Genomic DNA, 57,671 nt, shown 5'->3' with positions numbered 1-57,671 from the left:
GAGATTGAAGCAATTGTATTGACCGGATAGAAGGGGATTTCATTTCTGACAATAAACTGTTCAATCAGTTTTCGTGGAATTTCGGCTTCGGCCAAGGTGCCTTTTTCGGTTCCTCCATTTTTGATCCAGCTTTCAATCAGCGCGATTTCTTCTTTGGAAGGCTGGCGTTTTTCTGCCGGAGGCATGTGATTGTCATCTTCTTTGGGCAAGATCAACCTTGAGAAAAGCTCGCTATGATCTGGATCGCCCGCTGTCAAAACCAATCCATCTTCTCCTCCGGCTAACAAACCCTTCATTGTGGTGAGATCTAGCTCACCTTTTTTGTTTCTTGGGTTATGGCAGCTTTTGCAGTTTTGGTTGAAAATGGGTTGGATTACTGCTGTAAAAAGTTCTGCGTTTTCCCAGTTTTCTTCGGCAAGTTCTGGGCCTTTTTCAGGTTGGATTTCAAACCCCAAAAGGGTTTGGAGTTCCATCGGAAGCACTTCCGCGAAATAGTTTTCTCCATGGGTCAAGGTGCCACCAAGATGCCCGGTAAGGGTCAAAATCAAACCCAAAGCAAGGGCTGAGATTTTGGTTTTTTGGGTAATTGCATCGCTTTTTCGGAGTTGGTAATAAAGCGCCAAACTTCCAAAAGCAGTAATAACTCCTGCAATCAGGTGAATCATCACGTCCTCCCAGACAAAACCTTCAAACTGGTATTGAAGAAATCCGCTGATTCCTGCACCAAATGCCGCAATTCCACCAAGCAAAAATGCCAAACGCGCTGCTGGGACTAGATTGTTTTTTTCTTTCTGAGGGAAAAAACAGAGTAGGATTCCAAATACCAGAATTCCAATCGGCAGGTGAACAAGAAGTGGATGCATTCGGCCCAAAAGTGGCCCGAGAAAATCAAACATAAATCAAAATCCGGTTTAAATTCTTCTTTTTCAATCTTTTCGGATTTTTCAAGATAGCACTGAATGAATTAACTCGCCATGAACATCGGTCAACCGGAATGGCCTTCCCTGAAACTCATAGGTAAATTTCTCGTGGTCAAAGCCCATCAACTGGAGAATCGTTGCGTGCAAATCATGGACTGAAACTCGTTCGTCAATTCCCGCAAAACCAAAATCGTCGGTGATTCCGAAGCTGGTTCCTTTTTTGACACCGCCGCCAGCCATCCACATCGTGAAGGCATCTACGTGGTGATCTCGTCCCATGAAACTTTGGACTTTTCCCTCGCGGTTTTCCTGCATCGGTGTACGTCCAAACTCTCCGCCCCAGACCACAAGTGTTTCTTCCAAGAGCCCTCTTTGCTTCAAATCCAAAAGCAAGGCAGACATCGGCCGGTCGATTTCGCGGCATTTGTTTCTCAATCCCATGTCGATTGATCCATCGTGATCAGTCCCGTGCGTATCCCATCCCCAGTCGTAAAGCTGAACAACCCGAACGCCCTTTTCCACCAGTTTTCTGGCCAAAAGGCAGTTGTTGGCAAAGGACTCCTCGCCGGGTTTAGTGCCATAAAGCTCATGAATATTCGCAGGTTCCTCGTTGATGTTCATCACTTCGGGCACCTCGATCTGCATCCGGTAAGCCATCTCGTACTGGTTGATGCGGGAGAGGATTTCCGGATCGCCAAAAGTCTCAAAATCTTCCTGATTTGCCTGATTGATGGCGGAAATGACGTTTTTCTTCAGATCTCTGGACATGCCGCTGGGATCTTCGAGGTAGAGGACCGGATCACCTTTGGAGCGACATTGTACACCTTGGTAGACTGATGGTAAAAAGCCGGAACCCCAGACACTTTTTCCTGCATCGGGAGTTTTTCCACCGGAAGTCAGTACCACAAATCCCGGTAAATTCTGGTTTTCAGTACCCAAGCCATAAGTCACCCAACTGCCCAAACTCGGTCTTCCCAGTCTGGGAGAACCTGTCTGCATAAATAATTGGGCAGGTCCGTGGTTAAATTGGTCGGTGTGGACAGCTTTCAGAAAAGCCACTTCGTCCACAACTTTGGAGAAATGGGGGAGGTAATCAGAAACCCACGCACCGGATTGGCCATGCTGCTCGAATTTGGCCTGCGGACCGAGCATTTTGGGAACGCCTCGGATAAAGGCAAACTTTCGTCCTTCCAGAAGACTTTCCGGGCAGTCCTGATTGTGATATTTGACCAACTCAGGTTTGTAATCGAACAATTCCAACTGAGAAGGCGCTCCGGCCATGTGGAGGTAGATGATGGATTTGGCTTTGCCCAAAAATGGTGGTGCCAAAGGAGCCAATGGATTTAGATCCCTTTCGCTGAGATTGAGCCCAGAGGAAGTTTTCGAGATCTGTCCCGGTTCACATCCAAAAAGCAAGGGAGCCATAGCCAAGCCTCCGACTTTGCTCACGCAATCCAGCAGGAAATGCCTGCGGGTTTGATTTTGCAGCTTTTGAACTGCAAGTTCGGCGAAGAGTTTTTCCAGGCTTTTCATCTCAAGGTTTGGTTAGAAATTCATCCAAATTCATCATGGCATTTGCCACCACCGCCATGGCTGCTACTTCAGGATTTGCTCCCGGATAGAATTCTTCCAATGCCTTAGGGTCTTTGGCGAATTCAGCTTTTGCGGCAGCAAATAATTCAAGCAAGGTTTTCTTTTTGCCATCCGAAATCTTGCTCAAAACCAATAGCTCGTAGGTTTGAGCAATTGCCTTTTCAGCATTTCCAGAGCTTTTTTCCCAGGAATTTTTCCCCAGATTTTTTGCAGCATCGAGGTAGACGGGATCATTGAGTGTGACCAACGCCTGAAGCGGTGTGTTGGTGACCAATCGTTTACTGAGGCAGACTTCACGACTTGCCGCATCGAATGTGATGAAGGAAGGGTAGGGGCTGGTGCGCTTCAGAAATGTATAAATTCCCCGTCGATACTTGTCTTCGCCTTCGCTTTCAGTCCAGGATTCTCCGTTATAAACGGTCTGCCAAATGCCTTCCGGTTGGTGAGGTTTTACACCCGGTCCGTACATTTTTCGGCTAAGGAGACCACTTACTGCCAATGCCTGATCCCGAACCTGCTCGGCAGAAAGCCGGAATCTCGGGCCTCTCGAATACCATTGGTTGTCGGGGTCTTTTTGGTAAGCTTCTGCTGTAATCTTGGAAGATTGCTTGTAAGTAGCTGAAGTCACGATTTCTCGGATCAATGATTTCATGCTCCAGTCGTAATCATTCATCGTTTTCCATGCGAGGTAATCCAGCAATTCAGGATGAGTGGGAGGCTCTGACTGACTTCCCATATCTTCAATTGTTCTGACAATTCCTCTCCCGAAAAGTTGATCCCAAACACGATTGACCAATGTTCTCGCTGTAAGTGGATTTTCAGATGAAGTCAACCAGTAGGCAAACCCGAGGCGGTTGGCAGGCCATTCATTTTGCCAGGCTCCAAATTCATCCGGGGTTTCCGGACTGACATTTTCTCCCAAAACCATCCAATTTCCTCTTTCAAACACCTTGGTTTGCCGAGCCATGTAAGGAGGATTTTCGATCAGGATGGGAAGTTTGGTTCCTTTGAACTTCAAAAGTTCTTCCCAATTGTTTTGTATCTGGGCAAATCCCGGCTTTTCTTTTCCATTCAGCGATGGGACAAAAGCAAACCAGACGATGGTGGAGGTGTTTTGCTGAGGTTCTGCTTTAGGATTTTTTGCCTCAATGTATAAATTAACAAGACCTGTAATTGGTTTGAACGGAATTGGTCTGACAATCTCTCCCTCAGTTTTATTCATGACAAAGGAGGCGAGAATTTCTCCTTCGGGCCCGTCTTTGCAGATTGTCATTTGGGTTCCGTCCAATCCGGTTCTGTAGTCCAAAAGGAGTTGATCAGATCCCTGGGTGTCGATGTTTTTATAAACAGCTGATCCGCCGGACCAAAGTCCCAGCCATTTGGTGTCGATCAGTTCCGATTTGTTAAAGTCGGTTGCCAGGTGCGCGGCATACTTCGGTTCGTAAAATTTCAAAAAGTCTGAGCGAATTTTTGCAGCTTTTTCACCTTCATTTTCCTCTACCCAATCCAAAATGGAGGCTACTTTTTCCTGATCTTCCGGTTCATAAAACCTCAGTCGAGGCTCCTCGTCATGGGTGTCTTCATCCCGGGTGTTATTGAAAAATGCCGCAGACTGATAAAATTCCTCATGACGGATGGGGTCGTAAGTATGACTGTGACACTGCACACAAGCCATGGTGGTACTTTGCCAAACTTCATACGTGGTACTAACCCGATCCAAGAGCGCCGCGATCCGAAACTCCTCGTCCTCGGTGCCACCTTCGTCATTGTTCATCGTATTGCGATGGAAAGCAGTGGCAGTCAATTGATCCTGTGTTGGATTGGGAAGCAGGTCACCTGCAATCTGCTCGACAGTGAATTCGTCAAAGGGTTTGTCGGCATTGAAGGCGCGGATGACATAATCCCGATACGGCCACATGGTGCGGGAGACGTCTCGCTCGTATCCCTTTGTGTCAGCGTATCGGGCCAAATCCAACCACCAGGTTGCCCATTTTTCGCCAAAAGAATTGGCGTTTAGCAGCTGATCGACGGCCTGATCGTAGGTGATTTTTCCCGAAGAAAAAACCGCAACCAAAGAATCCGATGGCGGCAATCCGGTCAAATCCAGGGAAACTCTCCGAAGCAGCCGAAGGGGTTGTTCTTCGGGCGAAGGACTAAGACCTTTCTCCTGGAGTTTTTCTTGTATGAAATGATCAATTGGGGAAATTTCCGGCGCATCACCATCTGCTCCAATTCCTGCAGATTGGATTTGATCTGAGATTTCAGGTTTTTGGACAGGCTCATAGGCCCAGTGTTTGCCCCATTTTGCCCCCTGACGAATCCAGGTTTTCAGCAAATCGATTTCCTCGTCGGAAAGCGCAGCTCGCTGGTAGGGCATCCGAAGTTCTGGATCGGAGTGGGTGAGGCGCTTGATCAGTTCACTGGAATTTGGACTGCCGGGGACGATGGCAGGAAGTCCTGATTCGTTCAGTGCAAAAGCTTCTTCCTCAAAAAGAACACTAAATCCACCGCTTTTCTTCACACCTCCATGGCAGGTGATGCAGTGCTTGTTGAGGATGGGTTTGATTTCTGTGCTGAAATCGACTTCTTTTTCAGTTCCAAAAAAGAAAAACAATAGGATCGAAATCCCAACAAGGAGACTGAGAAGTATGGCTATTCGATTCGGCTTCATTTTCGCGTGACTGGGTTGAAAAATAGAGATTTTCAAAATAGAATCGAAACCAAATCACTTAACCGGAGACTAAAAAATAGAAAAGCCTCCTTGCAGGCAAAGAGGCTTTGGTTAGTTTACTTCTTCGGAGGATAAAAATCCGGAAGGTTTTTCAGGATATCTGCCGTCATGGCATCGAGGTCGTAGTCCGGCTTCCATCCCCAGTCTTCTCTGGCGCGACTGTCGTCGATGCTGTCCGGCCAGGAGTCTGCAATCGCCTGTCGGAAGTCTGGCTTGAATTCGATTTCAAAACCCGGCACATGATTCTTGATACTTTCGAAGATTTCTTTTGGGGAAAAACTCATCCCCGAAAGGTTATAGCTGGAGCGGATTTTTACCGATTCCCTAGGTGCATTCATCAAGTCCAAAGTTGCCTTGATCGCATCTGGCATGTACATCATTGGAAGGTAGCTGTCTTCGCGAAGGAAGCAGCTGAACTTTTCGCCAGCCAAAGCCTTGTGGTAAATGTCAACAGCGTAATCAGTTGTACCACCTCCGGGAAGTGATTTGTATCCGATCAGTCCGGGATAACGAAGGCTGCGTACGTCCACACCGAATTTCTGAAAATAATATTCACACCATCTTTCTCCGGCCTGCTTGCTGATGCCATAGACCGTGTTTGGTTCTTTCACGCAGTATTGCGGTGTGTTGATTTTTGGAGTATTGGGTCCGAATACGGCGATGGAAGAGGGCCAATAGATTTTGTCCAGTTTCAAGTCTTTGGCCAGTTCGAGGACGAAAAGCAAACTTTCCATATTCAGATGCCAAGCAAAAAGTGGGTTCTTTTCTCCGGTTGCTGAAAGCACTGCGGCCAGGTGATAGATCTGAGTGACATTTTCTTCTTTGACCAAGTCCCTGAGTGCTTCTTTGTTCATCGCATCAAGTACCTCAAACCTGCAATAGTCAAAGGCAGCTCGTGCTGAATCCCTGAGATCCGTTGCGATAACTTGCTCTCCGCCAAATTGATCGGCAAGAGATCGGGTGAGTTCTGAACCAAGCTGTCCGGCAGCTCCGATAATGAGGATTTTTTCCATGGGTAGTTCTTTCAAAAATGCCCAAAAGTCGGCTTCTGGGTTTTTGTTTATATTTGGGTTTGCTTGCGCAAAAGTAGTAAAAATCACCTCTCCGTATCGATTTTTTGATCGGCGGAAAACCTGAAAAAACGAATTCAATTTTAAACTTTCGACCATGTACAACCAGTTTAAGCCCAAATTGCAAGAAGAGCTAAAATCCATCGAGGAAGCGGGACTTTTCAAAAAGGAGCGGATCATCACTTCTCCCCAAGCTGCTGAAATCACCATCGCAGGCGGACAGAAAGTTCTCAACTTCTGCGCAAACAATTACCTCGGATTATCTTCCCATCCCCGGGTGATCGAGGCTGCAAAAGCCGCAATTGATACCCATGGATTTGGGATGTCGTCAGTGCGTTTTATCTGCGGAACCCAGGATATCCATAAGGAACTGGAGCGTAAGATCTCTGAGTTTTTGGGCACCGAGGACACGATCCTCTATGCAGCGGCTTTTGATGCCAACGGCGGAGTATTTGAACCGCTTTTTGGTGCGGAGGATGCGATCATTTCCGATGCGCTCAATCATGCCTCGATTATTGATGGAGTTCGGCTTTGCAAAGCAATGCGCTATCGATACGAGCACAACAATATGGCAGACTTGGAAAAGCAGCTTCAGGATGCCATCGCTGCTGGAGCCAAACAGAAAATCATCGTGACTGATGGAGTTTTCTCCATGGATGGAACCATTGCCCAGCTGGATAAAATCGTGGAATTGGCTGAAAAATACGAAGCTCTGATCATGACTGACGAGTGTCACTCGACAGGATTCATGGGGAAAACAGGTCGAGGTGTTCACGAGCATCGGGGAGTAATGGGAAAGATCGACATCATTACCGGTACCCTTGGAAAGGCTTTGGGAGGAGCTTCGGGAGGATTTACTTCCGGGAGAAAAGAAATCATCGAATTGCTGCGTCAGAGATCCAGACCCTATCTGTTTTCCAATACCCTGGCACCTTCGATAACCGGAGCCTCGATTGCTGTCTTTGACTTGCTGTCGGAGACTACCGAATTGAGGGATAAGCTGGAAGAAAATACCAAATATTTCCGTACAAAAATGACCGAAGCGGGCTTTGACATCAAGCCAGGGGAGCATGCGATCGTTCCGCTGATGCTGTACGATGCGGTTCTTTCTCAGAAAATGGCCGAAAAAGTCCTTGAAAAAGGAATTTATGTGATCGGTTTTTATTATCCGGTGGTACCAAAAGGCCAAGCCAGAATCCGTATCCAAATCTCAGCAGGTCACGAAAGACATCACCTTGATCAGGCGATTGCTGCATTTGTAGAAGTTGGGAAAGAATTGGGCGTGATTAAGTAATCAAAAAGCATGAAACAAAGAAAACCGGCAGGAGAATGGGTTTAGACCATTTCTTGCCGGTTTTCTATTTGGCTTAAGATTCTGATTAAAATCCTTAAATACTTTTTTACGGTTTAGTGACAGCCAGATTTCGTTTGGCGGTCAGGTCATACTCAGAAAGATTTTCGAATCGATCATCCAAATCCTCATTGTTGAGGTAATCGTTGATGATTTCTCTGATTTCCTGGAAGGAAAGATTATGAAGGACCTTCCCATTTTTCATCATGGAGATTTGTCCTGTTTCTTCTGAAACTGCCAAAATCAAGGCGTCTGTGGCTTCTGACATGCCTATTCCGGCGCGGTGACGAAGGCCAAACTGTGCGGGAACTTCCCGTTCGGTGACGGGTAAAATGCAGCGTGCTGCCTTGATTCGGCCCTTGTAAATAATGACGGCTCCATCGTGCAATGGGCTGTACTTGTTGAAAATCGAAATCAACAATCGCTTCGATAGTTCTGCATCCAGAATATCCCCGCTTTCCGCATAGAATTTCAATTCGGTGCTGCTGGAAATCACCATCAATGCACCGGTATTGCTTCCGGCCAGGTTTTTTGCGGCATCGATGATCGGGCTTATGTTGAAGGCTGAGTTTTCTTTTTTTCTCCAAAAGAACAGAATGTCCTTCAGGATATTGTCATCCGAGAAAATGGAAGAACGGCCAACAATCAAAAGGAATTTTCTGATTTCAGGAGCAAAAATGATAATGGCGGCGATGACACCGACTCCCATGAATTGCCCCAAAATGGCGGAAAGCAATTCCATCCGGAGTGCTCTTACCAGCAAATAGATCAGGTAGAGTGAGAGAAATCCCAGGAAAATTTTGATCGCAACACTGCCTTTGAGGAGCTTATAGACTTGGTATAATAGGGCTGCCACCAACGCAATATCGATCATATTGACGATGGAGATGTCTAAAAATCCTATTTTGAAAAGCAGGCTCAAGGGTATAATTGTTCAAATAATTTAATTGTTTCTTTTGCTTCCTTAACGTCGTGAACTCTGAGGATGTTCGCTCCTTGCAAGAGAGCAAACATATTCAATGCCGTGGTCCCGTTAAGGGCATCAGTTGCTTCGATTTGCAGAGTTTTGTAGATCAATGACTTTCTTGAAATACCCACCAAAATTGGAAATCCCAAGGCTTCAAAACTTCTTAGATTTTTCAGCAGGAAAAAATTCTGCTCAACCGTCTTCGCAAATCCAAACCCGGGATCGATAATTACATCTTTGATGCCAAGTTTTCTAAAAAGATCCACTTTTTCAGCGAAATAATGCATGATTTCCGATAAAATATCAGAATAATTGGCATGCGCCTGCATAGTTTGCGGATTTCCCTTCATATGCATCGCGATATAGGGTACTCCAAGTGACGCAACCAAGGGAAGCATGTCTTCATCCAGGTTTCCAGAGGAAATGTCATTGATGATATCAGCACCGGCCGACACTGCTGCACCTGCCACTTTGGATCTGAAAGTGTCAACAGAAATCAAAATATTCGGAAACTCCCTTCGGATCAACTCCACGGCTGGGACGACCCGGTCGATTTCTTCCTGAACCGAAATATCCAAAGCTCCCGGTCTGGTGCTGTATCCTCCCAAATCCAAAAATTCCGCTCCATCCTGGATCATTTTTCTGGCTCTGGAAAGAATTTCTTCAGGATTTTTTTCCAAACGGCTTCCGACAAAAAACGAATCAGGGGTGACATTTAAAATCCCCATTACCTTGGGTTTATCCAGGCAGATAAGCCTTCCCTTGATTTGGAGTGTATATTTTTGGGGAAATAATTTATCTTCGGTCGAAGAAGACGGACTGGATCCGGGAAGCATTAAACTAAAGTATTTTGGAGACTACAACCAGCAACGAATATAAACAAGTAATTGGCCGATGTAAAGAATTATTCCGGAAGAAAACCTTGGATTATGGCACAGCCTGGAGGATTTTGAGGCTTTCGTCGATTACCGATCAGATTTTTATCAAAGCCCAACGCATCAGATCCATCCAGGAAAAGGGGAGTCAAAAAGTCAATGATCCAATTGTTGACGAATTTGTAGGTATCATCAACTACTGTATCATCGCTTTGATCCAGATCAGTCTGAAAGATGACGAACGGATGGAGATACCCTATTCTGAACTTGAGCCTGTGTATGATCATTGGGCTGAAGCGACCAGGGGATTACTCGAAAATAAAAACCATGACTATGGAGAGGCTTGGCGGGATATGCGGGTCAGTTCGATGACCGACATTATTCTGATGAAACTATTCAGAGTCAAGCAAATTGAGGACAATCAGGGAAAAACAATTGTCTCGGAAGGCATTGAAGCCAACTACCAGGACATGATCAATTATTCGGTTTTCTGCCTAATCAAACTAGGATATCATGAAATCGAGCATGTCGAAAATCGTCCTTGAGAAGAATGAATACCATCGATCCGTGATTCTCCTGAATCGAGTTCGGGACAGGCTAAGTGACCTTTAAAAAACAAAATTCAAGCACATGAATAAACAAGCGATACTTTGGATTCTCCGGATTTTGGTCGGAGGACTTTTCATTTTCTCGGGACTCATCAAGGTCAATGATCCGGTAGGTACGGCGATCAAACTGGAGGAATATTTTGATGTGTTCTCAAACGATATCGCGGGATTCTTCTACTACTTCAAGCCATTTGCCTTGTATATCGGGGTGGTATTGGTAGTTGCTGAAGTGGTGTTAGGGGTGATGTTGATTTTGGGAGTCAAGCTGAAGCAGACGGTTTGGGCATTGGGGCTGATGATTCTTTTTTTCACCTTCCTGACTTTTTATTCAGCTTATTTCAACAAAGTCACTGATTGTGGATGCTTTGGAGATGCAATCAAACTCACGCCTTGGGAGTCGTTTTACAAGGATATAATCCTGTTGATCATGATTTCTTTTCTGTTCATTTTCAGAAAAGATCTGCCTGAGGAAACTCCCAAATGGGCAAGTATTTCTGCAGTTTTGACCTTAGTGATTTCACTAGGGATTGCTTTTTGGGCGATTCAAAACTTGCCCTTTATTGATTTTAGAGCATATAAAACAGGGGTAAGTATTCCTACGAATATGCAGCCATCTGCACCGCTTCAATATACCTATGTGATGAAAAAAGGGGAGGAGACAGTCTATCTTGACCAGTATCCGACTGATGAGGGTTATGAGTTTGTGGAGATGGTTTTGAAAAATCCGGATGCACTTCCCAAAATCTCAGACTTTGCAGCATGGAATGCTGAGGGTGATCAGTCGGAATTTCTATTTGTAGGAAATAAGGTGGTCATTCTTAGCAGTAATATGGCAAAAATGAGTGAGGCCAACCTTGATGAGCTTACCGCTCTGGTCAAATCTATGGAAGGGGCACCGGTGGATGTGGTTTTTATGGCCGCAGCAACTCAAGAAGAAATCGATGCATTCCTGTCCAAAAACAATTGGAGTGTGATCGGATTACAGGCGGATGCGACCGTGGTGAAAACCATCATGCGCGCAAATCCGGGAATAATGATTCTTAAAGATGGAGTGGTGATGGAGAAATACCACCATAACAACACTCCTGAAGCAACTGATGTATTGGATTTCTTTCTATGAGTAAAAATCTGAAGGTAGTTTTGGTTGGGTTGCCGGGTTCAGGAAAAAGTACGTTTGGGCGCCAACTTGCCCTGGAATTGCGATTCCCATACTTTGACTTGGATCATCAGATTGAAGAAAAATTTCAAATGAAGATTCCGGAGATCTTTTCCATACATGGTGAGGGGAAATTCAGAGAGTGGGAAACTGAGACTCTTGCCGAACTCCTTCAAAAAGATTTCTCTTTTGTCCTGGCCACAGGTGGAGGGGCTCCATGCTTTAATGACAATATGGATTTGATCAATGAATTGTCCATTTCAGTATATCTTGATGTGCCTTTGGATGCGATTTCTGACAGACTCAGGACTTCTAAAGTTCAAAACCGTCCGATGTTTCAGGGATTGGATCAAGGAGAAATCACACTGAAGCTTAAAAGCCTTCTTTCCCAAAGGGAATATTTTTACAACCTGGCAAAAATAAAGCTCAGCGGTGAAGATTTTTCCGCTGAGCTTTTGATGTATGAATTGATCAATCGGCTTAAAAACTAAAGCCGATAGTCAATACTCCTGAGGTGATGCTGTTTTCTAATTCGGTTATTGGACCGTAATTGTTGTCATTTTCATCCAATACCTGATAGCTTCGGTAGAGTCCGTTATATTTTTGGTTTACCAGTGCAAAATCAATGTTTATTGCTTTTATTTTCACCCCAACTCCACCACTGATCTGTGAGGTGCTTTGGTCAAATCCGGGTGAATTGGAATAGGGATCCCCAAAGTATGCATAACCAGCCCTTAACCTGAAAGCGTTGATTCTGGCCTCTCCGCCGATTCGATAATTGATGGTACTTGCATAGATACTTTTGATCACCTGATTGTCCGGTCCTTCATCGAAATCATTTGAATTGATCCTTCCGGCGCTGTAATCCACCCAGTCTAGGTCAGCAGAGATGAAGCCGTTTTTCCCGATAAAGAAGGTGGCTCCACCGCCGATTTTCAGAGGGGTGTTTAGCCCATAGTTACTGATAATCAAATCAGATATTGCTTCTTCTCGCCCTAAATTTATATCTTCCGGCTCAAAGTAAAATCCGCCATAATCAGCAACAATTCCAGCTTCATATTCTTCATTTAGGGAATACCAAGTTGGAGTTTGGAAAATGAATCCCAAATTCAAGTAGTCAATTGGCTTGTAAATTAAACCTAAGTTTATATTGACTCCTGCGCCATTGATAAAAAGGCTTTCTCTTAATGAAGAATTTATCAAAGGGCCTTCATCGAAGTATTCTTCATAAGTCTTTAAAGAACTAAAGCTGAGGGTTCTAATTCCCAAAGAGCCACCAATAAACACCTTGTGATTGAAGTTTGCGCCGTACCCAAAACTTATTTGATTAGAAGAACCTTCCTGGGAAATGTTTTCCTTTTGGAGAGGACCAATTTCATATCCGATTATCGGTTCATATTCTCCAATTATAATGTTCCCATCATTGTCATAAATCGGGTTGATTTGATAGGTTTGATACCCTAGACCAGTAAGTCCATAATTACTTATTTGGTCAGTAGAATATCCAAATGCGTCTTGTAAATAAAAGTCAATTATGGACGTTGAACTGATTTCGTTGGAAAAGTACCCATATTCGGTATTGAAATTGGCTATCCGCTGGAAGCTAAAGCCAAAGGCTCCACCTTTAAAAGCTCCGGATTCAAGACTTTCTTTTGGACTTGCCATCACATAGCCGAGATTTGGCAAAGAGAAATTGGTCGTGTTGTAGGTTTTGTTTTGGCCCAAATAGCGGGTGTCTACTTTCCAATCTGCGTATCCGAAACTTAGGCTTGCTTCAGATTTCCTGAAAAAACCCAGACCCGCAGGGTTTCCAGCAATATTGGAAACATCTCCACCCAATGAATATTGAGTGCCGCCTATTCCTATTATTCTTGCTGAACCGGAGGGATTTGATCTGCTGAAGCGATACGCATCTTCGTAATATCCACTTTGGGCAAAGGCCCCGACAATAGTGAATGAGCTGAGGGTGAGAAATACTGTCAAAAACCTCATTAAGTAATTGTTTGGTTGTATGGAATAAACGGGTGCGATGATTTTTTGTGTTGATTAATCTCAAAAAAAAAGGGGAAAATTAATTTCCCCTTCCTCCTCTGGATCCACCGACACTTCCGCCGGAAGATCCTCCTGAGCTTCTGCTCGGAGTACTAAAACTGCTACCTCCACCAGTACTTGTTCTGCTCGGTGCACTGAAAGTGGAAGTGTTATCATTCGACCTGCTCGGAGTAACTGATCTGTTGTAAGATGGAGTTGTTCCTCTGTTGTAGGAAGGAGAAGTAGATCTGTTATTGTAAGAAGGTGTTGTATTTCTGTTATAAGAAGGAACAGTTCCTCTGTTATAGGATGGGCTGGAAGTCCTGTTATTTATACTGGGATTGCTGCCTCTAGATGGAGATGCATAGTTCCTGATTGCATCGCCCGAACTGTTGACTGATGGTCTAGCTGAAGGGATAGTGCTTCTTGATCTGGTATTTACAGCTCTGTCTGTAGCAGGAGAATTCGTATTTCGAGTAGTGGCTACTCTGCTTCTGCTGGAGTTGTAATAGTCATTTTGAGAGCTGCTAAAATCCCTGGTTGCACCTCTTGTATTTTCAGATGAAACCAATCTTCTTGCTGAGGAATTTACTGCTGCAGTATTTCCTCTGGCTTGAGCCCTGGCAGTGCTTGGCATAACTCCAGCCTCAGTGGCTCTGATACCTGTGTTTGTAATAGAGGATCCTCTGGTTGGTCTTGCACCATAAACCACTCTTCTGTCACCATACTCTCCGCCTGGCAGCACATAAGAAGGATAGCCAGGATAAACAGGATATCCATAACCTGGGTACATAGGATACATAGGATATCCATATCCGTAACTAGGATACATTGGATACATCGGATATCCATAACCATAGCTTGGATACATCGGATACCCAAAGCCAAATCCGATTCCTATAGACAAACCTGGCATGAAACCCATGCCATAACTCATACCCATGTATGGAGACATACCCCATCCATAAGGGCTATAGCCAAATCCCATTCCGAAATTGAAATTAACGTTCGGTGAAGAGGATCCGCTTTGCTCTCCGGCAGCTGAATAATTGTCGTAGGCATTGATATTACCAGTAGTATTTTGGTCTTGAGCTCCTTCATCGAAATAGACTACGCCGTCCTCTGAGGTAGTGGCATTTTCTGTGGCTTGGTACCGGGAGATGTATTCTGGATTGACATTTCTTGAGCTGAAATTTTCTTCAGCCAATGCCGGTTCCTCAGAAATATTTTTGAATGATTGGGGATTGTTATTTTCCACGGCGTACTGCGTGGCCAATTTCACATCCGATGCCATAAAATACAAATTGTCATCTGTACCGTTTGTAGCCAGTTTATTGGTGCTGCAGGATGTGATGACAAGTGGTGTTATAAGCAAAGAAGCGATAAGTAATGACGATTTCTTCATGGGTGAAGTTGATTGTTGCTTTGTTATACGAACTGACAATCCTGAGGTTATTCTTTTTGGATTATATTTGCCAGCCCTAATTAAGCAAATTTAGAGACATTTTAATATTCTTCCCAATCGAATGAGTAAAGGACTTCCAAAACGCAGCGAAGATTATTCCCTGTGGTACAATGAATTGGTAAAAAAAGCAGACCTCGCTGAAAATTCTGCCGTCAGAGGGTGCATGGTAATTAAGCCCTATGGGTATTCCATTTGGGAAAAAATGCAGGCCCAGCTTGATAAAATGTTCAAAGAAACGGGTCATAGCAATGCCTATTTTCCGCTTTTTATCCCCAAATCTTTTTTGAGCAAAGAGGCCAGCCACGTGGAAGGATTTGCAAAGGAATGTGCTGTAGTGACCCATTATCGACTTAAGAATGCGGAAGATGGGTCAGGAATAATCGTGGATCCGGATGCAAAGCTTGAAGAAGAATTAATTGTCCGCCCGACTTCTGAAACTGTAATCTGGAGCACTTATAAAAACTGGATTCAGTCTTATCGAGACTTGCCACTGTTGGTGAACCAATGGGCTAATGTGGTCAGATGGGAAATGAGAACTCGACTTTTCCTTAGAACTACTGAGTTTCTATGGCAAGAAGGGCATACCGCTCACGCTACATCCAAAGAAGCAATGGAAGAAACCATCCAAATGATGAATATCTACGCCCAGTTTGCGGAGGAATACATGGCTGTACCTGTGGTGAAAGGACGAAAAACAGAAAATGAGAGATTTGCCGGCGCCGATGACACCTTATGTATCGAGGCGATGATGCAAGACGGAAAGGCCCTTCAAGCTGGGACTTCACACTTTTTGGGTCAAAATTTTGCCAAAGCATTTGATGTCAAATTCGCCACCAAAGAAGGTGGATTGGAATATGTTTGGGGTACTTCCTGGGGTGTGAGTACCCGTCTGATGGGTGCGCTGATTATGGCACACTCTGATGATAATGGACTTGTACTTCCTCCAAAATTGGCTCCGATTCAGGTGGTTATTGTGCCAATCTACAGAGGTGAGGCTGAGTTGGAGGCGATTTCTGTGAAAGCAAAAGAAATCATGGCAGACTTGAGAAAAGCCGGTGTTTCTGTGAAATATGACGATCGGGACACCCAAAAGCCAGGTTGGAAGTTTGCTGAATACGAGTTGAAAGGGGTACCAGTGAGAATTGCACTGGGACCAAGAGACCTTGAAAATGGAACCATTGAAATCGCCAGAAGAGATAACTTGACCAAAGAAACTTTCGTGCTGGCATCTCAGCCGATTGCTGAAAAAATCACAGGATTACTGGAAGAGATCCAAGATGGAATCTACAAAAAGGCATTTGATTTCAGAGCCTCCGTTACCACTGAGGTGAATTCTTGGGAGGAGTTTCAGAAAGTCCTGGAGGAAAAAGGAGGATTTTTATCCGCGCATTGGGATGGTACTTCCGAAACCGAAGAAAAAATCAAAGAACTCACCAAAGCAACAATCCGATGTATTCCTTTGGACAGGGTTGAAGAAGCAGGGTCTTGTGTACTTACAGGAAGACCTTCCACAGGTCGGGTTTATTTTGCCAAAGCCTACTAAAATCCAAACCCGGAAATTACTTCCGGGTTTTTTCTTTTAAGGCAATAGGTTTACCCTTCGAATCTTGTATTTTAGGCCTGATTCTACTTGTCTTTCCAGCAGCCCAATGACCATTTTAATTTTATCCAGTCTTCTTATCATCGGATTGATATTACTTCTGATTGAAGTATTATTCATCCCTGGAACTACGGTAGTTGGAGTATTGGGATTGTTGGTTAGTGGTGCTGGAATTGCCTACGCTTTCTTAACCTTTGATTCGAGTACTGCTCTTTGGATCACGGCAATATCGGCTATTCTTAATCTCATCGCGGTTTGGTATGGCTTCAGTTCTGGAGTTTGGAACCGATTTTCGCTCAAATCTTCCATGCAGGGTGGTGCTTTTGACGGAAGGACAACCGGACTTACTGTTGGAATGAGCGGAAAAGCCATTTCAGATATCAAGCCTTACGGCAAAGTTTCTTTTGGTGAGCAAATCTATGAAGTGAAATCTGAGGAAGGATTCATTGAAGTTGGGAAAGCAGTAAGCATCGTAAAAATCGAAAACAATAAAATTTTAGTCAAATAATATGGATCCAGATAGTTCTTTGTTCGTTTTGATTGCTGCTTTTGCGGGGATCATACTATTGTTCATCTTTTTGTATTTCGTCCCGGTCAACCTTTGGATTACCGCGCAGTTCTCCAATGTCAAAATCGGGATCGGTGAATTGATTGGGATGAGAATCAGAAAAGTGCCGCCAGGAATTATTGTAAATTCCTTGATAACTGCCACCAAAGCTGGGCTCCATTTAACTTCAAATGATCTTGAAACTCACTACATGGCAGGTGGTAATGTGCCCACAGTAATCAGAGCTTTGATTTCAGCGGATAAAGCGAATATCAGTTTGACATTCAAGCAGGCAACAGCGATTGATCTCGCAGGACGGGATGTGTTTGAAGCGGTTCAGATTTCTGTAAACCCTAAAGTGATCAATACCCCTAATGTGGCTGCTGTAGCGGCTGATGGGATTCAGTTGATTGCCAAAGCCAGAGTGACTGTCCGTGCAAATATTGCCCAGTTGGTGGGTGGTGCAGGCGAGGAGACGATCCTGGCCAGAGTCGGAGAGGGAATCGTGACCTCCATCGGTTCTGCAGCTACTCACAAATCCGTATTGGAAAACCCGGATAAAATCTCCAAACTAGTTCTTTCCAGAGGATTGGATGCGGGTACGGCCTTCGAAATTCTCTCCATTGATATTGCAGATATAGATGTCGGAACCAACATTGGTGCAAAACTCCAGATTGATCAGGCTACTGCCGATCTGAAAGTAGCCGAAGCAAAAGCGGAAGAAAGACGTGCGATGGCTGTGGCTTTGGAGCAGGAAATGAAAGCCCGAAATGTGGAAATGAGAGCTAAAGTAATCGAAGCTGAAGCAGAAGTACCAAAAGCTTTGGCGGAAGCATTCCGCACTGGTAAGTTGGGTGTGATGGATTATTATCGAATGGAAAATATCAAATCCGATACCTCCATGAGAGAATCGATCGCCAGTTCGGATAAAGATTCCAAAGATACCGGGACCGGAAAATCCGAAAAGAAATAATGAAAAAGGGAGCTTCAAGCTCCCTTTTTTCTTTTTCCTTCGGTTGGTTCTTCCATCTGAATGACTACCGGGTTGTAAAGTTCCTTGACCAAAATTTGGTTTCCAGGCCAATCAGCCACAATTTCCTGATAGCTGATTGGGAATATTACATCACCTTTTTGATTCAGAACTCCGGTAAGCCCATCCTTTCTTACAATCAAAAAATCAGGTTTCTCTACCTGTATATTTTCAAATTCAACAGGAAGAATTTCATTTCCGGAATTGTCCAAAAGACCTCTTTTTCCGCTTTTTTCCACCAAAAAGTATCCCTCTTTCAATCTGCAGATCTGATCATATCCGGTTTCTTTAATTGACTCCCCGTTTTTGTTCAAAAGGAAAAATTGCCCATTGGATTTGGCAACTGCAATGCCTGAGGAAAAATCTTTGATTTCATCCCACTTGGGTTCGCTGATGATCCGGCCATCTATACTTATAAGCCCCCAGCTTAGCGTGTTTCTGAATTTTGAGATTTGTTCAGAGAAATTACCTGTTTCGGCAAATTTCGGTTCTATCACCCATTCCCCTGATGAATTTACAAAACCTGCCATTCCTCCTTTTCCGGCGGGATAAAGGCCTTCGCTTCCCGGTTTGATCCATTCCAGATCTGAAGTAGGCTGAACGAGCCACCCTTTTTTACCCAATAGGCCAAGTTTGTTTTCCCGGAATCTCACATTGAAAAGCTCTTTTCCAACGAGTTGAACAGATTCCATACCTACGGCGTCAAGAAGAATTCCGTCTTCCTCCATGACACGACGGAGTTTGCCGTGAATATATTCCAGCATTAGAACCCCTTCTTTGGATATTCTGTGGTAGGAATTATAGGCCACATCCGACTGGACTTCGTGACCTTTAATGAGCAAGTATTGGCTTTCATCAAATCCGTAAAAAAAATCGCCCCGGGTATGTTCCAGTTGATCGACCACAGGATCCATCACATAATCCCCGTCGATATTAATAATCCCATATCCTGTGGATTCTTTTGCCAACAGGTAATTGCCATCATTTTCCGAAAGAAGCTGATAGGGTCTTTCAGAATCTTTTGAAAGTGGTAAAAAATAGCTTCCTCCCTTTTGGGTAATCACCATCCCGTTTTTGGTCAATTTGGCACCGTCTAGTTTTCCCAATGGAGTAATTTTCTCTTTTCCTTTCTCAAAAAGCCAATACTCACTTCCTTTTTTACCCAAAAGGAAATTGAAATAGGTTTGGATTTCCTCATATTCTAAAGGAAAAGCCTGCTGGCCATATTCGTGAAATGCACCGATACCTTCTTGACCTTTCACCAAAATCCAAGGGGCAAGATATTGGTAAATCTCCTCGCCTTTGAGATTAACCATCGGCTTTAAGTCTCGGGAAAGCATTGAAAGGCCATTTTCATTTTTCCCGATGATGACCGACTCGCTAAGGACCTCGATCCGGTCATATATGGCTCTGGATTTTAGCTTTCCCTGCAAATCATAAACTTCCCAAGTCTGGGAAAAAAGGGTACTTGAACTCAGAAGTAAAAGGAATGGAATTATCAGGAACCGAAAGGTAATCATGGAAGGGAATTGGATTCAAATGGGCCTAAAGATAAAATGACCAAAGGATTCTGTTAGTGCCTTTGGTCATTTCTTTGGGATAAATCAGTTTATTTTTCGGCTTTGATTTTTTCCAGGTCAAAAAGGTCAGTGATGATTTCGATCATATCCATGGCCTCGTCCCGCTTGCATGCTGCCCTAAGCTGAACAACAGGCACCTTGAGGATCTTCTGCATCATGCTTTTGGTGATTTTGTCTATCAGGACGTATTCTTTTTCACCAACATTCTTGAGGTATCTGCTGAGTTCCTCCTGCCGGATTTGCTCCAGGGATTGCTTGAGCTTGTTAATGGTCGGGGAAACCATCATTTCCTTTTTCCAGCTGTAGAATTCTTCAATGCTTTCCTCGATGATTTCTTCAACTTTTGGAACAGCGGAAAGTCGTTTTTCGAGGGCTTCAGAAGCTTTACTTCGGATATTGTCCACGTTATACAACACCACTCCTGGTACATCTTCCACAAAAGTTTCGATACTTCTCGGGACAGATAGATCTACCAAAAGCTTGTAACTCTGAATGTCAAATTGCTTGACGAGTTCCTTTGTAATAAATGGCTCACTTTTCATGATTGAGCAGACAATTACATCTGCTTCATTCATGGCCTCCCGGCAATTCTCAAAAGGTACGACCTCAAATCCCAATGGAGCGGCTATTTCTTCAGCTTTGGATTGGGTCCGATTGGTGATTTTTACGATTGCCTCAGGGAGGTGCACCATGTTTTTGGCTACATCTTCTCCAATTTCTCCTACACCAATCAAAAGTATCCTGGGTTGGTAAGTATTGGAAGTAAGGCTATCTATCAGTTCAATGGTAGCATAGGATAGGGACGCTGCTCCGTCTCTGAAGGTAGTCTCCTGTACGATTCTTTTATTGGTGAAAAAGATCGTGTGCATCAGCCTGTGCAAAAACGGTCCGGCCATTTCCAGATCTGCTGAGGCTTGATAAGCCCGTTTTACCTGATTGGAAATCTGAATGTCACCGACTACCTGCGCTTCCAATCCCATCGATACCCGAAACAAATGGGCGATGGCTTTCCTGTCTTCGTTAAAAACCTCAAAATATTCCAGGTAATTGACTACATCGGCTAGGCCTTTTTCTATTCCGACGAGCTTGATTAGCTCTGTACTTAGATCCAGTTCGTGACTGTAATAAACCTCGGTTCTGTTACAGGTGGAAAGAATCAAGGCATCACCTATGCTGAAAAACTCTCTGATTTTCAGTAGAATACGCTGAATTGATTCTTCATCCAAAGAAATCAATTCTCTTATCTGTACAGGGGCGGTCTTGTGTGATAAACTAATCGCTCGAAACTTGGTCTGCATTTTTTCAAGTTTTGCAACACAAATTTAACAGACTATCCCTCCTCAAAAGTTTCTTTCGTGTAATAGCTGTTCAATTTAGAATCCGTCTAAATAATTACCGGATAATTCTTTCTATAACAAGTCTTCATTGGAATCTAAAAGCAATAATATTAACTTATCAGTTATTGAGGTTGACTTTAATTTTTTAAGCCATGATAGACCGATTTTTTTATTGGATGAAGTATTATCTCGGGTTTTCAAGCAAAGAATCCAGAGGATTTTTTCTGTTGATACCTGTTTTGGTAATCCTGAGTTTTACACCTTTTATTCTTAGGTTTTTCAAAAACAAAGAGGCTGAAAAGACTTTTCTCGAATTTCAAAGCCGAATCGATAGCCTTGAAAACCTTAGTATCCAGTTAGTGAGTTCTCCACTCCCCACTTTTAATCCTCAGGATACAGTCAGGTCCAACCGTAATCAAAAGCAGTTGGAAAATATCAACCGGATTCCTTTTTCAGAGGCAGATTCCATTACCCTTCAGATTGTTCCTGGCATCGGCCAGGCCACAGCCGGGAGAATCATTAAGTACCGCGAAAATCTCGGAGGGTTTCATTCACAAAGCCAGTTGCTTGAGGTCTTTGGAGTGAAGGAAGAAACAGCCCTTGCTCTTTGGGAATTTTTCGATTTTTATCCTCAGGTTTATAGAAAAATCCCGATCAATACAGCCAGTTTGGAAGAATTATCCGCCCATCCTTACATAAGCTATGGGGAAGCAAAAGTGTTGGTGGCCTACCGTGGTCAACATGGTGTATTTCTCTCTTCAACTGACCTTTTGAAAATCAAAATATTCAAGGCCGAATGGGTGGAAAAAATCAATCCCTACCTGGATTTTGAATAATGGAATGGAACATCCGCAACCATGAAATATTTTTTTAATCATCTTTGAGGCATGAGTTCGACTCACGATCAAAAAGTAAATCTACCTGTTCTAAATCTTCCCCCTTACGAGCCTGATTTGCTCCAATCAGATGGGAAGCTTTGGATTTTTGATTTTCTGCGGAAAAAAAATCTTGTTTTGACTCCAGAGGAATGGGTTCGCCAGCATTGGATTAACTTTTTGATCAACCATCATGATTTCCCCAGAGGACTTTTTTCACTGGAAAAAGGCATGAAATACAATCAATTACAAAAGAGGACGGATCTTGTAGTATTTGGGCGGGATTCCAAACCGTATTTGTTGGTAGAATGCAAGGCTCCAGCTATAAAAATTGACGAAAACACTTTAAGCCAGGCGATGGTTTATAATACTAAACTCAATTGCCCAAATCTTATTCTTTCAAATGGTCTTGTACACGTCTATTTGGAATATTCAATTGATGGAGGGAGGTTTGTTCAACGAAAAAAACCACCCAAAACCCCATAAACGAAAAAATCTACCCCAAACCTCCTAATAATTATATTATTTATATGATATATATCACCTTTTTTTTACATTGAATCAACAATTTTTACCCAGCGATTTAAATATGTCTAGCCATCCACATAACACACCTTGTGAACTTTGCTCCAGCAGGAAGTTTTCACTTTTTTCAGACCTTCCAGAAGCCCAGATTTGCAACATTTCCGACCATAAGAATCTGATTTCCCATCGGAAAGGGCAGATTCTCTATTACGAAGGAACAAAGCCACTTGGAATTTTCTGCATCAATTCAGGCGTGGTCAAAATTTATAAAACCGCCTCAAATGGGAAGGAGCAAATTATTCATTTGGCACAGAGAGGAGATTTCCTTGGATATGCAGCCCTTTTGGGTGAGGAAAATTATTCCAACTCAGCTATGATTTTGGAGGATGCAAAAATCTGTTTTGTACCTAAGGAAGTATTTATTAATTCCCTGCTTCACAATCCCCAATTTTTCCGTCGGGTTGCCAAATCACTCAGTCATGAGATCGGAGTGATGGAGGGAAAACTTACCGATGCGACTCAAAAAAGCATTCGGGAGCGGCTTGCTTACGTTTTGCTTCAATTGGGCAATTCTTATGGTGTGGAAGGTGGAGGTAATCAGAAAATCGACCTTATTCTCAGCCGGGAAGAAATTGCCGGAATTGTGGGTACAGCTACAGAATCAGTGATCAGATTGCTCTCAGAGTTCAAAAAAGACAACCTGATAGAACTTGAAGGAAAGAAAATCATCATCAAGGATCGACGCGGCCTGGCCCGTTTGTCAGATTTTTACGCTTGATCAGAACTACGGCACTGGAATTCGGGTTTTTCGGATATGAGCAGTATACTCCCAAGTAGGCTGGTTTTCCGGAAGGCCCGAATTCTTTTTTTTGGGCTATTGTTCCTTGCCTCTACCTCTTTTTCGCAGTCAATAGCTTATAAGACTCTTCTGGACGGATTGTATGATAAAACGTTCCCCACTGTCAAAGCAGAGCAAATCAATGATCTTTCTAATTATCAGGTGCTGGATACCAGGGAAAAAGAAGAGTTTGATGTCAGCCACCTATCAGGTGCCAAATGGGTGGGATTTGAAACTTTTAATCTAAAGAATGTCGCGGAGTTGGACCGTAATCAACCTGTTTTGGTCTATTGTACTGTGGGTGCAAGATCTCAGGAAATCGGTAAAAAACTTCTGGAAGCAGGGTTTACCCGGGTATACAATCTGTACGGAGGAATAATCCATTGGTCCAATTCAGAGAAACCTCTGGAATCTGAAGGAATACCAACCAAAAAGGTCCATACCTATACAAGGACATGGGGCGTATGGCTAAGCAAGGGGGAAAAGGTTTATTAATGGAATAAATGTCATCTTTCGGACAATGCCCAAAACCCATTTATCCGAAATTGGTTCTAGTTCGTAGATGCAAATCAAACCCTGAATTATGAAATTATTCCGCTTATTTTCTTTGGGATTAATAGCAGTTTTCTTTTTGTCCTGTCAAAGTTCCACTTTGGGAATGGCCGGCACCACTCCGCCAAGCCATCTGATTTGGGATCAGTTGGTCAAAACCCATGTCAAGCCCAATGGAATGGTAGATTACAAAGGGTTTATTCGAGAAAAGCCGAAACTAGAGCAATACCTCAAACTGCTTTCTGACAATGCTCCGGACCGTAAAACTTGGTCCAAAAATGAGCAATTGGCTTATTGGATCAATGCTTACAATGCCTTCACAGTGAAATTGATTGTGGATAATTATCCGGTGAAAAGCATCCGGGACTTGGGTCCTGAGCTCAAAATTCCCCTGATCAAGGATGTCTGGCATTACAAGTTTTTCAAGATCGGAGGAGTGGAGTCCAGTTTGGATGAAATAGAACATTCCATCCTGAGAAAAGAATTTGATGAACCCCGGATTCATTTCGCAATCAATTGCGCATCCGTTTCGTGTCCTCCTTTGTTGAACGAAGCTTTCTTCCCGGAAAAACTCGAGGCCCAGCTGATGAAAGTGACCACAGCCTTCATCAACGATCCGAGCAGGAATAAAATCACCCCGGATCAAGCCCAGCTTTCATCGATATTTTCCTGGTTCAAAGGGGATTTTACAAAAAATGGGACACTGATTGAATTTTTAAACAGGTACGCTAAAGTGAAGCTTAAGTCCGATGCCAAGATTTCCCATTTGGATTACAATTGGAATTTAAACGAATAGCTGAAACATATTCGGTAATTTATCCTCAAGAATTTAACCCATGAGCCAAACCCGGCATGTAGTTATCATCGGCAACGGAATTTCCGGAGTTACCTGCGCCAGACACCTGCGAAAGCTAGATTCTGGTGTCAGGATCACGTTGATCTCCGGCGAATCGAAATATTTCTTTTCCAGGACTGCCCTGATGTACGTGTTTATGGGGCACATGAAGTTTGAGCATACTCAGCCTTATGAGAATCATTTTTGGGAAAAAAACAGGATCGACCTGAAGGAAGCTTGGGTCAGCAAGGTGGACTTTGGAAATAAATTCGTCGTTTTTACCTCTGGCGAAAAACTGACTTATGATACTTTGGTCATAGCCACCGGTTCCAAACCCAATAAATTTGGCTGGCCTGGACAGGACTTAAAAGGTGTTCAGGGATTGTATTCCAAGCAGGATTTGGAACTGATGGAGCAAATCACCCAATCTGGTGTAAGTCGGGCAGTGATAGTCGGAGGAGGGCTTATCGGAATTGAAATGGCCGAAATGCTGGCGTACAAGAAGATTCCCGTCACTTTTTTGGTTCGGGAAAAAGGATTTTGGGACATCCTATTGCCCAAAGAAGAATCAGATCTGGTCGGTCGGCATATCCTGGAGCACCACATCGATCTCCGCCTCGCAACTGAACTGAAGGAAATTCTGCCGGATGAAAAGGGCCGAGTTCGGTCGGTCATTACTTCAACAGGTGAAGAAATTCCCTGTCAATTTGTTGGATTGACAGCAGGTGTGACACCGAATATTGATTTTCTGCGAAGTACCGAATTGGAAGTGGATAGGGGAGTGAAAATTGACGCCTTTTTCCGAACCAATATTCCCGATGTCTATGCCATAGGTGACTGTGCGGAGTTTGAAAAAGCACCGGCTTCGGATCGGCGGAAAATCGAGCAGGTCTGGTACACAGGCCGCATGCACGGCGAGACTTTGGCGTACAACCTTTGCAACAATCCAGTCCCGTATCAGCCTGGAGTCTGGTTCAACTCCGCCAAATTCTTAGATATCGAGTATCAAACCTACGGGACAGTTCCGCCAACTTGGGATGAAAGTCAAATCAAAAGCTTCTATTGGGAACATGCCTCTGGAAAAGTCTGCTTCCGGATGCTGATGGATAAGGAAGGAAGAATTCTAGCGGTAAATAATTTTGGTTTTCGGCTTCGGCATGAGTTTTTTGATCAGGCTATTCATGAAAAGTGGTCTGGAGAAAAGGTCATTTCCCGGTTGGAAAAAGCCAATTTTGACCCGGAGTTTTTTGCTCCTTATTACATTGAAATTCAGATGGCTTTTAAGAAAGAATTTGGAGGTAATTTTCATCCTGCCAAGAGATCATTCATCCAAAAACTGTTCGGAGCAAGCGTATGAAATGGATCGAAAAAATAGGTCTGGGATTGTTTTTGATCGGTTTGATTGCCTTTATCGTCATTCCATTTTTTGGGAAATACACCCTATCTGAGGAATTGGTCTTGACCAATACCAAGAACATCCATCAGGAAAAAATGGATGAAATCCTTTCCCCGATATACGGGCAGGAATTCAGTTCCAATCTCGCTTTTCTTTCCGCTTTCGGTGAAAATTTCAATACCTACAACGATAGCCTGAAATCCCAACAACTCTGGGATCAGGTCATTTGGGACGATTACAGTTTCCCTTTGGCCAAGGCTGCTTTGCAAAGTCCGGTGCGGGAAAATCCATGGCTGTATTTTGGATTTTCAATCGGATTGGCCGTTTTAGGTGGGTTTTTGTACAATTTCAGACAGCACTCCGGTGAGTCTGCCGGCATTAAAAACAACGGGATTTTTCACTCCTCCCTGAAGAACAAAGGACTTATCGGAATGCTCACTGGATCTTTTCTGATTCTTTTTTACATTGTATTGTATTGGTATCCGGCCTATCTGGTCAATCTCGTTTGGATGGTCGATCCGATCTCGGAGTTTCTGTCCGGCAATCCGGCCAGTCAGTGGTTTCTTTATGGATTGATTTACACTCTGGCGATTATTGTCATGGGAGTCCGCATGTTCCGCAAGTACCGTGGCAACAAGTATCAGCAACTCCGGACGGCTTCGGTGATGTTTTTCCAGACTGCCTTTGCATTTTTGATTCCCGAAATATTGGTTTTGCTCAACCAACCATATTTCGACTTCAAAAATATCTGGCCGCTGGATTACGACTTTTTCTACGACTATCAGATTGCCACTTTCCTTTCCGGAGGTGGAGTCGGGATGTTTATGCTGATTTGGGGAATATTGCTGATCATCGTTGGGGTTCCTGTTTTTACCTATTTCTTTGGAAAAAGATGGTATTGCTCCTGGGTATGTGGTTGTGGGGGATTGGCGGAGACTGTTGGCGATCCCTTTCGGCAGCTTTCTGACAAGTCTGTCAAAGCATGGAAATACGAGCGATGGATTATTCACGGTGTGCTGGTGTTGGCTGTGTTGATGACTGCTTTGACGATTGCCAATTACTTTTCGGGGTTCAGCTTTTTGGGAAATGTGACTAACCAGCTACATTCGTTTTACGGTTTTGCGATTGGGTCCGCTTTCGCTGGGGTGGTCGGGACAGGCTTTTATCCGTTTATGGGCAATCGGGTTTGGTGTCGTTTCGGATGCCCACTTGCTGCTTACCTCGGGATTGTGCAGCGCTTCAAGTCCAGGTTTAGAATCACCACCAACGGCGGTCAGTGCATCTCCTGCGGCAATTGCTCCACCTACTGCGAAATGGGAATAGACGTGCGCTGGTATGCGCAGCGGGGCCAAAACATCGTTCGGTCTTCCTGTGTTGGATGCGGAGTATGCTCGGCTGTCTGTCCTCGTGGGGTGTTGAAACTGGAAAACGGACCGGAAGAAAACCGCATCAATGAACTGCCGATTATCATCGGCAACAACTCCATCAAGATTAACCTGTAAATGATTTTCCTTTATTTCCTGTGTGGGCTGTACTTTTTGGGTATGCTGTTTATCCTGATTTACAGTCTGGCACAGGGGCATTTGCTTTTTCATTTCTTGAAAGCCAGAAAAGAATGGGGCCAAATTCCTCATGAAAATCCCATTTCATGGCCAAAAGTCACCGTTCAGCTTCCGATATTCAATGAACTTTATGTCGTTGAGCGATTGATTGATGCTGTCGCAAAGCTGAATTACCCCAATGATTTGCTTCAAATCCAGCTATTGGATGACAGTACGGATCAAACCGTTGGGTTGATCGAGTCCAAGCTGAAGGAGTATCCTGAAATCAATTTTCAGTATATCCACCGGGATGACCGAATTGGATTCAAAGCAGGTGCATTGAGAGAAGGGTTGGAAAAAGCTTCCGGAGAGTTTATCGCCATTTTCGATGCTGATTTTGTTCCTGATCCGGATTTCCTCCTTAAGACGATCCCTTATTTTTCCTCTGAAAAAATCGGGATGGTCCAGACCCGTTGGACTCACCTCAACCGTGATTATTCTCTCTTGACACGCTTACAGGCTTTTGCATTGGATGCGCACTTTTTCATTGAACAGATGGGCCGAAACCATCAGGGTGCATTTATCAATTTCAACGGGACGGGCGGAATCTGGAGGAAATCCTGCATTTATGATGCGGGCAATTGGCATGACGATACACTTACAGAGGACCTGGACCTGAGCTATCGCGCTCAGCGAAAGGGTTGGGAATTTGTCTATCGTCCTGAAATCGAATCTCCGGCCGAACTTCCCCCGATCATGTCCGCCATCAAGTCCCAGCAATTCCGTTGGACCAAAGGCGGTGCAGAATGCGCCTTGAAGCACGCAGGAGCGGTGAATCAGGAAAACCACCCGTTCCGGGTAAAATTTCATTCCTTCGCCCATCTGTTCAACTCAGTGATTTTTATCGCTGTTTTTGTCACCAGTTTGAGCAGTATTGGAGTGTGGTGGGCTGGGGAAAAAGGCTTGATTCCGGAAGTTTTGATCCGGATTTCCGGAATTTTCCTGATCGGATTTGTATTGATCGCAGGAGTGTATCTGGTTTCCTATTTCTATGGAAAACGGTCTTTCCTCAATTCTGCTTTGGGTGTGATCTGGCAATTGCCCTTATTTCTTTCTGTTTCCATGGGCTTAGCACTTCACAATGCACAGGCAGTTTGGGAGGGACTGAGCGGTAAAAAATCACCTTTCATCCGTACTCCCAAATTCAACCTGGAATCAGGCAGAGAAAAACTTTCCAGCAACCGCTACCTCCTGCACAGAATGCCGGTTACCACATGGTTTGAAGGAGTATTAGGTTTGGTTTTTTGGGGGATGGTCTGGCTGGCTTTTCGAGAGGAAAATTTCCTGTTCCTTCCCTTTCACACGATGCTTGCTTTTGGATACAGTCTGGTTTTCATTACTTCTTTTAAATCCTATGGCCTTGGCCGATAAATCTAGCTAATGCATAATCCCCCGATCATTGACGTCATCATTCCCGCCTACAACGAAGAAAAGTCAATTCCAAAAGTCATTGCCGAAATCCCCAATATTGTCCGTCACATTGTCGTAGCCAATAATAATTCCACGGATCGGACTGGAGAAGTGGCGAAAGCCGAAGGAGCTGAGGTGGTTTTCGAACGGCAAAAAGGCTACGGAAAAGCCTGTCTGACGGCTATGGATTGGATAAAAAAACAGGCTATTCAACCCGATATTGTGGTGTTTTTGGATGGGGATTACAGTGATTATCCTGCCGAAATGCTGGAATTGATCCAGCCGATTTTGAAAGGGAAAGCTGAAATGGTTATTGGTTCCAGAGCCTTGGGACAGAGGGAAAGTGGATCGATGACTTTTCCTCAAGTTTTTGGAAACTGGCTGGCTACGACCATGATGAAGTACATGCAAGGTGCCAAATTCTCTGATTTGGGGCCTTTCCGGGCCATCGTCTGGAAGAGACTTCTTGACCTGAATATGGTTGATCAAAACTTCGGCTGGACGATCGAGATGCAGATCAAGGCGCATAAAGCGGGTTTGCAATACACAGAAGTTCCTGTGAATTATCGCAAACGAATCGGTGTCTCCAAAGTAAGCGGGACGGTCAAAGGAGTCATCGGGGCAGGGTATAAAATTATTTTTACGATCTTCAAATATTGGTAAACAGTGTGCAGTGTTCAGTCTCAGTTGGAAGAATGTAAGGCCTATATTTGAGCATTATTTTAGAATAGTAGATGAATCATTCAGCCGAAAATATCCGAAACCCGAAATCCGAATTCCGAATTCCATATCACCTAATCTCTCTTCTCCTACTCTTGGTTTTCCTTTCTTCCTGCAATTCTTCAGGTCGGGAAGGAGTGGAAGAGGAGCAATTTGCCAAGTATTGGTATCAGGGAAACGCGGAAATCAATGTCTTTGACCTGCAGCAAAGCAGATATGGGGAAGTCCGTCCGGGCAAGGCAGTAATGATTTTTGTGACGGAGGATTTTTCCAAATCCAAACAGGTCAAGCTGGACAATCCTGAAGACCGCCGATCAGATGCCCAAAAGGTTCTCAAGCTAAACATGACACGGGAATTTATCACTGGAGTCTATCCTTATCATACCATGGTTTCGGTGTTTACACCGGTTTATGAAGAAGTTTGGTCACCCAAAATTGTCGCTTCTGTGACCGAATGGTGCGGGCAGTCCTTTACCCAACTTAATTTCAAAAGCGGAAAATATACAGCAAAGCAGTTTTCCTATTTTGAATCTGAGGGAGATTCGGAAACAAAACTCGATGCACCAGCCGAGGAGGAGATTTTCAACCTGATCCGGCTAAATCCAGAATTGGTGCCAATGGGGAATCTTCGGTTGGTTCCAAGCCTGATTTTTCAGCGGTTTGCCCATATTCCTTTGAAACCTGAATCCGCCACAATTTCCAAAAAGGACATCGGTTCCAACCAATCCGAAATCGAAGTGGTTTACTCTGAAATTGGCCGCAAGCTTATCGTACGCTACCAGAATTTTTTCCCTTATGAAATCATTGCATTTGAGGAAATCTGGACCAAAGCCGATGGAAAACAAGAAGTCACCACCGCCACCCGAACAACCCTGAAAATGCTCGATTATTGGAATCAGAATGAAAAAGTGTTTGAACCGCTGCGAAAGGACCTGGGGCTTTGAATAAGACGATGATGTATGCCGTTCAGGCATTGTTGGTCCTGCTGATGCTCGCAGGCATTTATTTTCTTGGAAACTTGGTTCCAAGGACAGATTTTCAATCCACCCTAGGACTTTTTGTGCTGTTGTTTGGGTTGATGTTTTTGGTTTTTGCACTTGCCAAAGAAGAGACTCCCTGGTTTTTCATTTTCATCGCAGGGCTTTTGCTCAGATTTTCTCTTTTTTTGGCGATTCCGCAGTGGTCGGAGGATTATGCGAGATTTCTATGGGATGGGGAAGTGCTTCGGCTTGGTGAAAATCCCTATTCCGAAACTCCTGCTGAGTTTCTTGAAAAGCATCCCTTGGAGTCTTCGGCGATGCTAGATCAGCTTTTTCCCTTTCTCAATTCACCGGATTACTATTCAGTATACCCGCCTTTGAACCAGGGAATTTTTTGGATGGCAGCCAAAGCCTCCAACGGGCTTATCGCCAATGGGATTATCAGTTTGCGACTCCTGTTGATTTTGGGGGAAATCGGAGTTTTCATGCTTTTTCTGAAATTATTGAAATCCTTCCAACTTTCTCAAAAACTGCTCTGGCTCTATTGGCTCAATCCTTTGGTGATCTTGGAAGTCACTGGAAATCTTCATTTCGAAGGGCTGGTTTTACTCTTGCTTTTGGCGACCGTGTTGGCTTTGAAAAACAAACAACACTCTACTGCTGGAAGCTTTTGGGGACTTGCAATCGGGATGAAGCTTTTGCCATTGATACTATTGCCGGCTTTTATCTTTCATCCCGAAACTAAAAAGAATACCTTATTATGGTTTGGAGCTTTGGTGGCAGTGATAATTAGTTTCTTCTGGCTGATCTTCAATACGGCATCGATGAATTTCTTCCAAAGTCTGATGCTCTATCAGGGTAAATTCGAATTTAATGCCTCAGTTTATTACCTGCTTCGGGAAGTTGGTTTTTGGATTCAGGGATACAACACCATTGGTGTGCTGACAAAAATTCTTTCCTTAGTAACAATGGTTGCGATTGCCTTTTTCTCCTGGAAAAAGAAACCCCAAACCCTCACTGAATTGGTGGATCTGTGGGTTTTGATCTATCTCATTTATCTGATTTTACAGCCTGTAGTCCATCCTTGGTACCTGATTCCGGCTTTTGGTTTGAGCCTATTGACCGGACGGAATACGTTCTTGATTTGGACTTTTGCAGCTATTTTTTCTTATCGAGCCTATGGAAATGAAATTGTGGTAGAAAACCAATTGTTTCTTCTGATCGAGTATTGCTTAGTCCTCGCTGGAATTTATTTGGATTACTTTCTGCCAAAAAGAAAACCTAATTTAACCCCATGAGACCCATCCTTCGTTACCTGGTTTTCCTTGGTTTAGTCCTTCAGTTTTCCTGCGGAAAAAGTCCAGAAAAACAAGCCCGAGAGCTATTGGAAAAATCCATTGCTGCTCATGGAGATGAGGAAGGATGGGATGAAATCAGCAGTCTCAAATTTCGGAAAGTCACCAAATTGCTCAATGAGGACGGTTCTGTCGAAAGTGAGTTGGATCAATGGCACGAGTTTCGTTTCAAACCCTATTTCGAAGGAAAGATCACCTGGACCAAAGACAGCATTTCTCATGTAGCGACCTGGGACGGAACCCAGATGCACTATTTCATGGGGGAAAATGAGGTGCAAAATGCAGGATTTCTGGCTTCCAAAAAGAAAGATTTCGATGCGGCTTTTTATGCGGTCGCCCAGCCTTGGAAACTGTTGGATGAGGAAGCAAAGCTGATCTACGAGGGCCAAAAAACACTCGAAAACGGAAAATTGGTTGAAGTCATCCGGGTGGATTATGGTCCCGATTCAGATATCTGGTGGTATTATTTCGATCCGGAAACGGCTGAAATGGTTGCAAATGAAATCCAGCTTAAAGATCACCGCAGCCTAGTTTACAACCTGGGTTTTGAGGAAGTGGAGGGATTCAGACTTCATGGCAAAAGAGAAAGTTGGAGAGTGAACGAAAAAGGGGAGAAGCTGTTCCTTAGGGCAGAATACGTTTACTTAGAATATGAAATTGAATTTGAAAAATAGATGAACTGCTTTCGGATGAACTTACACAAATACGGATTTTTGATTGCCTTAGCGGCGATTTTTACTTCCTGCGATCAACGAACCGAAGCTCAAAAAATCGTTGATGCTGCGATTGAAGCACACGGAGGTGAAGCGTTTGAAAGCTCCAAAATCGAATTTGATTTCAGGAAAATCCATTACACGATTTACAAAACCTCAACTGCATTTGAATATATCCGGGAATTCAGTGATTCCACCGGAACTGTCAAAGATGTATTGAATAATTCTGGTTTTGTCCGCACTGTAAACGGGGCAAAAATCGACACCTTGACCGAGGAGCGGATAGGGGCTTTTTCACGGTCTGTGAATTCAGTAGCCTATTTTGCTTTCCTTCCCTATGGACTCAATGACGCTGCCGCAATCAAAACCTACCTTGGAGAAACCGAGATAAAGGGCGAAAAATATCACCAAATCAAGGTGACTTTTCAACCAGAGGGTGGAGGAGAGCATTATGAGGACGAATTTATCTATTGGTTTGGCAAGGAGGATTTCCTGATGGACTTCATGGCCTACAGTTATCATACTGATGGGGGAGGAATACGCATGAGAGAAGTCAGTGGAGTGGAAGAGATCGGAGGGATCCGCTTTCAAAACTATCTGAATCTCAAGCCAGAGGACAAAAATACTCCAGTCGAAAAGATGCAAGAGCTGTACATTTCCGGTAAATTGGAGAAGCTCTCCGAAATCAATCTCGAAAACATCCGGGTAGAGCCTATTTCCAAAGACTTTTAGAATCTCCAAAATCTGATGAAGCCCTGGTTCAGCAAGTATCTTTTCAGTTCCGTGGGTTTGATCCTTTTGAGTTTTTTCATTTGGTTTTTCATTCCGGCAGAGACCCTGATCACAACTGAGGAAAAGTGGAAAGGCGTCTGTTGGGTGGGTAGCCGTCAACCGCTTCAGGGTGGAGAAATCCTGGCCTTGAAATCAACAGGTGCTAATGCAATGTCCCAGACTCCTTTTGGCTGGCAAAGTGGAAAAAACGCGCCTGAAATCCGTTGGGACATGAGCAATGAGCGCCGCTGGTGGGGGGAGACTCCCGCTGGAATCCGGGCCACATTGGATTCCTCGGCTCAGCATGGGATGATGAACATGCTAAAGCCACACCTGTGGGTTCGTGAAGGCTGGGTAGGGGAGATCGAAATGCTTAACGAACAGGATTGGAAGACTTGGTTTGGAAATTACAAGGCCTTCATTCTGGATTATGCTCGTTTAGCTGAGGAACTAAAAATGCCCATGCTGTGCGTCGGAACTGAGTTGGAGAAAACTTCTCAGCGAGAAAAGGAATGGAGGGAAGTCATCGCCGCAATCCGGGAAGTCTATTCCGGAAAACTGGTTTATGCAGCCAATTTCACAGAATTCGAGAAAGTAAAATTTTGGGATGCCTTGGATTATGTGGGAATCCAGGCCTATTTCCCCCTTGCCGAAGACCATAATCCCGAGTTGGACGAACTGAAATCCTCTTGGGAAAACCACCTTCCAAAAATCGAAAAGGTGGTCAGAAAGTATAAGAAGCCTGTGATTTTCACAGAAATCGGTTATTGCAATACGGTCGATGCAGCTGTCGAGCCTTGGGTTTGGCCCAATGAGCGCAAAGAAATCCAGTTTTCCGAGGAAGTTCAGGCACTTTGCTATGAAGCATTTTTTGAAACAGCCTGGAAAAAAGATTGGATGGCTGGGGTGTTTTTTTGGAAGTGGTATCCCGAAAGGCACGAAAGGGAACCAGACTTTACCCCTCAGGGAAAGGCCGCTGAAAGGGTGATGACATCCTATTTTTCTTCCTTCTGAAAATCAGATCGTTCTGTGACTTTTGTCATAGTCAGACTGTTTTGTTGGGATTAGCTTTACCTGTGTCAGTAAGGATTTTTAATAGCCACAACAATTCAGGACATCATGAAAAAGAACATAGGAAGTATCGATAAATCAATTCGGTTGATAATTGCGGTCATCTTGGTCAGCTTATATTTTTCCGAAACGCTCACCGGGACTTGGGGTATTGTAGGACTGGTAGTAGCTACAATAATGGTTTTGACCAGTTTGGTCAATTCCTGCCCGCTTTACGGAATTTTGGGAATCAACACAGCAGTCAAAGAAAAGACGACCCAAATAAAAGGAAATGGATAATTGATAGTGCTTTCAAATTGAGGGAAAGACCGGAGGCAAATGCTTCCGGTTTTTTTTTAGGCTTTCTGGCCTAAAAGACGGACTTCATTTATTTTTTTATTAAATAGCCGAAGCAAACCCAAAAAAAGCAGGAATTATTATGAATCGTAGAAGAGAATTTTTGAAATCCACCGGACTGGCTGGTTTAGGCCTTTTCGGAGCAGGAAGCGTACTCGCAGGAGAATTCAAGACCTTGCCTCTTGAGGCAAAATATGGAGCATCCAGAATCCAATCCTTCAATATGTGTGGTTTTGCTGCACCAAAAATAGAAACCGTCCGGGTCGGAATAGTGGGCTTGGGACAGAGAGGTCCGGGTGCAGTGACACGGTTGAGCAAAATCGAAGGAGTCGAAATTAAAGCGCTTTGCGATTTGCTTCCGGAGCGTGCCGAAAAAGCAAAGAAGTCTCTCGAAGGTACTCCCCACAATCCCGAACTCTATTCAGGCAGTGTTTACGCTTGGAAAAAAATGTGTGAGCGTCAGGACCTGGATTTGATCTACATAGCCACCCCTTGGGATTGGCACGTACCAATGGCCGTTTATGCCATGGAATCCGGCAAGCATGCCGCTGTGGAAGTTCCCGCTGCACGCACATTGGAGGAATGCTGGCAATTGGTGGAGACTTCAGAGCGTACCAAAAAACACTGCATGCAACTGGAAAACTGTTGCTATGATTTCTTTGAACTGATGACTTTGAAAATGGCCCGCGAGGGATTTTTTGGCGAAGTACTTCACGTGGAGGGAGCCTATATTCATGATTTATTGGCCCACAATTTCCAAAAGGAAGGCGGTTACCAAGATATGTGGAGACTGAAGGAAAACTACAGAAACGGCAACCTTTATCCCACTCACGGTTTGGGGCCTATTTGTCAGATCTTGAATATCAACAGAGGGGATCAGATGGAATACCTCACTTCTATGTCATCCAATGATTTTCAGATGAAAGCCAAGGCTGAAGAACTTGCCGATAAGGATCCATTCTTTGGTTCATTTGCTTCCAAATCCTATCGTGGCAACATGAATACCACGGTGGTAAAGACCAAACATGGAAAAACCATCATGATTCAGCATGATGTGACTTCACCGCGTCCTTATTCCCGATTGCACGTGGTCAGCGGTTCAGAAGGCTATGCTCAAAAATATCCTGACCAAAAAGTAGCCAAAGGCCACAGCTGGATGAAAGAGGAAGAAATGAAAGACCTTCAGACCAAGTACACTCCGGAGATCGTTCAGAAAGTCGGTGAACTTGCCAAGCAGATTGGTGGACATGGAGGCATGGACTTTATGATGGATTGGAGATTGATCGATTGCCTGAGAAATGGACTTCCTTTGGATCAGGATGTGTATGATGCGGCGCTTTGGAGTTGTATCACTCCGCTAAGTGAGTGGTCAGTGGCCAACAGATCCAATTCGATTGATGTGCCTGATTTTACTGGCGGAAACTGGAAAACCAATAAACCGGTGCCGATAACCCTCGAAGGGGGTGGAAATACCAAAGTGAGAGTATAAAAATAAAGGGAGGTGTTAGCCTCCCTTTATTTTTAATTTTCGGTTAATGCCTGATGCACCGCTTCCTTTAGCTTTTTGGGGTTGTCTTTTATTCCATACAAATCCACTAATGCTACTCGTCTGAAATCGATGGGATGGCTTTCGCTCTGAAGGGAAATGTATCCTTCTTTCAGGAGCTTGCCGTCTATTTTCACTGCAGGGTCCACAGGATTCACACTTCCCCCGCCGATCTGTGGCTTGAAGTAACTGAATACTGTATCTGTTCCCACTAGATGGTAAACTTCCTCATCTCCTAAGACAATGAAATTCGCCTGAACCCATTGGTCACCATGATAGGTCTGGGATTTGGAAGTGATGCAATGAGGGGTGAAAAGGGTGTCAGCCATCACCACATTGGTTCCGGGAGTACATAGGTTGCAGGTGGTGCGGGGATCTTTCCCGTTTCCACCTAGGAATTGAGCCTCAATCGAAATCGGGAAATCCTGATCTTTCAACATCGTCTTTGGATCTTGGGAATGCAGCATCGCACCGCTGTTTCGCAAAGCCCATCCTTCTCCTCCCGGACATTGCTCACCCACAAAGCGGTATTCGACCTGGAGCAAGTAATAGGAGAAAGGCTTTTTGTAAAAAATGTGTCCGTATTGTTTGTCAAATTGTGTGTAGCCGTCGTAACGGACTTGCATCATTCCGTCTGCCACCCGGAAAGTATTTGCATAATTGTCACCCAATTCATGAGTCCGAATTTTTGGAGTCCAATCTTTCAGGTCTTTTCCATTGAAAAGCTGGATCCATTTGGTCTTGGCAGCTTCATCTTTTGATCCTTGGAAGCCAAACACCACCAAAGACAAAAGGATTGCAATAGGAAGAATTAAGGTAGATTTTTTCATTCTGGGTTTTCTTTTTTCAGTCTGAGCACTGCCCAGACAGGATAATGGTCTGAAAAGGTGATGTCGGTTAAAACTTTGTATTCCACCAGCTCCAACTTCCGTGAATCATACCAAATATAGTCAATCCTGGCCCCTGACTGTGCTGTTCCGTAGGTGTTTTGGAGATCCCCAGCCACTGCCCCAGCCTCTTTCCAATGCTCCGGAATACTTGCGTATTCCGGAGAATCCGGGGTGAAATTAAGATCTCCAACCCAAATCACAGGTTTGTTCAAGGAGTCAGCATAAGAAATAATGGAATCAAGTTGGGCAATTCGGTTTGCCTCAAATTCATGGCAGAGATGGGTTGCTCCAAAATAGAATTCATCCAGGGATTTGAGTTCTGCTTTGACCCAAGCTATGGCCCGGGTCTCTCCTCCTGCAGGATTTGGGAGTTTAATTGTATGGTAATTGGAGCCTTTTTTTACCAAAAGCCCTTCACCATAGCCACCTCCGTCATATACCATGGCCTTTCCAAAGTAACCTCTATATCCTGTTTCCTGGCTTAATTTGTAGACATAATCTATGGGTTCTCCATTTACAACAGAAGACCTTACTGTCATGCTGTCAACCTCTTGCAGAGCAATGACTTCAGGTTGAATTTGAACCAATAAATTTGCAACATCCGCTAAATTTGGGCTAGAAGGCTGATCTGCCCGTTCACCGTGGAGAATATTATATGTTAAGATTTTGATCTCTTGTGCTGAAATTGGGAAAGCAAGGATACAACTTGCAATCCAGACAATGAAAAATTGCTTCATTCCCAAATGTATTAAAATGTGATTTACCCACGTACCCAATTTTGACGAAGGGAAAAGAAATTGTTTGTAATTGGTTGTTTCTTTAAATCGGCTCGACTCTTGTCCTGCATTCCTGAGAATGAAAAATATCAAGTTATGCCAATTGGAAATTGGGCATATTTAGTGTTCTGATTGTGAAGTTTTTGTCTCCTTTTTCAAATTCGAAAAGAAATCCCAATGAAAGTTTTAAAAATTTTAGGAATATGTTTCGTCATTCTAATGGTTTTGGCGAGCATTGGAGTGTATTGGGGAAATAATTGGGTCAATCAAAATCTAGAAAGTATCATTAATTCAAAGCCCGATCGAAAATACAATTTCAGCTTTGAAAAATTTGATTTTGACTTCTTTCAGCGCGTTATTCTAATTTCAGACGTACATATTTCACCCGCTGGAGACCAGGAAGGGGTATTTGTGCAAGGGCATGTTTCTCAGGTTTTTTTGAATAAACTTAATTTGCGAAAGCTATATCTCAATCGGGAAGTTGATATCAAAGAATTGAAGTTTTCAAATCCTGAGTTTGTAATCCACATTCCCCTAGAGAATCCCAAAAAAGAAAGAGCTAGCCAAGCGCTTCAGGGTTTTTTTGGAGATATCCTGTCAAGGGGGGGAATTGAAAACTTTGAACTGGGGAATGCCAGTGCACGGATTGTTTTGGGCGAAGAACAGGTCGGGACTTTGAGCAATTTTAATATTGTTGCTACCGAACTCAGAACAGATTCTTTGAAATGGAATTATCCTATTCCGTTTGACTACGGCAGAATTTTCATTTCGATAGACAGTATGGATTACAAAATGGCCAATGGCCAGCAATTTAATGTCGGAAAAATCGGATTTGATACCCAAACCCAGCAGCTGAAATTGGAAAGCATTTCTTTGAAATATCCTGAAGGGCTTAGAAAAGCTTCAACTCAAGTGGAGTTCCAAACCGATTTAATTGATTTTGAATTGGATTCCCTGGTTTTTTCCGGATTGGAAGCCAACAGTAACCTGTTTTCCGACATAGATATCAGAGCCAGAAAACTTGAAATTGCCGGTCTGATTTTGGATGATTTTCGTGACAAAAACCTCTCGCGACCCGAAGAAGAAATCAAGCCTTTGTTTCAGGGGATGGTAAACAAAATTTCATTTCCACTCAAACTCGATACACTTCAAGTCACCAATAGTGCAATAACCTATTCGGAATCAGTTCCGGGAACAAATGACATCTGGAAGCTCAGCTTTGACCATTTAAACGGTGAATTGGTCAATATCACAACGATTCCCGAGCTTCAGACCAAGTATCTTCATTTTGGCGGAAAGTTTACTGGAAAAATTGAAAACAGCGGAATTTTGGATTTGACTTTGCAAGTGCTTTACGACAAGGATGAGTTTGTAATGGATGCCAACTTTTCTAATTTCAATTTGCCAAAGCTGAATGAGATATTGAACCCTATCATGAACGGAGAGATCTTAACAGGGAATTTGGCCAAAATGAATCTGAAGATTCATGCTGATCAGATGAAATCAACGAATAAGTTCAGATTTGACTACACAGATTTGAAAATTGAGCTTTACCAAAAAGATTCTCAGAAGAAAAACAAGCTTCTTTCCATTGCGGCCAATATTGCAATCAATACTTCGAATATGCCTGGTGAGAAAAGATACATGACTGTAGATTATAGTACCCAGCGCAACCGGTATCGTGGGCCTTTTCACCTGTTTTGGAAAAGCACAAAAGAGGGGATCATGCAGATTGTACCAGGTGGAGCCGCAAAGGAAATTCTCAAGTCCTCTGAAAAGTAAAAAAGCCGAAGACCGGCTTTTTTACTTTAATCAAATAATCTTCCAAGGTTTGCAAAACCCTCCTTGAAGGACTTGAGGGAATCCCCGAGAATTTCTTTTATTTCCTCCCACTTTTCCTCGGCGTCATCCTCAAGTCCATCTATTTTCGCTTCAAGTGCATCTTTTTTTGCCTTTATGGCATCCATTTTTTCCTGAAACTCACTTCTGAGTTCTGCTGAGATGCTGTCTTTTTTTGCATCCAGTTCCTGGATTTTTGATTTGGCATCGGCAAGTGCTTCACTTGCATTGGCTTTTATTTCCTCTTTTGTCATGATAAAAATGAGTTTAAATGAATGGCAAAAGTTAAGAAAAATTGTCCCTGGTTTTACGCCAAGACAAGCATATGAAAGTTGAAAATGAATAATCAATTAGTAATTCCTTTTTGATTTATTGAATAAGACCTCCAAAAATCAAAAGCTTAAATATGAATGAGTTGTGACTGCCTTGAAAAGAAATGCCATCAATAGGATTTGAACTTTGGATAGCTTAAATTTTATAAAGAACCTTAACCAATTTAGCCTTATGAGAAAAATTTATTCTTTGCTGTCCTTTTCAGCCCTATTGGGTTTGGCAGCATCCTGTGGAGAAACTATCATCGAGGATGATGTGGTGGCTGGAGATGCCACTGAACAATTGTTTGAACAAAGTTTTGTTCCGGGCCAACTTTTGATCAAGTACAAGTCGGCAAACAAAGGGTCCCGATTATCTCAGGATATTCTCAACATGATCCAGGCAAGCATAGTGGAAGAAATCAAAACCAGTTCTATGGAATTGGCAAATGCCCGAAAAGGGGAAGATTCAGGAGATTTGCTTCTTGTTGAATCCAAGCTTGGAACCATGGAAGCCATCGAGCGACTTAAAAAAATGCCCGAAATCGAGTATGCAGAGCCTAACTGGATTTACCACCATTACGCAACTTCCAATGACCCCTATTTCACCAATGGTTCACTTTGGGGAATGTCTGCCGGTGGAAACCAAAATGGTTCTCGAGCCAATGAGGCTTGGGCTGCCAATAAACTGGGTTCTTCTACTGTTTACATCGGAATCATCGACGAAGGCTACATGTACACCCATGAGGACCTAGCTGCGAATGCCGGAGTAAATCCAGGGGAGATTGCCGGCAATGGTGTAGATGATGATGGAAATGGATACCGGGATGATGCCTATGGTTGGGATTTCGATGGAAGAAACAACAGTGTTTTTGACGGAACAGGCGACGACCACGGTACCCATGTGGCCGGTACGATCGGTGGTGCAGGCGGAAACGGCAAGGGCGTAGCCGGAGTGGTTTGGAATGTGAAATTGATTGGAGCTAAGTTTCTTGGTACCAGAGGAGGTACCTTGGCCAATGCGATCAAGGCTGTGGATTATTTTACGGATTTGAAAACCCGTCACGGGTTGAATATCGTGGCAACCAATAACTCTTGGGGTGGAGGAGGATTTTCACAGGGTCTGAAAGATGCCATCGATAGAGCAGGTGCAGCCGGAATTCTTTTTATTGCTGCAGCAGGTAATTCCGGTACCAACAACGACACATCACCCAGCAGCTACCCATCCGGATATACTTCAGCCAATATCATCGCAGTGGCTTCGATCACCAACAGCGGAGCTTTGTCCTCATTCTCCCAATATGGAGTAACTACTGTGGATATTGGAGCACCTGGTTCTGCCATTTGGTCTACCGTTCCTATTTCCGTTGGAAAAGGTAAAAATGCAACCATAGGTTCTGGCTATGCGAGCTACAATGGGACTTCAATGGCTACTCCTCACGTATCGGGAGCGGCAGCATTGTATGCTTCATCGAATCCAGGCGCAACGGCTACCCAGATCAAGTCTGCAATCATGAGCTCCGCTACCTCAACTGCTTCTCTTTCCGGGAAAGTTTTAACGGGAGCCAGATTGAACGTTTCAGGATTCTAATTGCATAATCTCCCATAAATGAAAGAGCCCCAAATAGGGGCTCTTTTTCCTTTAAAGGGGTCTAATTTTTCTCATCTCCTCCGCTATCTCCTTATCCAATGGAAACGGACTTTCGTCCAGCTTTTTGACAATATTCTGGTAGTTGACATCATCCCTGTTTTGGGAAAGCTTCGCGCTTGCCTTTACTTCTTCGATTTTCACTTCGAATCCAACCAATGCTCTTACCTGACTTTGCACATAGGCTTCAGACATGGTTTCGACACTTACCCGGTTTGGTCGGCCAGTTTCATAGGTATTCACAAGTGATTTCAGGTGATGCATCAGCTCTTCGCCTTCGATAAACCTGATTTTCCCATAGACATGCACAGCAAGGTAATTCCAGGTAGGCACATTTTCATGATTGTACCAGGAGGAGGAAATGTATGCATGTGGACCCTGAAAAATAACCAACACCTCTTGCTGGTCGGGAATGGACCTCCACTGGGGATTGGCTCTAGCCACATGTCCGCTCAAGATAGGATTTCCCTCCCCATCCTGATCCAGGACAAAAGGGATATGAGTCGCCCAAGGTTTGCCCTCAACCTGGCTTACCAGTGTTGCAAATGCATTCTTCTTGATGAATTCAATGATTTCAGGTTCGTTTTCCCAGGTGTTTTTCGGATGGATGTACATGAAAGGAAATTTGAGGTTTGAGATTTGAAATTTAAGAATTCGCATTCAAATGTCAGGTCATTTTTAACGGTTACAAGATTGGCTTTACCTGTAAAGAATTTAATTTAGTTGAATGGAAAATCAATCGACCGACCGATTGGAGCTGGCGGCGAAGTTTATCAACAACACAGGAGCTCCGATTTTTTTGACAGGTAAGGCAGGAACGGGGAAAACCACTTTTTTGAGGGACCTCAGCAGGCTCACCCACAAGCAGTTTGTCATCGTAGCCCCGACCGGAATCGCTGCCCTCAATGCGCGAGGAGTGACGATTCATTCTCAATTTCTGTTGCCTTTTGGATCATTTCTTCCTACTCGGGAAGCAGAAGGGAATTTTACCGATCAGTTTGGCTTTTTTACACAGCAGACACTGGCTCGAAAACATCCCTTAAATCAGCTTCGAAGGAATGTACTCAAAGCCATAGACCTGCTGGTGATCGACGAAGTCAGTATGCTGCGAGCGGACATTCTGGATGCGATTGATTATCGGATGAGGAGTGTCAAGCGAAATTACAAGGTTCCCTTTGGGGGAATTCAAGTGCTTTTGATCGGTGATTTGTATCAGCTGCCTCCAGTGGTCAAAGATCAGGAATGGGCCGTCCTGAACCGCTTTTACAATTCCATGCATTTTTTTGAGGCAAAAGCGCTTCAAAACTCCGGGATGGTCTACCTCGAGTTGGACAAAATCTTTCGGCAAAGCGATGATGTTTTTATTCGGATATTGAACAATCTGAGGGACAACCGCGCTACTCCGGAGGATGTGAGAATCCTTAATCAACATTTTAAAACGCTGGATGAAATCCGGGATTTGCCGCCAACCATCACCCTGACCACCCATAATTACAAGGCCGACGAATTGAACCTGAGAGAACTTCGGGGGCTTGACAGTCCTTCTTTCTTCTTTGAGGCTGAAGTGGATCGGGAATTTCCGGAGACACTTTTTCCGCTTCCCAAATCCATAGAACTGAAAGTCGGGGCGCGGGTCATGTTTATCAAAAACGATTCCTCGGGAAATTCTTCCTATTTCAACGGTAAACTTGCCACTGTTACCAAATTGGAAAAGGAGGAGGTCATCGTGGAACTGGACGATTCCCAAGTGGAATTTGTCCTTCGAAAAGAGCTTTGGGAAAACAAAAAATACCGAATCAATCCCGATACCAAAGAGCTGGAAGGGGAAGTGATAGGGACTTTTACCCAATATCCCATTAAGCTGGCTTGGGCTGTGACGGTTCACAAAAGCCAAGGCTTGACTTTTGACCGGGCTATCATCGATGTGGGGCAGGCTTTTGCGCCGGGGCAGGTTTATGTGGCTCTTAGCAGATTGAGGACCTTGGATGGCTTGATTCTCCGTACTCGGGTTCAGCCTGAAGTGATTTATTCAGATCCCAAGGTGGTTGATTTCACCAAAGGAGCGGGCCTTCAATTGGACTTGAGTGAACTTCTTTCTCAAAATCAGGTAAACTATCTCAACCGGCTCATTCAGGAAACTTTTGAATTTGAAAGTCTGATCAAATCCATCAGCCAGTTTGACAAAGATCAGGACAGCAGCCTGGAGTTTGAAGATGAAAACCTGAGAAAGGACCTTCCAGACATCTATCAGTCCTTGGAAGCAGAGGGGGAAAATACACGGAAGTTTAGGACACAACTTCTGGTGCTGCTTCAGCAAAACCAAGAGCAAAAACTTCTCGAAAGAGTAGAAAAAGGAACCGGATATTATCTCAATTTTCTCCAGGGTATTTTGGAAAAGCTGATGCTTCATCAGGCAAAAGTGGAGGACTTCTCCCGAATCAAAACCTACCAAAACGGTCTCGAGGAACTCGAATTGGAACTGCTTCGTAAATACTTGGACATTGCCAGGTCCGGGCGCTTGATCCAGGCCATCTCCAAAGGAGAGATCACCGGGAAAATGCCGGATCTGGAGCAGCAGATTGCTCAAAAAAGGAAATCTATCCTGGATAAACTTCGGGAAAGCCTCCCTGAAAAAGCCAAAGCAAGCACCAAAACCGGGAGGAAAAAATCTGTTGAAAAAAAGACAAAAGCGCCAAAGGAGAAGAAGGGGAGCTCAAGCTTGCTCAGCGTCCAGATGTTTCTCGAAGGAAAAAGTCCGCAGGAAATCGCCACAGAAAGGGAGTATGCGCTGACGACCATCATGGGACATTTGGGAGCTGGAGTAAAATCAGGTACACTCAAACTGGAGCAACTCGTGTCGGATGAGGCCATTCGAGAGATTCAACCTTTGGCTGGAAAGTTTGATTCGCTCAAACCCTACTTTGAACATTTCGGAGGGAAATACGACTACGGCACGCTGAGATTGGTGTTGTTTTCGGGAGAGGAGAAGGAATGAGTAGAATTTTTGATTTACGAGTTACGAAGTACGAGGCTATAGAAGTTGTTGGACATTGGACATTGGACATTGGACATTGGACATTGGACACCTTTCCATTTTCGGGCTTTAAAACTTTTCAACATTCAAAAAATATCGAACATCGAATGTTGAATATCGAACGCTGAGGTGACTGAAATCCGAAATCCGAACTCCCAAATCCGAAATTCAGGGAATCCGGATTAACTCCGAACATCGAATGTTGAATATCGAACGCTGAAGTGACCGAAATCCGAAATCCGAAATCGGAAATCCTGCCTACTGTGGAACCTTAATAAATCGGCTCGCTCAGCACACTCATAATCGTCAAAATTCCCTCCTTGTAATTGCCCAATCTCAGGTTTTCGTTGGGACTGTGCTGGTTGTTGTCGGCGTTGACTGTTGGGATCGCAACTGCCGGAATTCCCAACGCATCCACAAACGGAGAAATCGGAATCGAACCTCCGGCAATTCTGATCTGAACAGGATCTTTCCCAAAAGCTCGGTACATGGCTTTTCTCAACCAAACTCCGGCTTCAGAATCCATCGGTGTGCGAAAAGCCTGGTAAGAAATTGACTTTTCCATCTTGACGATTTTGGGAAAGTTCATCCGCTCCTCATCCGTCGGATCTTTGCTCACAATGTGAAATCCCTGAGCTTTTATATGAGCTTCAATCAATCCAAAAAGGCGATTTGGGTCAGATTCAGGAACCAGCCGGATATCCAGTTCCGCCACCGCAGTGGCTGGGATTATCGTCGTGGCCTGTGCACCGGTATATCCTGAATTCATCCCGCGGATATTCAAAGATGGGTAATTGATGCTTTCCTGGTAGGATTTGCCCACTTGGTCCGTACGCCCAATTCCCAAACGCTTTTGCACCGCAGGTTCATCGTCAGGGACTTTCGAGAAAATTTCCCGCTCTGCATCCGAAAAACTGATCCCATCATAAAATCCGGGAATCACCACCCGTCCCTCTGTATCCTTCATGGAAGCCAAAAGCTGAGCTAAAAGTAGGGCTGGATTTGGGGAATAATTCCCATAATGGCCACTGTGTTGGGGTACTTTTGGTCCATAGGTGGTGAGTGTCAGATCAGCAATTCCCCGCGCACCATAACTGAGCGTCGGTTCATTGCTGGTATGGCGGGGACCGTCCATGATTAACATCAGGTCAGCTTGCAGTTTTTCCTTGTATTGTATCACAGCTGCCGGAAGTCTTGGGGAACCCTGCTCTTCCTCAAAATCCAAAATGACTTTGATATGGTAATCCGGTGCCATACCGGCCTCATTCAGTGCATCCAAAGCCGCAATAAACATCGCGATTGGACCTTTGTCATCCGAACTTGACCTCGCAAAAATCCTCCATTCGGGGTTATATTCTGATTTCAGCCTTTCCATGGGAATCGGTTCCCATTTTCCCGAAGTGTTTTGTGTTTTCAGGACAGGAACATAGGCATCCGGCTGATCCCATTTGCTGATGTCTACTGCTTGCCCATCCACATGGAAGTAAAAAAGTGCGGTTTTGGCGGCATTGGGCTGTTTTTTCTCCACAAGGAGAAGTGGAATTCCACCTGTATCCAAGCGTTCTTGGCTCCATCCTCTGGCCCCAAATACCTGTTCGCACCATTTGATATTGACTTCGATATCCTCGGGATTGACGGCGTCATTGGGCATGGAGACGATTTCAGAGAGCAGGGCAATGGCAGGCTGCCACTGCTTTTCGGTCAAGGCTTCCAACTGGTCACGGTTCGGTGTTTGGGCTTTAATCCCAATGGAAAGAAATAAGCAAAATGCAAAAGCAAGGATTCTCATAGACGGGGTTGGTTTGTGGAAAAGTAAACAGAAGTCAGGATTTTCAATCTTGTGCAACTTCGGAAGTTATTATACCTATTCAACTCAAAATCAATAGGTCAACCATTTAATTTCTGATCATCTAATTCTAGTCACCGATACTTATCATTCAGCCCAATTCCTTCCAAAATCATGGGAATGATCTTTTCCATGCGGGCGATTTGGGTTGCCTCGCGCTTGGCGGATTCCAAGTATTCGATGAATTCCTTTTTCTTAAATGGCGACAGGGCTTCAAAGGCGGCATTCAATTCTTCGACTTCATCCAACTTTTGCTGAAAGAATTCAGGAATGACCAATTCTCCGGATTTTTCAGGCTTCCAGACTTTGCCCAATTCCTCATTTCTGATCGCCTCGCGGATGTACTCCAGGATTTTTCCTTCTTCTATTTCCCCGGAATCCTGAAATCGCCAATGCCTTAGGGCTTTGGTCACCCCATCCTGAGCATTGACTAGTTTCTGATAAGGATCTGACAGAAACACCCCGTTGTAAAACCAGAGGCTGAAGTAGTTTTTGAATCCCAAAGCAGCGACCACGTTTTTCCCTTTGTAGGTGTAGACTTTTATGCCCCATTTGATGGCTGACTCTAGTCCTGCTTTCTCAATAATGGATTGTAGGCTATGGATTTCTTCTTGCCACAGTTCTTCTCTGTTCATAGGTTTTGAGTTTTTAGGTTTCGCAAAATCGGGTCTCTGGCAGAGTGGAATTTGGGAAAAGTAAGAAATTCAAGGCATGAGTTCAATTCTTAGTCAAATGCTATTGAAAGGGATATGGAGGGCTTTTGAAACTGATTAAAAAAAAGGATGTAGCCCAACTACACCCTTTGTGACTTAAAGCTTATCTGGTCTGTGAACCCTGTTGTATAATTTTTTGAAAGGTAATTTCAATAAGCAGGTTCATTGTTGAAATTTCCAGGAGGATCATAATTGCAAACCAGAATGTATTTACCATTGGGATTTACAGCCATTCCACATCCGACTTTTGTTGTATTTCTCCAGACGATCTGCGTGTAATGGCCGCAGGTAGTTCCGGGGAGGCATTTTCTGGTATTGGTGTCGAAATTCACTTTTTCTTCTTCGCCCCAACCCAACTTCACTCTCTGGGCAGGAGTATCGCCGGTGATATATCCACCCGCAATGTTTTCACCAAACCCGGATCCGGAATGCTCCAAAACCCAAGCTTCCTCTTCGTTCATTTTCGCGACCTTTTTGGCCCACTTCTGGGCTTCTTTAGCCAAATCCTCCGACCAAACCAATGGCGGCACACTAACTTCTTCCCGGAGGGAATTGTGTGCGTCAAGGACTTCCTGGATGTTGAGGGTATCGTTTGATTGATCTGTTAAGTTGACCACTTCAAATCGGTTTTGGGTCAAAAAGGATAAACCTGAAACCAAAAAGACAGCTAAACTTATAAGTGTTAATTTCATTTTCGTTAAGATTTAGTTTTATTGAAAAATTTAATTAAATGTAGCTTAAAATATTGGTTGTCAGAGAAATAAGCGCCTTTTTTGGGTTTGCAAAATTTTATGATTTATTGCAAAATTAAACAAGTATCAAGTATTGGAGCTGGAGATATTCCCTAATAGGTTTACCAATGCCGACAATGCTTACCGCTTTGCCAGAAGGAATATTCTAAGTGATCATCTCTATCGAAAGTCGAAGAAGACCTTGGAGACGGCTTAAGATTAGGAATTAATGAAAATGAAAAAGAGCTGAAGGGATGAACTTCAGCTCTTTTTTGGGTTTAAAATATACTTTTTCTGATGGTTTTTAACGTTTTGTGTATATGACTTGTGACGGTTTTCGAAGCACTTTCTTGTCGGTTGTCGGTTTACAACAAACTTACTTAAATGCTCAAAGCTTGAATTTACCTCTTTCACCGCCATAAGTTATATACGCTGTTGTGCACCTGCTTTATTCTAATTTTAATTCAAATTCTCTTATCAATTTTTCTAATCTATCTTTTGATTGGTAAAATTTTTTGCTGTCCCAAAGTATTCTGCCTGAAGCGAAGTCGAATGATTTACATTCTGTCAGTCCATCCATTAAATAGCCACGGCTTCCATTTCTTGGATCAACTGTGATGACACTTTCCTTAACTTCCACTAGTTCATATTTTTGATCAAATGATGATGGTTTGATTGCAATATTCTCGAAAGAAAGTTTGTCCTGAACACTAGGGTAGTAGATAGCTTCAATTGAACCATTTTCAAATTCATTAAATATCTTGCTAGCAAAGTATGCGCTAAAAACGTAATCAAGATGATTATTTGAAGTAATTCTTTTTGAAAATGAGTCCGCAATGAATTTGGCTAGGTCAAGAATTTGAGACTTGATATTCTTAGGATAGTCTCTTATCAACTTTTCGAACTCTTGATTTATCTCAAACGTCCGTGGGTTGATAACGTCTCCATCAGGTTGATTTCTAAAAATAGGACAAAATTTCAACGTTTGTTCAGATTTCAGTTGCCAAGTCGTTTTGGTTATTAAGTCACCAACTCGAGGCTTCAGTTCATTTAAGACAGTCATTATACCAAATGCGCCATATAAAACACTTTCATTCGGTTGATTGCAACGTCCGTATTTTTTGACTAATTCATTAGGGGGATACTTTAAATACTTAATTTCGTTAATACGTCTATTCTCTCCAAAAATTCTATTATTGATTGTCAGTCGGCAAATTTCGGGAAAGGTGTCTTCCAAGACCAAATGCGAAAAGAACTTCAAGGAAAACCCGAGCATTGATTTCACTTGTTTTTCTATCAGAGGAGTCACCCCATCATGAGATAGCCTTTTCAGAAATTCGAGCAAATTCTGAAAATTTTTTACTTCTGTTTCGTCAATTTCAACGATGCTCATTTTTTAGCTTGCTTACAACGTTTCGCGGCTCTCACAACAGTCGGCGTCGACTGGAAATGAGAATTATCTGCTAATGGAAACGAAGTTATGAAAAACGAATCGTTCAATTACTCTGAACGAGCCGATTGTGTGTAGTCGTTGTTAGCAGAAGTACTTATAATCCAAGTAAATTTATTTCCGGTAAATCAACTTCTGCTTTTTTGGCTTTAATATTTATATCATTTATGAGATCAATTAATTTGGATTTACCGTCTATTTGTCTATAATCACTGTATAAAATATGATAATTTTTTTCTCCAATGTGAGGTCGTATTATGTCTAAATTCCTCTCAATTTTTCTACATGCTTTTATAGTCGATACCTCTTTTATCAACATATCAGAATATATAATAATTATTGGTATTCCCATTACACTGATAAATACATTCATCCTTTTCTTCCTTTGCACCAAATAAGTTATTGGGTTAAATTTTCCACCAGTTTCTAATACAGGGCTATCCTGTTTAGCGTAAACTCGGTTTATCTTGTTATAAAAATAATATGGAGAGCATAAAATAATCGTGACAATAAGGACCGCTGGCAAGACTTGAAAGAATAAACCGCCTTTTCCGACATCGCTATAAAGATGATCGACATATCCACTATATATAAAGGTGGCGACACTAACGAAAATCGACCCTAAAAAGAAGAAAAAGTCTTTTAAAAGAACATCGTATAGGAGAGATCCAATTGCTCCAATTATCAGGACGCCGACGAGAGTTTTAATTTTATAATACAATTTTTATCTGTTTTTAGTTTTAGTATTTCTGCTAACTTGTTTATTTATACACCTTTGGTGCACCTATTTGCCAGAAATGGCAGCATTTGTGTTTCTTTTGGGTGAACTTTCTTTCTCAATAACGGCCTAAATCCTTCTCTCCACAATACCCAGTACTGGGTATTTTTTGATATTTTCGATAAAAAAAAAGAGCCGAAGGATTTCTCCCTCGGCTCTTACTTCTGTCTCCGGTCTTTCGTCTTAGGTCAACTCAATTTACCATCCACCCCCAAGCGCTTTATACAGCCTCACGGTAGAAGTTAGCTGATATTCCAACGCTAGAGATTTTTCAAATTCGGAGTAATACAACTCGCGTTCGGCATCCAAGACCTGCAAGAAAGACGTATAGCCATTGTCATAGAGCGCTTTGGAAAGCATCAGCGATTTCTCTGTGGCTGCCACTTGCTTGGTTCGGGCCTCGTATTCATTGGTGTAAGTTCGAATCTCAGCTAGGGAGTTTTCCACTTCAGCAAAGGCTTCGATTACAGTCTGCTCGTATTGGAAGGCAAACTGCTTTGCTCTAGCGCGTTCGGCTTCTACCCTTCGTTTATTTTGTCCAAACTGAAAAACCGGAGCTGCCAATTGACCTGTGATTGATCCCAGGACGGCATTGGGTACAAAGAGTTTGGAAATATCCGGGCTGGCGACACCAAAAAATCCGGTCAGACTCAGGGTGGGAAATCTCATAGCTACAGCCATTCCAATCCGCTCAGTTTGGGCTACCAACAGCTGCTCAGCACCCACGATATCTGGTCTTCTGGTGAGGAGTTCGGAAGGAAGTCCGCTCGGAATCTCCAATGGGAGTGATTGTTGGTTGTTTTGAAGGCCTCTTACGATAGGGGAGTAAGGTTTTCCGGAGAGAATGTTGAGGGCATTTTCCACGAAAATGATTCCCCTTTCCAGACTGTAAATTTGGGCCTTGGCATCGGCGGCGATTTGTTCGGCCTGCAGTTTGTCCAATTCAGAAACCTCACCTTGCTCGAATCTCAGATTGATGATACGAAGGTATTCCAGTCGGGATTCATAGGTTCGTTGGGTGATTTTGTACCGCTCATCCAGGCCTCTCAGATTAAAATACAACTCAGCAATCTGCGCGACCAAGCTGATGTAGATCGATTTGCGGTTTTCCTCAGTGGCCAATAATTCCGCGTAGGCGGCCCGATTGGCATGTCTCAGTTTTCCCCAAATGTCAATTTCCCAGGATACATTTCCCAAGACTGAATAGGCGTTGGAATTAAAAGCTACGCCAGCTTCGGAAGCCCGATCACCAAAATCAGATGCCCGTGCTGCCCCGCTTACCCCAAAGGCCGGGCCCATGTTGGCTTTGTTGTAACCCAAAATGGCCTGAGCTTCCTCTACCCGGGCAACAGCTGTAAGCAAGTTGAGGTTGGAATCCAGCGCATATCGAATCAGTGACTGCAAAGCGGTGTCTTGATACACTTCCCACCACTCCAGGTTGGTGATGGAGTCTGCGGAAGTAATAGCAAAAGCATAGCCCACCGGTGTTTTCGTTTCTACGGTTTCAGGTCGGGAATATTTTGGTCCAACGGCACAGCCGGAAAGAACCAACAGGATGATTATCGGTATGATTAACTTATTCATATCAATGAGTCGGTTCAGAAGGTGAAACAGCAGGAGATGCAGGTGGGATGGGTTTATTTTTCTTTCCCCCCATGCTTTCTATCAACACATACAAGCCAGGGACCACGATTACCCCAATAATTGTTGCAATCAGAGTTCCGCTGAATACGGCCATACCCATTACTTTTCTTGCTTCGGCACCGGCACCAGTTGCTGTAAGCAAAGGAACCACACCAAGCATAAAGGCAAAGGAAGTCATCAGAATTGGACGAAGTCGGAGCTTGGCAGATTCCATTGCCGCTTCGTATAATGTTTTGCCTTGCTCCTCATGAAGCATTTTGGCAAATTCCACGATCAGGATGGCGTTTTTGGCAGTCAACCCGATCAACATCACAAGGCCGATTTGGGCAAAGACGTTGTTAACATAACTGACACTCCAAAGCCCTCCCAGCCAAAGTCCCAGGAATGCTCCCAAGATAGCTGCAGGTACTCCGAGCAAAACTGAGAAAGGCAATGTCCAACTTTCATATTGTGCGGCCAAAATCAGGAATACGAAGATCAAGGCCATCAGGAACATGGTGCCTCCGGTACCTTCCGCAGCTTTTTCTTGATAGGACATATTACTCCAGGCATACCCGATTTCTTTTGGCATGCCGGCAGCTACTTCTTCCAGTGCTTTGAGTGCGGCGGCAGAGCTATATCCTTCCTTTGGTGCTCCGGATATTTCCGCAGCGCGATACATGTTGAATCGGTTGGTATAAGAAGGTCCTGCATTGTCCTCTACCGTGGTGATGGTGCTGAGGGGGATGATTTCTCCGGCTTTGCTTCTGACGTAATATTTTGCAAGGTCATCCGGTTCTAATCGGTTTTTGCCCTCGGCCTGGACAAAGACTTTGTATTGTCGGCCAAATCTGTTGAAGTCGTTGACATAGGCACTTCCTAAATAGGTAGAGATTGTACTGGTCACTTCGCTTAGATCAATGCCTAGTTTTTCGACTTTGTCAAAATCGATGATGATTTTTTTCTGAGGGACATTGGATCGGTAAAGCGAAAAGATACTCCCAATCTCTGGCCGTTTTCTGGCTTCGGCTATAAAAGCCTGAGTTTGTTCGTCCAGGTATTGTGGCGAATTTCCGGAGCGGTCCTGAAGCTGCATTGTAAAACCTGCGGATGTTCCAAGACCTTCAATCGGAGGAGGACCAAATGCAATAGTAGACGCTTCGGTGACAGTTCCTCTAAATGCCTGATTAGCTTCCTGAATCAGCTGTTTTGCAGTTTTGGTTCGCTCGTCCCATGGTTTCAGGGAAACGAACACGAAGGCATTGCTGGTAGAATAGGATTGGGTAAGCAAGCTATAGCCCAAAACCATGGTAGAGAATTCGATTTCCTCTTTTTCTCCCAGAATTGCCTCTACTTTTTTCGCCACTTCATCTGAGCGTTCCAAAGAAGCCGCATCAGGAAGTTGCACGTTGATTAGGAAGTAGCCTTCGTCCTCCTCCGGGACAAATCCGCTTGGGATTCCACCGTTAAGAAGTACAACTCCTCCAGTTACAAAACCGATAATGATCAGTGATCGGATCGACTTTTTGGCTACTGCACCGGCAATTCCGGTGTATCCTAAAGTAAATTTATCAAAGCCACGGTTGAAGGCATTGAAGAAGCGCTGGAGCAGCCCTTTGGATTCTTTTTTGGGCTTCAAAATAATGGCTGAAAGCGCTGGACTAAGCGTCAATGCGTTGAATGCAGAGAACAATACCGAAATCGCAATCGTAATCGCAAACTGCTGGTAAAGCCTTCCGGTGATTCCTCCAGCAAAGGCAACTGGAACGAAAACTGCTGCGAGAATCAAGGCGATGGCAACTACCGGGCCACCCACTTCTTTCATGGCTTTTTGGGTAGCTTCTTTGGGCTTCATGCCATGCTCAATGTTGTGCATTACGGCTTCCACGACCACAATCGCGTCATCGACGACCAGACCTATGGCGAGGACTAGCCCCAAGAGAGAAAGCACATTGACCGAGAATCCCAACATCGGGAAGATGATAAAGGTACCGATCAGGGAAACCGGAACAGTAAGCAAAGGAATCAGCGTCGCTCTCCAGTCCTGAAGGAACAGGAATACCACGATGATTACGAGCGCAACAGCCTCAAATAAAGTGTGGATGATTTCCTCAATACCCACGGAAACTGCACGCGTAGTATCAAGAGCAATATCGTATCTCAGGTCCTCAGGAAAGTATTTTTGAAGGTCAGCGACGGTAGTCTGAATTGATTCGGCAACTTCCAATGCATTGGAACCGGGCATTTGATAGACCACGATGGTGGAGGCTGCTTTGGAATTCAATCGGCTGGAAGAGTTGTAATTGTCGAGGCCAAGTTCGATCCTGCCGATGTCCTTCAATCGGATAATAGATCCTTTTTCATCCGATTTGACTATGATATTCCCGAATTCTTCTTCCGTCACCAATCGCTCCTGAAGCGTAACTGTGTAAGTATATTCGACACCTGCCGGGGATGGTGGAGCTCCGAATTTACCACCCGGAGCAATTGCATTTTGCTTTCTGACAGCGTTGGAAACGTCATTCACTGTCAGGTTAAGCTTGGTCAATTGATCAGGATCCAGCCAAATTCTCATTGAATAATCCGCGCCACCGAAGAGGATTACGTCCCCGACACCTTTGACCCGCTTGAGCTGATCGACGATATTGATGTTTGCGTAATTATTGAGGAAGGAAGCGTCATAGGTTTGGTTTGGTGATGACAAGGAAACCAGCATCAAAGGAAAGACCAGGGATTTTTTGGTAGTAACCCCGAAGTTTTTGACCTCGGTAGGCATTTTTGCACTTGCCTGTGAAACCCGGTTTTGGGTCAGCATGTTGGCGTTGTCCAGATCAGTACCCACTTCGAAGGAAACCTGAAGTGTCAGTGATCCATCTGCGGCATTGATAGACTTCATGTAGAGCATCTCTTCTACACCGTTTACCTGCTGTTCGATCGGAGTAGCCACGGCTTGCTCCACGTTGACGGCATTTGCTCCTGTGAAAGTTGTAGTCACCTGAACCATCGGAGGGGTGATGTCCGGGTACTTGGATATCGGGATTCCGCCCAGGGTAATCAGACCCATAATGATCATCAAAATTGAGATCACCATGGCGACTATGGGCCTTCTAATGAAAAACTCACTCATATAGCTAAGGAGAAAATTATTGGAAAAAGATTCGGTTTAGTTGCCTTTTGGAGTCCAGGCTTGTTCAATTACCTCGATTTTGGCATTTGCCGTAAGGCCGGCCGAACCTATTATCGCCACACGATCCCCCGGTTTCAGCCCACTTGTGATGATCCAAGCGTCTCCGACTTTCTGTCCGGCCTCTATGGTGGTTGCCTTCAGCGTGCTGGAGTCAGATACTGTAAATACCTGATTTAGATTTTGGAGCTGGAATACCGCACGTTGTGGAATCATTACCGCTGCAGATGCAGTCTTAAGCAAAACCCTTGTTTTCACAAAAAGTCCCGGGCGAAGGAGTCCGCTTGGATTTGGAAAGGAAGCCTCAATAGTAAGGGTTCCGGTCTTGGGATCAATTTCACGGTTGGCAAAATCTATTTCACCTTTTTCAGGAAATACCGTTCCATCTGCCAATAACAACTCAACGCTTTTTCTTGCATTCGAAAGTTCCTCTGGGCTAAGTTGGGCAATTCTCAAATATTCTCTTTCGCTGATTTGAAAACGAACCCTAACTCCGTCAACACTAGAAATAGTGGTGAGCACTGAAGTCCCACCAACCCGACTTACATAATCACCAACTCTCACATTGGAAATACCGATAATTCCTTCGAAAGGAGAAGTGACCCGTGTATATCCCAATTCTATTTTGGCATTTTCCAGGGTGGATTGGGTGGAGGCAACATGAGCTTTTGCTGCTTCGTATTCAGCCACCGCGTTATCCAGATCTTTTTTACTCAGGGCGTTCATCTCAGTCAGAGGTCGTACCCGGTTTAACTCATTTTCAGCTCTGACCAATTCGGTTTGGGCACGGGTAACTTCACTCGCCTGTCGATCAAGGTTGTTTTTGTATTCGATATCATCAATGGTATAAAGAAGGTCTCCTTTTTTCACGACTGATCCTTCTTTGAAATTCACTGAGGTTACCCATCCTTCTACCCGGGCACGGATATCCACATCTGATTTACCATAGACTTGGGCGACAAATTCTTCATAAAGCGGGACATCATTTTGAATGGCTTTGACCACATTGACCTGCATGGGGGGAGCTACTGTTACCACTTCTTCCTTACAGGCAACCAGCAGAAAGAGTAGTGACAAAGAACCCAAAAACTGGGTTTTTGTATTAATTGGAAATTTCATAGGAAATGGAATTAAGCTGGGTAAATGTCTCGCTCACGATATTTAAGCTTTTTTTTGTAAAAACAGGCCTTTGGTGAATATGGAAGAAGGGTTTTTGAAAAATTCTATTCCTGATTCTGAAGCCATAAACCAAAAGTTGCCAATAATTACTGTAAAAAACCTGAGAAAAATCAGGTTGCATCTTGTTTAAACTATTTATTTTAAAAAATTGAGGATTTGAAAAATTGATTTTCAGCATTTTCTCCACCTCTCAAAAACAATAACAATCGGGCACCTATCGAAGTCGAGGTGCGGTAAAATAAAATTTGGTTACCGGTATAATTCTGTATTTCCATATTTAAAAAAATTAACATGTGGCAATCGAATAATTTCTGGATGACATATAGTTTGACTTAATTTTCCCCGAGAATAACCCTCTAGGAACAATTGCAAAACCGAAGATTCCTACTCATTGAAAATAGGGTTCTATATGAATGAGCACGTGGCCAAGCTGGGGAATTTCTTTTCTTAAGGTGTCTTTAAGTTTATGTGCGATGTCATGGCCTTCTTTGACAGTCAGATCCCCCTTTACCTTGGCATGGAGATCAACATGGTATTTCATCCCTGCCTTTCGGATAAAGCACTTTTCTGTGCCTTCCACACCTTTTACACTCAAAGCAATTTCCCTGATTTCCCGTGTAAGTTCTTCGAAATTGTTTTCGTCCATTACCTCTCCCAAGGCTGGGCGGAAAATCCCATAGCAATTGTAAAGAATAAATCCGCAGGCAACCAAGGCCGCGTAATCATCCGCAACCTCAAATCCTTCACCTCCGAAAATTGCCACCGTGATTCCAATAAATGCGGCGATAGAAGTAATCGCATCCGATCGGTGATGCCAGGCTTCGGCTTTGAGTGAAGAGCTTTTGAGCTTTTTAGCCCGCCTGATGACCACCTGATAAGAGATTTCTTTCCAAAGAATAATTCCGCCAAGGACTATCAAAGTCCAGGAAGAAGGCAATTCGTGGGGAGTCTGAATGTTGATAATAGCTTGCCATCCAATCGTAAATGCAGAAACAATCAAAAAGGCGACGACCAAAAATGTGATCAAAGGTTCTGCTTTTCCATGACCGTAGGGATGGTTTTCATCTGCCGGTCGAGCGGCGTATTTCAATCCAATCAAGACCAAAAAGGAGGAAAAAATATCAACAGTTGACTCAATACCGTCTGCAATTAGTGCATATGAATTGCCAAAAATACCTGCCAGGAATTTTATTACGGCCAAAACCGCATTTCCTAAAATGCTAAAAACAACGGTGCGAATGGCTAAATCTGGCTTGGACATTTTTTGAAATTACAAATTATTAG

General features: G+C 43.8%; 49 protein-coding genes (1 of these 49 running past the window's edge). 26 read left to right on the top strand and 23 right to left on the bottom strand.

Annotated elements, in window-relative coordinates:
• The 4 genes from B0E43_RS14770 to B0E43_RS14755 all read right to left on the bottom strand — a co-directional run.
• On the bottom strand, nucleotides 1-896 hold the 5' portion of the coding sequence (locus B0E43_RS14770; protein WP_077351033.1) for a c-type cytochrome domain-containing protein. 496 nt of this gene lie to the left of the window's left edge; only the first 896 of its 1,392 coding nucleotides appear in the window; the start codon lies at nucleotides 894-896; its stop codon lies beyond the left edge, outside the window.
• 48 nt (nucleotides 897-944) lie between these two features.
• Nucleotides 945-2,453 (bottom strand): DUF1501 domain-containing protein, encoded by a 1,509-nt coding sequence (locus B0E43_RS14765; RefSeq protein ID WP_077351031.1) that lies wholly within the window; start codon nucleotides 2,451-2,453, stop codon nucleotides 945-947.
• 1 nt (nucleotide 2,454) lies between these two features.
• A complete protein-coding gene (locus B0E43_RS14760) occupies nucleotides 2,455-5,184 on the bottom strand; it encodes a PSD1 and planctomycete cytochrome C domain-containing protein (protein ID WP_077351029.1) in 2,730 nt (909 codons plus the stop codon).
• A gap of 116 nt (nucleotides 5,185-5,300) precedes the next feature.
• The gene (locus tag B0E43_RS14755) at nucleotides 5,301-6,257 is read right to left on the bottom strand and encodes an NAD-dependent epimerase/dehydratase family protein (RefSeq protein WP_077351095.1); all 957 of its coding nucleotides are present in this window, start codon (nucleotides 6,255-6,257) and stop codon (nucleotides 5,301-5,303) included.
• Between the two features lie 154 nt (nucleotides 6,258-6,411).
• Between B0E43_RS14755 and kbl the strand changes: the two genes are divergently transcribed.
• The gene (kbl, locus tag B0E43_RS14750) at nucleotides 6,412-7,608 is read left to right on the top strand and encodes a glycine C-acetyltransferase (RefSeq protein ID WP_077351027.1); all 1,197 of its coding nucleotides are present in this window, start codon (nucleotides 6,412-6,414) and stop codon (nucleotides 7,606-7,608) included.
• Nucleotides 7,609-7,714: 106 nt separating this feature from the next.
• On the opposite strand, the gene cdaA is transcribed toward kbl, so the two are convergent.
• Together cdaA and folP are read right to left on the bottom strand one after the other, a co-directional pair.
• Nucleotides 7,715-8,587 carry a diadenylate cyclase CdaA gene (gene cdaA, locus B0E43_RS14745; protein ID WP_077351025.1) on the bottom strand — a complete coding sequence of 291 codons (873 nt, stop codon included), beginning with the start codon at nucleotides 8,585-8,587 and terminating at the stop codon, nucleotides 7,715-7,717.
• Nucleotides 8,584-9,468 carry a dihydropteroate synthase gene (gene folP, locus B0E43_RS14740; protein WP_077351023.1) on the bottom strand — a complete coding sequence of 295 codons (885 nt, stop codon included), beginning with the start codon at nucleotides 9,466-9,468 and terminating at the stop codon, nucleotides 8,584-8,586. Before folP ends, cdaA begins: the two co-directional genes overlap by 4 nt.
• A gap of 14 nt (nucleotides 9,469-9,482) precedes the next feature.
• On the opposite strand from folP, the gene B0E43_RS14735 reads away from it, so the two are divergent.
• The 3 genes from B0E43_RS14735 to B0E43_RS14725 all read left to right on the top strand — a co-directional run bounded on the left by B0E43_RS14735 (nucleotide 9,483) and on the right by B0E43_RS14725 (nucleotide 11,762).
• Nucleotides 9,483-10,052 (top strand): DUF1599 domain-containing protein, encoded by a 570-nt coding sequence (locus B0E43_RS14735; RefSeq protein WP_077351021.1) that lies wholly within the window; start codon nucleotides 9,483-9,485, stop codon nucleotides 10,050-10,052.
• An 85-nt stretch (nucleotides 10,053-10,137) separates the two neighbouring features.
• The gene (locus B0E43_RS14730) at nucleotides 10,138-11,235 is read left to right on the top strand and encodes a BT_3928 family protein (protein ID WP_077351019.1); all 1,098 of its coding nucleotides are present in this window, start codon (nucleotides 10,138-10,140) and stop codon (nucleotides 11,233-11,235) included.
• A complete protein-coding gene (locus B0E43_RS14725) occupies nucleotides 11,232-11,762 on the top strand; it encodes a shikimate kinase (protein ID WP_077351017.1) in 531 nt (176 codons plus the stop codon). Before B0E43_RS14730 ends, B0E43_RS14725 begins: the two co-directional genes overlap by 4 nt.
• On the opposite strand, the gene B0E43_RS14720 is transcribed toward B0E43_RS14725, so the two are convergent.
• Both B0E43_RS14720 and B0E43_RS14715 read right to left on the bottom strand, forming a co-directional pair.
• On the bottom strand, nucleotides 11,752-13,263 hold the full coding sequence (locus B0E43_RS14720) for an OmpP1/FadL family transporter (protein WP_077351015.1): 1,512 nt from the start codon (nucleotides 13,261-13,263) through the stop codon (nucleotides 11,752-11,754). The two genes, B0E43_RS14725 and B0E43_RS14720, sit on opposite strands and share 11 nt — an antisense overlap.
• Before the next feature lie 79 nt (nucleotides 13,264-13,342).
• Nucleotides 13,343-14,707 carry a hypothetical protein gene (locus tag B0E43_RS14715; protein WP_254423439.1) on the bottom strand — a complete coding sequence of 455 codons (1,365 nt, stop codon included), beginning with the start codon at nucleotides 14,705-14,707 and terminating at the stop codon, nucleotides 13,343-13,345.
• 121 nt (nucleotides 14,708-14,828) lie between these two features.
• On the opposite strand from B0E43_RS14715, the gene proS reads away from it, so the two are divergent.
• From proS to floA, 3 genes are all read left to right on the top strand, one after another.
• A complete protein-coding gene (gene proS / locus B0E43_RS14710) occupies nucleotides 14,829-16,310 on the top strand; it encodes a proline--tRNA ligase (protein WP_077351011.1) in 1,482 nt (493 codons plus the stop codon).
• Between the two features lie 106 nt (nucleotides 16,311-16,416).
• Nucleotides 16,417-16,875: an NfeD family protein gene (locus B0E43_RS14705; protein WP_077351009.1), complete on the top strand. Its 459-nt coding sequence runs from the start codon at nucleotides 16,417-16,419 to the stop codon at nucleotides 16,873-16,875.
• A 1-nt stretch (nucleotide 16,876) separates the two neighbouring features.
• Nucleotides 16,877-17,887 (top strand): flotillin-like protein FloA, encoded by a 1,011-nt coding sequence (gene floA / locus B0E43_RS14700; RefSeq protein WP_077351007.1) that lies wholly within the window; start codon nucleotides 16,877-16,879, stop codon nucleotides 17,885-17,887.
• 14 nt (nucleotides 17,888-17,901) lie between these two features.
• Here floA and B0E43_RS14695 read toward each other — a convergent pair whose 3' ends face one another.
• Both B0E43_RS14695 and hemA read right to left on the bottom strand, forming a co-directional pair.
• Nucleotides 17,902-19,464, bottom strand: a complete 1,563-nt coding sequence (locus tag B0E43_RS14695; RefSeq protein WP_077351005.1) for a WG repeat-containing protein — start codon at nucleotides 19,462-19,464, stop codon at nucleotides 17,902-17,904.
• 89 nt (nucleotides 19,465-19,553) lie between these two features.
• Complete coding sequence (gene hemA / locus B0E43_RS14690; RefSeq protein ID WP_077351003.1) at nucleotides 19,554-20,822, bottom strand: glutamyl-tRNA reductase; 1,269 nt, start codon at nucleotides 20,820-20,822, stop codon at nucleotides 19,554-19,556.
• A gap of 191 nt (nucleotides 20,823-21,013) precedes the next feature.
• Between hemA and B0E43_RS14685 the strand changes: the two genes are divergently transcribed.
• The 16 genes from B0E43_RS14685 to B0E43_RS14610 all read left to right on the top strand — a co-directional run bounded on the left by B0E43_RS14685 (nucleotide 21,014) and on the right by B0E43_RS14610 (nucleotide 36,328).
• Nucleotides 21,014-21,697, top strand: coding sequence for a helix-hairpin-helix domain-containing protein (locus B0E43_RS14685; protein ID WP_077351001.1), 684 nt, complete (start codon nucleotides 21,014-21,016; stop codon nucleotides 21,695-21,697).
• 177 nt (nucleotides 21,698-21,874) lie between these two features.
• Nucleotides 21,875-22,222: a type I restriction enzyme HsdR N-terminal domain-containing protein gene (locus tag B0E43_RS14680; protein WP_254423438.1), complete on the top strand. Its 348-nt coding sequence runs from the start codon at nucleotides 21,875-21,877 to the stop codon at nucleotides 22,220-22,222.
• A gap of 103 nt (nucleotides 22,223-22,325) precedes the next feature.
• Nucleotides 22,326-23,039: a Crp/Fnr family transcriptional regulator gene (locus B0E43_RS14675; protein ID WP_077350997.1), complete on the top strand. Its 714-nt coding sequence runs from the start codon at nucleotides 22,326-22,328 to the stop codon at nucleotides 23,037-23,039.
• Between the two features lie 36 nt (nucleotides 23,040-23,075).
• Nucleotides 23,076-23,594: a rhodanese-like domain-containing protein gene (locus tag B0E43_RS14670; protein WP_077350995.1), complete on the top strand. Its 519-nt coding sequence runs from the start codon at nucleotides 23,076-23,078 to the stop codon at nucleotides 23,592-23,594.
• Between the two features lie 88 nt (nucleotides 23,595-23,682).
• On the top strand, nucleotides 23,683-24,447 hold the full coding sequence (locus B0E43_RS14665) for a DUF547 domain-containing protein (protein WP_077350993.1): 765 nt from the start codon (nucleotides 23,683-23,685) through the stop codon (nucleotides 24,445-24,447).
• A gap of 40 nt (nucleotides 24,448-24,487) precedes the next feature.
• Nucleotides 24,488-25,843 carry an NAD(P)/FAD-dependent oxidoreductase gene (locus B0E43_RS14660; protein WP_077350991.1) on the top strand — a complete coding sequence of 452 codons (1,356 nt, stop codon included), beginning with the start codon at nucleotides 24,488-24,490 and terminating at the stop codon, nucleotides 25,841-25,843.
• A complete protein-coding gene (locus B0E43_RS14655; protein WP_077350989.1) occupies nucleotides 25,840-27,384 on the top strand; it encodes a 4Fe-4S binding protein in 1,545 nt (514 codons plus the stop codon). The genes B0E43_RS14660 and B0E43_RS14655 overlap by 4 nt, the downstream gene beginning before the upstream one ends.
• Entirely contained in the window at nucleotides 27,385-28,854 is a 1,470-nt protein-coding gene (locus B0E43_RS14650; RefSeq protein ID WP_077350987.1) for a cellulose synthase family protein, read from the top strand. It begins immediately after the preceding gene.
• Nucleotides 28,855-28,863: 9 nt separating this feature from the next.
• Nucleotides 28,864-29,556, top strand: a complete 693-nt coding sequence (locus B0E43_RS14645) for a glycosyltransferase family 2 protein (RefSeq protein WP_077350985.1) — start codon at nucleotides 28,864-28,866, stop codon at nucleotides 29,554-29,556.
• Nucleotides 29,557-29,627: 71 nt separating this feature from the next.
• Entirely contained in the window at nucleotides 29,628-30,557 is a 930-nt protein-coding gene (locus B0E43_RS14640; protein ID WP_254423437.1) for a hypothetical protein, read from the top strand.
• Complete coding sequence (locus tag B0E43_RS14635; protein WP_139352778.1) at nucleotides 30,554-31,891, top strand: glycosyltransferase 87 family protein; 1,338 nt, start codon at nucleotides 30,554-30,556, stop codon at nucleotides 31,889-31,891. Before B0E43_RS14640 ends, B0E43_RS14635 begins: the two co-directional genes overlap by 4 nt.
• Entirely contained in the window at nucleotides 31,888-32,622 is a 735-nt protein-coding gene (locus B0E43_RS14630) for a hypothetical protein (RefSeq protein WP_077350981.1), read from the top strand. The genes B0E43_RS14635 and B0E43_RS14630 overlap by 4 nt, the downstream gene beginning before the upstream one ends.
• Before the next feature lie 15 nt (nucleotides 32,623-32,637).
• Nucleotides 32,638-33,393 carry a DUF6503 family protein gene (locus B0E43_RS14625; RefSeq protein WP_077351091.1) on the top strand — a complete coding sequence of 252 codons (756 nt, stop codon included), beginning with the start codon at nucleotides 32,638-32,640 and terminating at the stop codon, nucleotides 33,391-33,393.
• 15 nt (nucleotides 33,394-33,408) lie between these two features.
• On the top strand, nucleotides 33,409-34,446 hold the full coding sequence (locus B0E43_RS14620) for a hypothetical protein (protein ID WP_254423436.1): 1,038 nt from the start codon (nucleotides 33,409-33,411) through the stop codon (nucleotides 34,444-34,446).
• Nucleotides 34,447-34,551: 105 nt separating this feature from the next.
• Nucleotides 34,552-34,782, top strand: coding sequence for a DUF2892 domain-containing protein (locus B0E43_RS14615; RefSeq protein WP_077350979.1), 231 nt, complete (start codon nucleotides 34,552-34,554; stop codon nucleotides 34,780-34,782).
• A gap of 136 nt (nucleotides 34,783-34,918) precedes the next feature.
• Nucleotides 34,919-36,328, top strand: a complete 1,410-nt coding sequence (locus B0E43_RS14610) for a Gfo/Idh/MocA family protein (RefSeq protein ID WP_077350977.1) — start codon at nucleotides 34,919-34,921, stop codon at nucleotides 36,326-36,328.
• Nucleotides 36,329-36,360: 32 nt separating this feature from the next.
• On the opposite strand, the gene B0E43_RS14605 is transcribed toward B0E43_RS14610, so the two are convergent.
• Nucleotides 36,361-37,215: a DUF1080 domain-containing protein gene (locus B0E43_RS14605; RefSeq protein WP_077350975.1), complete on the bottom strand. Its 855-nt coding sequence runs from the start codon at nucleotides 37,213-37,215 to the stop codon at nucleotides 36,361-36,363.
• Nucleotides 37,212-38,012, bottom strand: a complete 801-nt coding sequence (locus B0E43_RS14600) for an endonuclease/exonuclease/phosphatase family protein (RefSeq protein ID WP_077350973.1) — start codon at nucleotides 38,010-38,012, stop codon at nucleotides 37,212-37,214. Before B0E43_RS14600 ends, B0E43_RS14605 begins: the two co-directional genes overlap by 4 nt.
• Before the next feature lie 216 nt (nucleotides 38,013-38,228).
• Between B0E43_RS14600 and B0E43_RS14595 the strand changes: the two genes are divergently transcribed.
• Nucleotides 38,229-39,833 carry a DUF748 domain-containing protein gene (locus B0E43_RS14595; protein ID WP_077350971.1) on the top strand — a complete coding sequence of 535 codons (1,605 nt, stop codon included), beginning with the start codon at nucleotides 38,229-38,231 and terminating at the stop codon, nucleotides 39,831-39,833.
• Nucleotides 39,834-39,859: 26 nt separating this feature from the next.
• On the opposite strand, the gene B0E43_RS14590 is transcribed toward B0E43_RS14595, so the two are convergent.
• A complete protein-coding gene (locus B0E43_RS14590; RefSeq protein WP_077350969.1) occupies nucleotides 39,860-40,144 on the bottom strand; it encodes a hypothetical protein in 285 nt (94 codons plus the stop codon).
• Nucleotides 40,145-40,394: 250 nt separating this feature from the next.
• Here B0E43_RS14590 and B0E43_RS14585 point away from each other — a divergent pair, with 250 nt between their 5' ends.
• Nucleotides 40,395-41,792, top strand: a complete 1,398-nt coding sequence (locus B0E43_RS14585) for a S8 family peptidase (RefSeq protein ID WP_077350967.1) — start codon at nucleotides 40,395-40,397, stop codon at nucleotides 41,790-41,792.
• Between the two features lie 51 nt (nucleotides 41,793-41,843).
• On the opposite strand, the gene B0E43_RS14580 is transcribed toward B0E43_RS14585, so the two are convergent.
• Nucleotides 41,844-42,464 (bottom strand): FMN-binding negative transcriptional regulator, encoded by a 621-nt coding sequence (locus B0E43_RS14580; protein ID WP_077351087.1) that lies wholly within the window; start codon nucleotides 42,462-42,464, stop codon nucleotides 41,844-41,846.
• A 112-nt stretch (nucleotides 42,465-42,576) separates the two neighbouring features.
• Between B0E43_RS14580 and B0E43_RS14575 the strand changes: the two genes are divergently transcribed.
• The gene (locus tag B0E43_RS14575) at nucleotides 42,577-44,844 is read left to right on the top strand and encodes a helix-turn-helix domain-containing protein (protein WP_077350965.1); all 2,268 of its coding nucleotides are present in this window, start codon (nucleotides 42,577-42,579) and stop codon (nucleotides 44,842-44,844) included.
• A 310-nt stretch (nucleotides 44,845-45,154) separates the two neighbouring features.
• Here the strand turns inward: B0E43_RS14575 and B0E43_RS14570 are convergent, their stop codons facing one another.
• The 9 genes from B0E43_RS14570 to B0E43_RS14525 form a co-directional block, all read right to left on the bottom strand.
• The gene (locus B0E43_RS14570) at nucleotides 45,155-46,672 is read right to left on the bottom strand and encodes a M20/M25/M40 family metallo-hydrolase (protein WP_077350963.1); all 1,518 of its coding nucleotides are present in this window, start codon (nucleotides 46,670-46,672) and stop codon (nucleotides 45,155-45,157) included.
• 131 nt (nucleotides 46,673-46,803) lie between these two features.
• Nucleotides 46,804-47,364 (bottom strand): YdeI family protein, encoded by a 561-nt coding sequence (locus B0E43_RS14565; RefSeq protein WP_077350961.1) that lies wholly within the window; start codon nucleotides 47,362-47,364, stop codon nucleotides 46,804-46,806.
• A 227-nt stretch (nucleotides 47,365-47,591) separates the two neighbouring features.
• Nucleotides 47,592-48,134, bottom strand: a complete 543-nt coding sequence (locus tag B0E43_RS14560; RefSeq protein WP_077350959.1) for a CAP domain-containing protein — start codon at nucleotides 48,132-48,134, stop codon at nucleotides 47,592-47,594.
• Nucleotides 48,135-48,621: 487 nt separating this feature from the next.
• Nucleotides 48,622-49,566 (bottom strand): hypothetical protein, encoded by a 945-nt coding sequence (locus tag B0E43_RS14555; protein ID WP_077350957.1) that lies wholly within the window; start codon nucleotides 49,564-49,566, stop codon nucleotides 48,622-48,624.
• 154 nt (nucleotides 49,567-49,720) lie between these two features.
• Nucleotides 49,721-50,344 carry a hypothetical protein gene (locus B0E43_RS14550; protein ID WP_077350955.1) on the bottom strand — a complete coding sequence of 208 codons (624 nt, stop codon included), beginning with the start codon at nucleotides 50,342-50,344 and terminating at the stop codon, nucleotides 49,721-49,723.
• Nucleotides 50,345-50,599: 255 nt separating this feature from the next.
• Nucleotides 50,600-51,985: an efflux transporter outer membrane subunit gene (locus B0E43_RS14545; protein ID WP_077350953.1), complete on the bottom strand. Its 1,386-nt coding sequence runs from the start codon at nucleotides 51,983-51,985 to the stop codon at nucleotides 50,600-50,602.
• A 1-nt stretch (nucleotide 51,986) separates the two neighbouring features.
• On the bottom strand, nucleotides 51,987-55,151 hold the full coding sequence (locus B0E43_RS14540; protein WP_077350951.1) for an efflux RND transporter permease subunit: 3,165 nt from the start codon (nucleotides 55,149-55,151) through the stop codon (nucleotides 51,987-51,989).
• Between the two features lie 36 nt (nucleotides 55,152-55,187).
• Entirely contained in the window at nucleotides 55,188-56,327 is a 1,140-nt protein-coding gene (locus tag B0E43_RS14535; protein WP_077350949.1) for an efflux RND transporter periplasmic adaptor subunit, read from the bottom strand.
• A 448-nt stretch (nucleotides 56,328-56,775) separates the two neighbouring features.
• Complete coding sequence (locus B0E43_RS14525; RefSeq protein WP_077350945.1) at nucleotides 56,776-57,648, bottom strand: cation diffusion facilitator family transporter; 873 nt, start codon at nucleotides 57,646-57,648, stop codon at nucleotides 56,776-56,778.
• Between the last annotated feature and the right edge of the window lie 23 nt (nucleotides 57,649-57,671).

Source organism: Algoriphagus sp. A40, from assembly GCF_002002735.1.
GTDB lineage: Bacteria > Bacteroidota > Bacteroidia > Cytophagales > Cyclobacteriaceae > Algoriphagus.
Note: the sequence above shows the minus strand (reverse complement) of the source record. Positions and strands in the feature narration are given on the sequence as shown.

Bases quoted from the DNA above. Each gene is read 5' to 3' on its own strand.
- B0E43_RS14765 (WP_077351031.1), bottom strand. From the start codon at position 2,453: ATGAAAAGCCTGGAAAAACTCTTCGCCGAACTTGCAGTTCAAAAGCTG.
- B0E43_RS14760 (WP_077351029.1), bottom strand. From the start codon at position 5,184: ATGAAGCCGAATCGAATAGCCATACTTCTCAGTCTCCTTGTTGGGATT.
- B0E43_RS14755 (WP_077351095.1), bottom strand. From the start codon at position 6,257: ATGGAAAAAATCCTCATTATCGGAGCTGCCGGACAGCTTGGTTCAGAA.
- kbl (WP_077351027.1), top strand. From the start codon at position 6,412: ATGTACAACCAGTTTAAGCCCAAATTGCAAGAAGAGCTAAAATCCATC.
- folP (WP_077351023.1), bottom strand. From the start codon at position 9,468: ATGCTTCCCGGATCCAGTCCGTCTTCTTCGACCGAAGATAAATTATTT.
- B0E43_RS14730 (WP_077351019.1), top strand. From the start codon at position 10,138: ATGAATAAACAAGCGATACTTTGGATTCTCCGGATTTTGGTCGGAGGA.
- B0E43_RS14725 (WP_077351017.1), top strand. From the start codon at position 11,232: ATGAGTAAAAATCTGAAGGTAGTTTTGGTTGGGTTGCCGGGTTCAGGA.
- B0E43_RS14720 (WP_077351015.1), bottom strand. From the start codon at position 13,263: ATGAGGTTTTTGACAGTATTTCTCACCCTCAGCTCATTCACTATTGTC.
- B0E43_RS14715 (WP_254423439.1), bottom strand. From the start codon at position 14,707: ATGAAGAAATCGTCATTACTTATCGCTTCTTTGCTTATAACACCACTT.
- proS (WP_077351011.1), top strand. From the start codon at position 14,829: ATGAGTAAAGGACTTCCAAAACGCAGCGAAGATTATTCCCTGTGGTAC.
- B0E43_RS14705 (WP_077351009.1), top strand. From the start codon at position 16,417: ATGACCATTTTAATTTTATCCAGTCTTCTTATCATCGGATTGATATTA.
- floA (WP_077351007.1), top strand. From the start codon at position 16,877: ATGGATCCAGATAGTTCTTTGTTCGTTTTGATTGCTGCTTTTGCGGGG.
- B0E43_RS14695 (WP_077351005.1), bottom strand. From the start codon at position 19,464: ATGATTACCTTTCGGTTCCTGATAATTCCATTCCTTTTACTTCTGAGT.
- hemA (WP_077351003.1), bottom strand. From the start codon at position 20,822: ATGCAGACCAAGTTTCGAGCGATTAGTTTATCACACAAGACCGCCCCT.
- B0E43_RS14685 (WP_077351001.1), top strand. From the start codon at position 21,014: ATGATAGACCGATTTTTTTATTGGATGAAGTATTATCTCGGGTTTTCA.
- B0E43_RS14675 (WP_077350997.1), top strand. From the start codon at position 22,326: ATGTCTAGCCATCCACATAACACACCTTGTGAACTTTGCTCCAGCAGG.
- B0E43_RS14670 (WP_077350995.1), top strand. From the start codon at position 23,076: ATGAGCAGTATACTCCCAAGTAGGCTGGTTTTCCGGAAGGCCCGAATT.
- B0E43_RS14665 (WP_077350993.1), top strand. From the start codon at position 23,683: ATGAAATTATTCCGCTTATTTTCTTTGGGATTAATAGCAGTTTTCTTT.
- B0E43_RS14660 (WP_077350991.1), top strand. From the start codon at position 24,488: ATGAGCCAAACCCGGCATGTAGTTATCATCGGCAACGGAATTTCCGGA.
- B0E43_RS14655 (WP_077350989.1), top strand. From the start codon at position 25,840: ATGAAATGGATCGAAAAAATAGGTCTGGGATTGTTTTTGATCGGTTTG.
- B0E43_RS14650 (WP_077350987.1), top strand. From the start codon at position 27,385: ATGATTTTCCTTTATTTCCTGTGTGGGCTGTACTTTTTGGGTATGCTG.
- B0E43_RS14645 (WP_077350985.1), top strand. From the start codon at position 28,864: ATGCATAATCCCCCGATCATTGACGTCATCATTCCCGCCTACAACGAA.
- B0E43_RS14640 (WP_254423437.1), top strand. From the start codon at position 29,628: ATGAATCATTCAGCCGAAAATATCCGAAACCCGAAATCCGAATTCCGA.
- B0E43_RS14630 (WP_077350981.1), top strand. From the start codon at position 31,888: ATGAGACCCATCCTTCGTTACCTGGTTTTCCTTGGTTTAGTCCTTCAG.
- B0E43_RS14625 (WP_077351091.1), top strand. From the start codon at position 32,638: ATGAACTTACACAAATACGGATTTTTGATTGCCTTAGCGGCGATTTTT.
- B0E43_RS14620 (WP_254423436.1), top strand. From the start codon at position 33,409: ATGAAGCCCTGGTTCAGCAAGTATCTTTTCAGTTCCGTGGGTTTGATC.
- B0E43_RS14615 (WP_077350979.1), top strand. From the start codon at position 34,552: ATGAAAAAGAACATAGGAAGTATCGATAAATCAATTCGGTTGATAATT.
- B0E43_RS14605 (WP_077350975.1), bottom strand. From the start codon at position 37,215: ATGAAAAAATCTACCTTAATTCTTCCTATTGCAATCCTTTTGTCTTTG.
- B0E43_RS14600 (WP_077350973.1), bottom strand. From the start codon at position 38,012: ATGAAGCAATTTTTCATTGTCTGGATTGCAAGTTGTATCCTTGCTTTC.
- B0E43_RS14595 (WP_077350971.1), top strand. From the start codon at position 38,229: ATGAAAGTTTTAAAAATTTTAGGAATATGTTTCGTCATTCTAATGGTT.
- B0E43_RS14590 (WP_077350969.1), bottom strand. From the start codon at position 40,144: ATGACAAAAGAGGAAATAAAAGCCAATGCAAGTGAAGCACTTGCCGAT.
- B0E43_RS14585 (WP_077350967.1), top strand. From the start codon at position 40,395: ATGAGAAAAATTTATTCTTTGCTGTCCTTTTCAGCCCTATTGGGTTTG.
- B0E43_RS14580 (WP_077351087.1), bottom strand. From the start codon at position 42,464: ATGTACATCCATCCGAAAAACACCTGGGAAAACGAACCTGAAATCATT.
- B0E43_RS14575 (WP_077350965.1), top strand. From the start codon at position 42,577: ATGGAAAATCAATCGACCGACCGATTGGAGCTGGCGGCGAAGTTTATC.
- B0E43_RS14570 (WP_077350963.1), bottom strand. From the start codon at position 46,672: ATGAGAATCCTTGCTTTTGCATTTTGCTTATTTCTTTCCATTGGGATT.
- B0E43_RS14565 (WP_077350961.1), bottom strand. From the start codon at position 47,364: ATGAACAGAGAAGAACTGTGGCAAGAAGAAATCCATAGCCTACAATCC.
- B0E43_RS14560 (WP_077350959.1), bottom strand. From the start codon at position 48,134: ATGAAATTAACACTTATAAGTTTAGCTGTCTTTTTGGTTTCAGGTTTA.
- B0E43_RS14555 (WP_077350957.1), bottom strand. From the start codon at position 49,566: ATGAGCATCGTTGAAATTGACGAAACAGAAGTAAAAAATTTTCAGAAT.
- B0E43_RS14545 (WP_077350953.1), bottom strand. From the start codon at position 51,985: ATGAATAAGTTAATCATACCGATAATCATCCTGTTGGTTCTTTCCGGC.
- B0E43_RS14540 (WP_077350951.1), bottom strand. From the start codon at position 55,151: ATGAGTGAGTTTTTCATTAGAAGGCCCATAGTCGCCATGGTGATCTCA.
- B0E43_RS14535 (WP_077350949.1), bottom strand. From the start codon at position 56,327: ATGAAATTTCCAATTAATACAAAAACCCAGTTTTTGGGTTCTTTGTCA.
- B0E43_RS14525 (WP_077350945.1), bottom strand. From the start codon at position 57,648: ATGTCCAAGCCAGATTTAGCCATTCGCACCGTTGTTTTTAGCATTTTA.